Raw genomic sequence first — 57,671 nt, 5'->3', positions numbered from 1 at the left:
CGGGTTTGCGGATTGTAATACTGATCGATTCTACTGAAGGAAATGTCGTAAATAGGCACTCTAAAACCAACTGAGCTGCATGCTCAATCAATTTTGGTTTTGCTGCTTGAATGACTTGAGCTGCCAGCTCGCAGATTTGTGCATAATTAAGCGTATCTGCCAGCTCATCTGAGCCAGCCGCTTGAGAAAGGTCATTATGAATGGTGAGATCTAGCATTAAAGGTTGAATAATTTGGCGTTCCCAGTTGAAACAACCAACCACAGTATCAACCTTTAGCCCTTCAATAATAATGGCATCCATAATGACCTAATGAACCGATAAATAAATTAATGCTTTAAAAACGAAGCAGGTTCAATATTGTGAACCATTTTTAAACGTTGGTCAGCATAAATATCGGTATATGGCGCAAGAACACGCATGAAACGATCAAAATATAACATTTGCTTGAATAATAACGCGAAGTCACGTGGGAATTTGATCCCATGACGCTCACCTACAGCCACCATATCCATCATGATGTCATTCAAATCTGCTGGATTCGAGCTCAGAATTTCTTGCGGATCTGCCAGTAACACACCACTAAACAAACGCTCTAAATCATCAGCCAAAACCTGAGTATCAATTTTCTGATGGGTCATCCCCATTTTCAGCATGTTCTCAGCCATCGCGATATAATTGGTGTGCTGTAATGCATCCATAAATGCCATACACGCAGTCCAAACCTCAGGTTTTAACTGACCAACGATACCAAAATCAATAAAGCCAATACGACCATCTTCCAGCAACATCAGATTGCCCGCATGTAAATCTGCATGGAAACTCTTACACAACATTAAACTACCAAACCAAGTATTCATGGCCGTAATCAATACTTGTGTTGGGTCTTTGGCATATTGTTTAACCACATCAAAGTCAGTCAATGACACCCCATACAAACGCTGCATGGTCAGGACGCGACGGGTCGAAAACTGGTGATACACCTTCGGTGCAGTTGCCGCTTGATTTCCTGAAATATTCAGATATTGAATAAAGTCATCAAGATTCTGTGCTTCTTCAATGAAATCAACTTCACGCACCATACGTGTTTTGATCTCGTCCACAATATCAGACAAAGATGCAAATTTGATTTTCGGTACTGCTTTTTCTAAAAGCTTGGTTGCCCAATGCACCACATTTAAGTCGGTATATAAAATGGTTTCAACGCCTGGTTTTTGTACCTTCAATACGACATCTTCGCCAGTCACCAATCTTGCAGCATGGACTTGGGCGATTGAAGCAGAACCTAATGGCTTTTCATCAATAAAGCTAAAAATGTCATTGAGATTTTTACCTTCAAATTCATCAGCCAAAACTTGTTGAATATAGCTAAATGGTAAGCTAGGAGTTTGATCTAAACAGCCTTGGAATTCTTGAACATATTCACGAGGGAATAAAGACGGCGTACTCGCAATGAATTGCCCCAATTTGATATAAGTCGAACCAAGCGACTCAAATGTCTCACGCATAAGCTTGGCATTGCTTGGTTTTTCAGTTGCATATTTCACACCTGCTTGTGCTGCAACCACCACTGTTTCGCCAATACGTGCAACAGAACGTAATCCATCGAATAAAATATTTCTTTTCATAATCTTTCTTGCCTCACAGATGGCATTAGTTTAGCAAATTTTGCTCAATTTACCGATCAAGTTGCCTGACAAATCGGACAATTTACATCTTTTTCAAATTTAAGAATACGTTGCGATAAATTTAAGCCATTCCAAAGCAGTAGTTTTTGCTTGAGTGGCGTCAAACCAAGCCCTAAAAACAGTAATGTGTGATGTGCTTGTAATGACGCCATCATTACAGGCGTGGTCGCCAATACGCCTGACTCCGCACAACGCAGCCCTTCATTGGCATGATCTTCTTTCGGAAACAAGCATTCATAACAAGCTGAGTCTGCATCCACCATAAACATCTGCCCTTCAAAACCAATCGCTGAAGCACTGATGAGTGGCACTTGATGCTTTCTAGATACAGCATTGACTAAATAACGGGTGCTAAAGTTATCACAACCATCCAACACTACATCTTGATGCTGTATTAAGTCATCAGCATTCGTTTCATCAAATCGTATATTTTGATAGCTGACTTGTATATGCGGATTAATCTCTCGCAAACGTTTCGCCAATATTTCAGCTTTATAGCGCCCAAGATCATTTGCAGTAAAAGCAATCTGTCTTTGCAGGTTGCTTATTTCAATGGTATCGGCATCAACAATGGTAATTTTACCCACGCCAGCACGAGCCAGTAGTTCTGCACTGGTACAGCCTATTCCACCTGCTCCAATAATCAGTACATTGGCGAGTTTTAATTTTTCTTGTGCTTCGATATCCCAACCATCTAATAAAATCTGACGACTATAGAGATGCATTTCCTCATTACTTAGCTCAAATTCGTTTTCAAAATGGTCTGACACGTGAATTGCTTCTTTATCTTCAAGGGTATTGCTGATTTTAAGTCGATGTGGGATTGGAGGAAAGAGAAATTCCACTATAATCGCCTTTGTTTTAACAACCTTCTCCTTTCAATCAATACCTTATCTTATAATTTCTTTAATGACTTACGACCTGTCGTAAAGACTTTACGACAGGCCTGACTGATCACACGATTTCTCTACTTCCGATCATGTATCATTTCATACGACTGTGCTCTTAATAAATCTTCTTTGCTGCCAAAAGACTGATTGCGTAGCTGATTGATTGACTGCTGTTTACTTTCATTACTCGCCTCACTTTTTAAGATCTGATCACGTGCGGCTAAGTAACCATTGACCTGTGTTTGCCATCCAGCTTCTTCTTGATCAACTTTTTCTAAACGATCTGCTGCTTCAGGTCCTAATAAACTTTCACGCATATTCCGTAGCTCTTGAGCAGAACCACCCTTTTCTCGCACCTCTTGCGTTAACTGCTGCAATTCGGCAAATTGCATCGATACTCGGACACCATCTGCCAAGGTCGAAGGCAATTGATCTATTAATTTCGCCAATTCAGCTGCCTTTTGCTGCGCAGTCAAAGTTTTATTGGCATGAATACGCATTTGATCAATATTAAACTGGTTCAGGTTACGTTCATTGCCAAATAAAGCATTGATCTCTGCTGCATTAAAAAACTGCTGTTGTACTTTATACATTTGATCAATCACTTTCTGAAAACCGTCAATATCACCTGTTTTGAAATTACCACTCGGTTTAATATTTTTTAAAGCATGGGTATAAGCCACATATTGATCTAGTAGATAAATCGCATAACGAGATGCGGTGTCAGGTAAAGTCGCGGTGAGGTACTGGCGAATATCAGCAACCAATTCAGTTTCAGTTTTTTCACCCAAACTGGAAAAGAAATAATCAAAACAACTTCGAATACCAACCGTTAAAATTAATTTGCCATTGGAATCGACCTGAATTGGGCAGTCAATCTCTGTACCTTGTAATGAAGCAGCCAATACAGGCATTTTCCCTTTCTGATTATTCTGCTGACTGGCCTCTGATGTGTTGCCCATAATCTGAGATTGCGTCTGTTGATTGAGCGGATGCTCTGTATTTTGAGCATCTGGTTTAAATATCCAATAGATTAAAGCCAACAAGAGCAATAAACACACGATTAAAATTAAACTGATGGTTTTATTATTCAAAAATTTACCGTTCATAATCCCTTGCTCTATTTATCATTCTTTGTTTGAACCGTTAAAAGCCAAAGGAGCAACGTATTGCCCCTTCAGCAAAAGAATTATAGACCTTGATTTTTTAGACGATTTGCTTGAGTACGATACGGTGTCACTGGGTTCTGTAAGAATCCAACCAAACCAAGAATTTGATTCACCTCATCCAGATGGTTAAATGCATAATTGTCACGAATCACTGTTCCCAAGTGGCTCGAACAACGTGGCACTAAGCCATCATTTTCCCCAGAAATCAGCAGTGATGTTGCTGTTAATGCATAATCCATCGGATCTAAAGCATTGGTAAATGGGCTAGTTCCACTCCATGAATAGTAGCGAACTCCATTCACCAGCTCTGCTCCTGAACCACAAGCCGTCGTTGGTACACCAGCTGGAAAACGTTGGTTAAAATTGGCAGACCCTTTGGTGGTGAGTGAGTTTAAACCCGCAATTGCATCTTGATCATAATAGTGTCCAGAACCAATACCCACGAGTGAGAAGAACGCATTTACACCCGCTGCAATAATAGGTGCAAGTGCTGGGCCAACAGGTGATTTCACCACTGAGTCAACCACGTCTGCCACATCTGAACCTTTGGTTGGACCACCGACTGCTGTAACCGATGCAATTTTATTCGGCAACAAACTTGCAACATAACGAACCGATTGAGAGCCATGACTATGGCCAATTAAATTGATTTTTTCTGCACCTGTAATTGCTAAAACTTGTTTCGCTTGCAGCAATAATTGTTCGCCACGTACTTCTGATGAATTAAACGAAGCTTGCTGTGCGACAAAGACATTTGCACCATTACCCACCAAATCTTCCGTAATACCATTCCAGTATTGCAAAGGACCAACAGCAGAGAAACCTGCCATCCCATGCGCTAAAAGAATTGGATACTTGGTTTTTGCATAGCTTGATGTAACGCTGGTGCTACCGCCGACTGAACAAGAGTTCACATTACAGTTTTGCCATGATGCTTTGGGTGCAAAAAAATCAAACAAACCTGCATGTACCACAGATCCGCTACTCACCACCATGCCTGCCATCAGCGCCATGACATTTAAATATTTTTTCTTCACGTTGTTGCTCCTAGCATTTTTCATTTTTATTACAATGATTTAGTCTTTTATATTTGTATATGGAGTCATTCCAAATATACAAACGACTGGCAGAATTATACTCCTTCGAAATATTGCGTGATTTTTAGACTAAAACAAACTGTGCCAAAATCATAACAATACATGCCAAAATTACGATTGATTCAAAAAATTCCGATGAATGCACATTTTCAAATCCTTCTCACTGCTTTAATTTCGGAATGAATTGGTTCAGCTTTAAAATGGAATTTGCTTCACACTATGAGTATTCCCCGTCTTCATAATCAGCATTTTATTAGCAGCTCGTATGCTCACTTACTTAGTGAAGTGGTTTCACAATGGAATGTCTCTGTTGAAACATTATTTTGGGGTACAGGCGTTGATATCGATCAACTACATGATTTGAATTATAAAATTAGTCTCAACTCCTTTAAAAAAGTCATTGCCCGAACCATTGAACTGACACAAGAACAAGGTGTTGGTTTTTATGCAGGGACACAATTAAAAATTAGCTCTCATGGTCTGTTGGGTTTTACCGTTGCCATTTCAAAAAATGCATTGGAAGCGATAGAAACAATTAATCAATTTGTAAGCTTGCAATGCTCGTTCGTCGAATTAAATTTTAAAGTTGAAGCGGATCTCGCCTATTACAGTATTGCCTATGACAGTTCGCTGCTTAATTTTAACGATGATTTAGATACGCAAGCCTATGAGTTTAGCTGTATTTTCTTTTTAACAGGCTTTGTCCATTTGGTCAGATTTTTTATTCCAGATTTCAAGCCAAGTGTGGATCTACAATGTCAACGTCCGGATTACTTTGTCCGCTTTAATGACATTTTGTCTTCAACTTTTACAGAAATACGGTACCAACAGCCTTATACTCGCTTGATTGCCGCTGCAACTTTCTTAGATGCACCACTCAGCATGGCCGATCCCCTCACAGCAGAAAAGTTTAAATTACTGTGCCAAAAAGAAATGGATGAATTGGTTGCTACACAAGACATTTTGCAACGTATTAAATATTTAATTGACGATAAAACAGAAGGTTTACTCAGTATTGATCAAGTCGCACAAAGACTCAATCTGACTAAAAGAACGTTGCAGCGGATGCTACAAGAAAAAAATATCAGCTTTCAAACTCTATATGATGAAGTTCGCAGAGAAAAAGCCAAAAAATTACTACTTAACCCGTTTATGACCAAAGATGAAGTTGCAAAAAAACTGGGGTATTCATCCCTTTCAAGTTTTAATCGTGCCTTTAAGCGCTGGGAAATTGAATAAAACTTTGCACAAGTTTATGCAACAATAATCTGATATATCAATCTTTCGGATGTTGTATGCACACACAAGATATTACTGCTGTTGAGCTTTCCAAAGCTTATCGTCTACTCAATCATGGTCCAACCGTTTTAGTCTCTGCACAGCATGAACAAGAAACCAATGTCATGGCAGCTGCTTGGGCATGTGCTTTAGAATTAACACCCGCTAAAGTCACGGTGGTGTTGGATAAAAGTACCAAGACCCGACAACTGGTTGAGCAAAGTGGCTATTTTGCTTTGCAAGTACCCTGCTATGCTCAGATTGATATGGTGCATCAACTGGGAACGATCAGTCAGTTTGATCAGCCAAACAAATTGCAAGATTGTAAAACTGAACTATTTTATCAAGATGATTTTCCTATTCCACTGGTTGCAGGCAGTCTGGCTTGGCTGATCTGTAAGGTGATTCCTGAGCCACATAATCAACAGACCCATGATTTATTTATTGGTTCAGTGGTTGGCGCTTGGGCCGATTCACGTGTATTCCGCGATGGACACTGGCACTTCCAAGAAACCAACAAAGAGTTGCGCAGTCTTCATTACATTGCAGGTGGTACATTCTATTTGATTGGTGAAGAAGTCAAAGCAAAATAGGCTTGGATATGAGGCAAGGCCAAATAAGCTTTGCCTTTTTATTCATCATTAATCTTCATCAGCTCACTGTACATGCTATCTAAAAACTGCTGCTGCTCTTTATCATTTTTAAAGTAACGTTGATAAAGGACACTACAACTTTGAACATCAGCAATATTGGCTTTATTAAATGACCAATCCTTTCGATCTTTAATGCTAATCCCTAGATCATCATCACAACTTTGCCATAGCTGAGAAAATCTGGTTCGTTTATTTACATCCAATTTTTTAAAGTCGGCATATACAGAATAGCCACGCATAGATGAATTAAAAAACTGAGAAATCATGGTGACAGGCACACCACCCCAATTGATGGTTTGATCTTTAGGCAGCAAAATATCCGTCAATTTATTTTCAGACATGATCTGTGCTTGCTCACCTTGTTTGAAATGATGCTTTTCATAAACCAAGGTCGTTCCAGTTGGAACATGGATCTTTTTGACCAACATCGGTTGTTGCGTGATGTAATACGGATAGTTCGGTCTTGAGTTTCCCCCTGTTGGATTCATACTCCCAACACAGCCCGATAAAAACAAGAGTGAAACAACAGATAAACAAGTGATAAATTTCATTGATCAATTCCTTTTTGTTCAATCATTTTTATTATCAATTTCAAGGTTCTTACTCGACCTTAAAACGAAATTGATCTAGAAACAATATCAAATAGCAAACTACGCCAAAGTCAAAATTTAAAAAACCGTTGAGGAGCTTTCTCAACAACGGTTTAACTAAAATACAGTTCTGAGCATTCTAATGAACTTATTTCGCTGCCATACGAATTGCACCATCCAAACGGATTACTTCACCATTCAAATATGAGTTTTCAGCAATATGAACGACCAAACGACCAAATTCTTCTGGGCGACCTAAACGTGATGGATAAGGTACCATTTGTCCCAATGCATCTTGTACGTTTTGAGGCAAACCTTTTAGCATGGGTGTTTCCATAATCCCTGGGGCAATGGTCATAACACGGATATTATGACGAGCCAGTTCTCGTGCAATTGGCAATGTCATCGCGACAACAGCACCTTTTGATGCAGAGTAAGCAGCCTGCCCAATCTGACCATCAAAAGCTGCAACCGAAGCGGTATTCACAATCACACCACGATCTTCATCACCTTCTACTACGATATTTTTACTCATGGCATCTGCTGCAAAACGCAGCATGTTAAATGTACCTGTCACATTGATATGCAAGGTTTTAGAAAACATTGCCAAATCATGCACAGCATCTTTTCCAACCACTTTTGCCGATGGGCCAATCCCTGCACAATTGACTAAACCGTATAAACCACCATGTTGAGCAACAACATCTTTAAAAAATTGTTCTGCGGCTTGTTCATCAGTCACATCAAGTTTTACAAAATCAGCTTGAGCACCCAATGCTTGGGCCTGCTGTTCTCCTGCTTCAACATTCATATCCACTAAAGTGACGGAAGCACCCTTTGCAACTAAGCACTCAGCTGTTGCAGCTCCCAAACCTGAACCACCGCCTGTAATAACAAAATGTTTTCCCTGAATTTTCATTTACGTTTCCTATCAAATTAAAGATATAAATTTTTATAACTAAGCGTAATGGCAACTTTTTTCCGATACAATTTCAAAAAGTAGCAAATTTGATGCAGCTTTTGAGCATTCGGCCTATTTATTCTCCTGTATTTCATTGGTATATGAACAAAAACTTTAACCTCGATCTTACTTCGGCAAAAGATACTATTTCAAATGCTTTAATCCGCGAAGCATTGAGTGTAGCTGCGAGTCGCGGTTTAAATATTGTCAATATTGCAAATCGTGCAGGTATTTCTGCAGAGTTGCTCACTTCGACCAAGGCGCGCGTTCCTGTTACGCAATGTGCGCAGTTATGGGTTGAACTTGCTGAAAGCATGAATGATGAGTTCTTGGGTATGGATAGTCATCCAATGCGTCGGGGAAGTTATAAATTATTAGCAAAACTTGCATTTGGTACCGAAACTTTAGAGCAAGCAATTCAAGAGATTTTAAAATTTTTAAGTTTGGTTCTCGATGACATCCGCGGTGAACTAGTGCAACAAGGTTCCAAAGCTTATCTGATCTTGCATGATCGTGAACAACCAAAGCGGATGTTTACCTATTCAACCTATTTAATGTTAGTGCATAGTTTAATGTGCTGGTTGAGTGATCAACGCATTAGTTTTCATAAAATGACCTTTAGATGCCATCCTCCTGTAGAAATACAGGATTATCGGGTGCGTTTTTGTGAAAATATTCACTTCAATGCAGAACAAAATCAGATCGAATTTGATGCCCATTACCTTAAACATAAAATCAAGAAAGACAAACATGCCCTCAATGATTTTCTAAGAAATACACCTTATAACCTGATTGTCCGTTTTAAAAATGAAAACTCTTTGAGCTTGCAAATTCGTCGGCAATTACTTTTACAACCTCCCTCACACTGGGATGAACTGAAAGAAATAGCTCAACAGTTAAATATGTCGACTGCAACCATTCAACGGCGTTTAAAACAAGAAGGTGTCAGTTATCAGCAACTGAAAAATGATATTCGCTGTGATATTGCCATCGAACGACTGAGTAAAAGCAATGATTCGATTCAAACGATTAGTGACGATCTGCATTTCCATGATCCGAGCGCGTTCCATCGTGCTTTTAAAAAATGGACAGGCGTGAGCCCAGGTGCTTATCGTGCAAAAACACTTAAGCGAACGATCCACAGCGCGTTATAAAAAAATGTATGGTTAGTTTAAATCCATTTTTGCACGATTTAAACATCGTGATCGACTGTTAAACGCAATGACCAACAGCACAATTCCGATGTTACTCATCAATGGGAAGAATGATCCGAATTCAGGGCGACACTTGGCTACACCTTATAAAGCTTTGATTCCAAATCCAAAGGTGATCGAACTTGATGACTGTGGGTACTAGAGGCTTTGGGTACAACCGAACATGGTAAAAAAAGAAATCCTTCGGTTTTTGGCAATCTCCTCTTAAAACAACAACAGAAAAAATGATATAGATTTGGAGTTATTGGTATTGAATAAGCAAAGACAGATGGTTTCAATCAACGTATGCTGACTTTAGTTTCCATGATCTGTGTATATTTGCATACAGCATTGAAAATAAATGTGGATTTCCCCCTGTGCTTCTCAAGGATTACGACAAATGTATACTCCTGAAATATTTGAAGAAACAGATCTTGAAAAACTATATCAGCTCATTCAAGATTTCCCCTTTGCAAGCTTGATCACTCAGAATAATGCGGGTTTAGATGCAAATCATCTGCCTTTTCAATTATTACGTGATGAGGAAAACCAAACAGCAACACTGGTCGCTCACATTGCAAAAAATAATATGCTACATACGCAAGTAGAAAATGGCACGGAAGTTTTGATTATTTTTCAGGGCGAGCAAGGTTATATTTCACCCAATTGGTATCCAAGCAAGCAGCAACACCATAAGGATGTCCCGACATGGAATTACCAAGTGGTTCATGTAAAAGGAAAAATAAATTTCCTGCATGATGAAAAATCTTTACGTGGTATCTTGGCCAGACTCACACGCACCCATGAAGCAAAACAAGCCAGTCCATGGAAAATGTCGGATGCACCCAGCGCCTATATTGCACAGAAAATTGAAGCTATTGTTGGGATAGAAATTCCAATCACTCAGATCATAGGCAAATTTAAACTTAGTCAAAATCGGGAAAAAGCGGATGCATTAGGCGTTGTCGATGGACTTGAAAAACAAGGAAATCAGAATTTGGCAAAAGCAGTGCAGCAATATATTAAAGATTAGGCTTGTGATATGTGCCATTTTTGATTCACTAGATAAGTGGCATATTTTTCACATATAAAATTAGGACTTATATTTAGTTTGGTGTTTATCTTCTATCCTGATTTATAAATCGAAATAACTCGGTTTGGAACCTAGATCGCTCATGTAAAGATTGCCTATTGTTTTTTTATGCGGCTCTATTTACATCATGTCATTCACATCAAAACTTGCTTTATCTAAAATCATCCTGAGTTCTGCGTTGGGGTTTGTATTTGTCTCATCAACCTTTGCGGCTGTTCCTACAACACTTAAACTTGACTATGCTTACTATGCCCCCACAAGTTTGGTGGTTAAAGATCAAAAACTTTTAGAAAAAGCACTGCCAAACACACAAATCAAATGGGTGTTTAGCCAAGGTAGTAATCGTTCGCTTGAATATCTGAATAGTAACAGTATTGATTTTGCCTCGACCGCTGGACTGGCTGCTGTACTCAGTCGTGCCAATGGCAGCCCGATTAAAACGGTCTATGTGCAAAGCCAACCCGAATGGACTGCCTTGGTGGTTTCTCAAAACTCAAGTATTAAGACATTAAAAGACCTTAAAGGGAAAAAAATTGCTGCGACAAAAGGAACAGATCCTTTTCTTTTCACTTTACAAGCACTGGATACCGTCGGACTCAGTAAACGCGACGTACAATTAGTACACTTACAACACCCAGATGGAAAAACTGCCTTGGAACGTGGTCAAGTTGATGCTTGGGCGGGGCTTGATCCGTTAATGGCAGCGGCCCAAATTCAATCTGGTGCTAAACTGCTTTATCGTAATGTGGGATTTAATAGCTATAGTGTCTTGAGTATCAAAGAAGAATTTGGCAAGCAAAGTCCTGAAGCTGTTGACGCCGTGATTAAAGCATATGAGCAAGCACGAAAATGGGCCAAAGCCAATCCTGATAAAGTCGCAGCACTGTTAGCGCGTGAATCTAAACTTCCTTTACCAGTTGCCCAATTACAGTTGAGCCGTACCAACTTTGAACAAAACATTCCTTCGGCTACGCATGCCCAGGCATTGAAACGCTCAGGAAAAATCTTAACCGAAGAAGACTTGGTCAGAAAAGGCACTGATGTCAATCAAGTGGTGGATCAACTGCTAGACCCACGTTTTGCTCAAAAAGCTGTGAAATAACCCATGAGCAACTCAAGCAACAAAGCTGAGTTAACAGGTTTTCTAACTCAGCAAAACGCACAGCCAAATAAAAAACGTTTTCACCCAAACCTCGGCCTTTGGTTCAAAGCCCTGCTACTGCCAATCCTGTTGTTAATACTTTGTGAGTTTTTAGTCAGAAATGGCTATATCGAAGCCTATTTACTGCCAGCACCGAGTAGCTTGTGGCAATCCTTTTGGGAGTTGGCTCAAGGTGATTTACTGCAGCATATTTATATCAGTACTTGGCGGGTTTTCGTCGGTTTTGCGCTGGGAAGTGGTTTGGGCTTAATTTTTGCAATTTGGGTCGGTTTAAGCAAAGAAGTAGAAGCTTATTTAGAGCCAACATTTTCGGCGCTCAAATCAATTCCAAGCCTTGCTTGGATTCCGTTATTGTTACTTTGGCTAGGAATTGATGAATCGTCTAAAATTACGCTTATTGCAATTGGTGCATTTTTTCCGACCTATACCAATACAGTTGCTGCCATACACAATGTAGATCGGAAGCTCATAGAAGTTGGAAAAGTTTACAATTTAAATGCATTGCAACGGGTGATATCGATTGTGTTACCTGCTGCATCTTCAGGCATCCTGACGGGTTTACGTAATAGCTTAAGTCTCTCTTGGATGTTTATGATTGCGGCTGAACTCATTGCGGCCACACAAGGGATTGGCTATTTACTCAGTGATGGACGAGAAACTTCACGCCCAGATATTGTGATCATTGCGATTATTCTATTGGCTTTGCTTGGCAAAGTATCTGACAGTTTAATGAAATTGCTGGAAAATCGATTATTACGCTGGCGTGATACCATTCACAAACAAACTTAAGCCCAACAAGCCAAAGTCACGCGATCATTACTACCATAATCCTTGATGGTCTGAATTTGCCCAAAACCTTGTTGCTCAAACATATCTCGTACTGCTTGACCTTGGTCATAACCATGCTCAAGCACAATCCAACCCTGTGAATTAAGCCAGTCTTTCCCTTGGGTGATAATGGTTTCAATATCCGCCATGCCCTGCTTGTCGGCAATCAATGCGCGCTCAGGTTCCGACTTGAGCTTTTGCATATGCACATCGTCAGGATCAATATATGGCGGATTAGAAACAATCAAATCAAATTGTTGTCGCTCTAAAGCTTCAAACCAAGCGCCACAGGCAAACTTGACCTGCATAAGACCATGCCGAACAGCATTGTCCTGAGCCACTTCTAAAGTTGGGGCATAAATATCCGTTGCCGTGACTTGCCACTGTGGACGTTCACTTGCAAGCGCCAAGGCAATTGCACCCGTTCCTGTCCCTAAATCCACAATATTGGCTTGAGGATTTAACGGCAGTTTCAGCACCATTTCCACCAGTATTTCAGTATCGGGGCGCGGTACTAAAGTGTCATGTGTGACTTTTAAATCGAGCGTCCAAAAAGGTTGTGAACCCGTGATATAGGCCAAAGGTTCGCCATGTTCAATACGAGCCAGCCCATCTAAATAGGCCTGCTCCTGTATTTCTGTCAATTCTTGCTCAAGCCGAAATTTAAGTTCCAAGGCATTCACACCTAAAAGATGCTCGAGTAGCCATGCCGCCTCTTGACGTTCATAGCTATCAATTTCGCCTTTGATTTCTAAAGCTTGAGCAATATTCATTAGCCGCCATTTTCCTGTGCAAGCATCGCCAACTGATCCGCCTGATATTCACGATGTAAGCTATCCAGTAATTCTGTTAAATCACCTTCCATAACCGCATCTAGCTTATATAAAGTCAGGTTGATACGATGATCAGTCATACGACCTTGCGGATAGTTATAAGTGCGGATGCGCTCGGAACGGTCACCTGAACCAACCAAGTCACGGCGCATTTCAGAGGTTGCCGCATCAGCTGCCGCACGTTTCGCATTTTCTAAACGAGAGACTAGCAAAGCCATCGCTTTGGCTTTGTTCTTATGCTGTGAACGTTCTTCCTGACATTCCACTACGACACCAGATGGAATATGGGTAATACGTACCGCAGAGTCAGTTTTGTTAATGTGCTGACCACCTGCACCTGATGCACGATACGTATCAATACGCAAATCGGCAGGGTTAATTTCAACTGTGGTATCAACATCGACTTCTGGAAGAATTGCAACGGTACACGCTGAAGTGTGTACACGGCCTTGTGATTCTGTCGCAGGAACACGTTGTACACGGTGCGCGCCGCTCTCAAATTTCAGGCGACCATAGACACCTTCACCATCAATACGACAAATGATCTCTTTATAGCCGCCATGCTCACCTTCATTTTCAGAAAGGACTTCAATACGCCAGCCTTGTGTTTCGGCATATTTACTATACATACGGAATAAATCACCCGAGAAGATCGCAGCTTCATCACCACCCGTTCCAGCACGGACTTCAAGATAAGCTGAATTGGCATCATTGGGATCTTTTGGAATCATCAACACATTCAATTGCTCTTCCAGTGCAACCAAAAGCGCTTTGTTTTCTTTGATTTCCTCTTCTGCCATATCTTTGAAATCAGGATCTGACTTCATCATTTCAGCAGTTTCGATATCAGCTTCAGCTTGACGATATTTGCCCCAAACCTCGGTGATCTCAGTTAGGTCATTATGTTCACGAGACAATTTACGGAAACGTTTATTGTCTGAAATCACTTCTACATCAGCGAGTAATGCAGTCAGCTCTTCGTGACGATCACAAAGTTGATCGAGTCTTAAACGGAGTGATGCTTTCATGGGCGGAATATCTCAAAACTAAAGACTCAGTGCGATCAAAAAAATAATGAAGCACGAGTAAAATCAAAAAATTGCGCATAGTTTACAGACTCTACCGATTAAAAGACATAGACAATCCAGCCAACTTACTCATCCATACTCATTTCATCACAAATTGTTCAGTTTTAGTTTTTACGACTTGTTCTCTTAGGTCGGCTTATATATAAATAATGGAGGATAAATAGAAAGATAAAACAATAGGATAATCTATGAATAATTTTATAAATCGCCCAACCTCGGCCTTTATTGCAGCAAGTTGGGTCGCCTTACTCGCTGGCGCTGTAGGCTTTATGATTGGTTTGTGGAATGCCAATATGCCGCTGCATGAAAAAGGCTATTATTTTGTGATCATGCTCTATGGACTTTTCTCAGCAGCCTCTTTACAGAAAACTGTCCGCGATCAACTTGAAGAAATACCAGTCACTGCTATTTATTACGGTTTATGTTGGGCTTCGATGGCCGTGTGTATCGTTCTTTTATTGATTAGCTTATGGAATGCCGATCTGACCATGAGTGAGAAAGGCTTTTATATCATGTCATTTCTATTAAGCCTATTTGGTGTAGTCGCAACGCAAAAGAATATTCGTGACTTAAATTATTTACGTCTGCAAACTGAACTGAATCCTCGACAACTAAAACTCGAAGATCAATCGATAAAAGATGATCAATTAGATTAATTAAAAAATGAATGGAACCTTAAAATAAGGTTTCATTTTTTTGTGCGTCGATTAACTATCTTATTGTTTAATTGAACTTATCTCTCATTGTTCATTCTTACTAGCAACAAAACACTACAATCCAGACACTAAAGAATAATAATTCAGGAAAGCTTCTCCATATTTTCATACTCAAACTTTGTTACATTTGCTGCCATTAGAAAGAGGTCCGCTTTATTTCGGACACGGAGTCAAAAATGAAATTAAATGCTTGGTTATGTGCTGCAATCTTTGCAAGTTCATCACTCGTTACTACTGCTCATGCTGATAATGCAACGCGTGTTGCTGCAACTTCTGCGCTTGGTAGTGTAGTTGGTACTGCACTGGGTAAAGAGATCGGTGGTAATAACGGCGCAATGATTGGCTCTGCCCTAGGTGGTGCTGGTGGTGCAGCTGCTGCAAGTAGCAAACGTACTCGTACTGAAGCTGCTATTGGTGGTGGTTTAGGTGGTGTTGGTGGCTATACTGTGGGTAAAAACCTTGGTGGTACAACAGGTGGTTATATCGGTGCTGCTGCTGGTGCCGCAGGTGGTTCAGCTTTAGGTCGTAAAGTAGGTCAAGACCGTGACTATGACAACTACCAGTCTAAAAAATACAAGAAAAAAAGAAAGCATCGTCATCACTAATTCAAAAAAGCACCTTCGGGTGCTTTTTTATTATCTTCAGGTTATGACAATTTTTCAGTTATTAAATCCCCTATTTAGCTTAAAGATCGTTCCCAACCTTGTTACAGTGCTTAAAGATTTTAAATCCACAAAAATAAAAAAAGCGCCTTACGGCGCTTTTTTTAGATATACAAATTAGTTTGCATATACTGGGAATTTTGCACAAACAGCTTCAACTTTTGCTTTCACGTCAGCGATAACTTTCTCATCACCTTTGCTGTCGATCACATCAGCGATCCAACCTGCAAGTTCACGTACTTCAGCCTCACCGAAACCGCGAGTCGTCACAGCTGGTGTACCAATACGGATACCAGAAGTCACAAACGGAGAACGTGGGTCATTTGGAACCGCATTTTTGTTTACTGTGATATGTGCTGAGCCTAACCAAGCATCAACTTCTTTACCCGTTACGTCTTGTTTGATCAAAGACAATAGGAATAAATGGTTTTCTGTACCACCAGAAACAACATCAAAACCACGTGAAATTAATACTTCAGCCATAGCTTGAGCATTTTTCACCACTTGTTGTTGGTAAGTTTTGAACTCATCAGACATTGCTTCTTTGAAACAGATTGCTTTAGCAGCAATTGCATGCATCAAAGGACCACCTTGGTTGCCTGGGAATACAGCGGATTGAAGTTTCTTCTCGATTTCTTCATTTGCTTTAGCAAGGATTAAACCTGAACGTGGACCACGAAGTGTTTTGTGCGTTGTTGTCGTTGTTACGTCTGCAATTTGAACTGGGTTAGGATAAACACCCGCAGCAACCAAACCAGCAACATGCGCCATATCAACAAAAAGGTACGCACCTACTTTGTCTGCGATGTCACGGAAACGCTGCCAATCAACGATTTGGCTATATGCAGAGAAACCAGCAACGATCATACGTGGCTTGTGTTCCAACGCTAAACGTTCTACTTCTTCATAATCAATTTCGCCAGTTTCAGTATTTAAACCATACTGAATCGCGTTATATGTTTTACCAGAGAAACTTACTTTAGCACCGTGAGTCAAGTGACCACCGTGAGCCAAGCTCATACCTAAAACGGTATCACCTGGGTTAAGAAGCGCTAAGTAAACCGCAGAGTTTGCTTGTGAACCTGCATGTGGTTGAACGTTTGCATAGTCTGCACCGAACAACGCTTTAGCGCGGTCAATCGCAAGTTGTTCAATCACGTCCACATATTCACAACCGCCATAGTAGCGTTTGCCAGGATAGCCTTCTGCGTATTTGTTAGTAAGTTTTGATCCTTGTGCTTCCATAACAGCTGGTGAGCAATAGTTTTCAGATGCGATTAACTCGATGTGCGCTTCTTGGCGTACGCCTTCAGAAGCAATCGCTTGAGCTAATTCTGGATCAAATTCAGCAATAGAAATATTGGCAAACATTAGCGGAGGGTCCTATAAATTAGGGCTTTTAAGCCGTGCTAAAGATTGGCACATATTGTAGCATGAAGTTTGTAATTAAGCAGAATGAAGTTTATTCATTTCTCAATAAAAGTTACTTATATTTATCAAAATTTAGCTTTTAGTTGATTAAGATTTTTTCTTAAGCTTATCATTGGGCTTTATAGTTAATTAGCTAGATAGAATGATACGGATTAACGGGAACATTCAGCATTTACAGATATATGATTTTTACTGTATTAGAAATCGAAATTATGAAACCCAGATAGAACAAGAGCAAGCTCTATTGGCACAGATACTTATAGAAAATTTGTTTGATTTTGATGCTCGTGCCTTAGCATATAAAATAAATAAGCATTATAAAATATACAGCTTTATGATTGACCAACACACGGTTATGGGAGTTGCTCAACATATTTTTTTTCAAGAAGGCGATGAATTATATGCCGTTATCAATGCAGAGAGCTTTACTGACATAAGCCCTGTCTATGCAATCTATCACCCAGAACAAAATTTAATTTATTCGCTTCCTCAACATGGCTTCACTCTAGAAGGTTTAAAAAGACGGCAAAAAACAATTGGACTGGCATTTCTTATAATAAGTCTTTTAGTAAATGCTTTCTTTTTATTTAACAGGGAATCTAATGGAGAAATATTTATAGAAGCGATCTCCTCTATTCTTATAAGTGGTGGTTTAGCCTTACTTGCGTATGTTTCAGTTGGCCTGTTATACAAAAAAGCTGCCCACGAAAGTATGCAAATCTATAAAGCTTTCGGTTTCAATGAACCTGAAAAAATTGATTTTAGGTCAAAGCTTTATGAACACAAGCCAACCAGAACAGTATGCCCAGATATTGCTTATCTAGAAAGAAAAATTCGGGAATAATTTAAGCGTAAATTATTCCCAGTGAATTAATTATTTGCAGGCATGGCCGCTTTTACATCATTCACAATATTAACGATATTATCTGAATATGCTGTTCCATGATCCCAATTTGGATTAGTCATATACTGTAGTTTAGAACCTTTACTTTGCGCCAAAGCAACTAATGCATCAGTTGCATCTTTAGGAACAGTCGTATCTTTTGCACCTTGATAAATCACTACAGGTTGATTCAACTTTACTTGCGCAGGTTGAGAATCAGTTTCTAAGAACGTTTTTACCACCGAAAGCCCCATAAAATTAGTCTGCGTTCTAGGATAACCATCTAGACTATTATTATGGCTTGCAGCATAAATCCCCATTCCTTGGACAAAGGCTTGACCTAAACCCTGGTTACCTCCGGCACATAAACTTTCAGCTTTACTTGCAATATCATCAGTTGGAACTTTAAACACATCTCGATAAGTTAAAACAGATGTACTATTTCTAAGCCCAGCTGTGATCAGTGCTGTATATGTATCCAACTGCGCATACATTGCAATTTTTTGCTCGAGTGGCGCATTCTCCACAGCTTTCTCACCATTCACTAAGATTGCAGCTAAATTAGAAGCAGGTGCAACAGCAACCGTGCCTTTATAATCAAGCTTGGCGCGACTTTCATATTGTGCTGCCCCCAATGCTGCTTGCCCACCTTGAGAATGCCCGACCGTCATCCATTGACGTGATACAAACTTACCTTGTCCCATCAAGTATGATCGTGCAGCAACTACTGCATCGGTAATAGAATAGGCTTCACTTTTTAGGTTCAAGAATGGGTGTAGCTCTCTCCCACTTGGTTCACCCAACCCTTCATAATCAGGCGCAACCACAACATAACCTGCTGTCAAAAGTTGACTGATCATGCTCTGAATATCAAAATTGGTTGCATTACGGCTTGGCGCACATTGATCAGCAACACCCGTTGTTCCATGTGCCCAAACAACAATTTTCCAACCACCTACTGGTACTGGTCCACCTGGCACAAATAGCAGGCTCGTTGCCATGGTTTCTTTGCCATTCTGCCCCAACATTTTATAAGTCATTACTGAGCTTTCAGCAGCAACAGCACTGAAGTCAGTCTTGGTATAGGCAACAGGAATACCAACCACAGGATTCTTAATATTATTTTCTGGAATACCTGGCTTCGGTACAAAAGAAATATCGTCATCACCATCACCACAAGCTGTTAGCAACAAGCTTGAACTTAACAATGTAACCGTTAATAATTTCATATTCATGTCATGTTTCCCTGATTTTTATCATTTTCATTTTAATACTTAGCATTTCTTTTACTAAGGCAATTACTTCCATAAGAATGCGCTTAATATCAAATTGTTCAAGTATTTTTTTATTTTGCTGCTTATTTATTCAAACTTATGACCAAATTTATAAAAAAATAAAACTGATGCGATCTCATTCAACACAGCTTGCTGTTGATTTCTTGTAAGATAGTCAAACTCTCAACTCAAGCTAGGTCAACTTTATGCAAGCAATCATCTTAGATACTGAAACACATACGCTAAATGGTTTGCCAATTGAAATTGCTTATGCCCCAATTGAAATTGAAAACGGAAAATTAAGTCTCGATAAAAAACAAATTTTTGATCAGCTTTATCAAGTGGGGCAACCCATCTCTTTCGCTGCAATGGCGGTACATCATATTTTAGAGTCAGATCTCATTGATCAACCTTTTTATAATGAGTTTCAGCTTCCTTCTAAGACCACTTATATCATTGGACATAATGTTGACTACGATATTGCAGCTATTGCGCGTTGTGGTGTTGACACCTCCAAATTAAAACCAATTTGTACCTTGGCTTTAGCACGTCGTGTTTGGGAAGATGCCGAAGCGCATAACATTTCAGCCTTGATTTACTTGATTTCAAAAGGCAGTGACAAAGCACGTGAAATGCTCAAAGGTGCACATCGTGCAGATGCAGATATTATCCTGACTGCGAATATCTTGATGCACATCATCCATCAACTTAACATTCAAGATATTGAACAACTTTATATTGCTTCAGAAGAAGCGCGTATTCCCAAAACGATTACCTTTGGCAAACACAAAGGTACAGCCATTCAAGACCTCCCTGCTGACTATATTCAATGGCTGATGCGTCAGGATGATCTTGACCCATATTTACGCAAAGCCTTAGAAGCAAAACTAGTAAAATAAAGGATTAAGTTCTCAGTTTGTAAGTTATTTGCCAGTTACTTTAAACAAGGCGATGATATTTAATAATTTGTTAACATAATTGTCATTTTTTAACCTTATCTTAATCTCCGTCTAGATCTTGATTGGGGGAGATTAAGAGATGTCACATTTTTTTAAAACAGAGCTGGGGCAAACTGCCTTACAAGAACGTAGTATTGCACTGACTGCGCGTCAACGTCGTTTATTGCTTTTAATTGATCATGAAGACTTCAAAGAACTGGATCAAGACTATAAGGAAAGGATTGCACCCACGGAGTTGGTTCAGCAACTGATTGATATGGGATTGTTAGCAAAACAAGTAACGCCTATCCTTAGTAAAGAAAGTATAGAGCCAGAACAAAAAAATAATGATTCCAAAACTGCATCAACACCTGCTGCTGTACAAGAAACTGCAGCCTTTGCACCAATATCTATTAATCCTGAAGTGCAAATCGAGCCTGAAATCATTGAGCTAGAGAAACTTCCTTTTGTAGAAATTCAACAAGTGATGATTCAAACACTCACCACGTATTGTGGTCTAATGGCTCGCCCTTTAGTACAAAAGATTCAATCGATTAGCTCGCTACAACAACTTAAAGCCTGTCAAATGCAATGGATTACTTCATTACAAGAATCACGAATTCCGCCAAGCCAATTGAACCAAACGCTGAAATTAATCAATTATTCAGTGCAGCATTTATAAGGAAAACTCACTGCTAAATAAATGTTGAACTATTTTTTTATAAAATTGAGCTGGAATAAAATATAATTTTGCTAAGTACAAACACATCTCGTTAAATTATCGCTTCACGCTTATGAGAATTTAAATACTGTAAGAATAGCAATACAATATCATCATGGTTTATCAAAGTTATGTGATAAGTGACTTATAACAAGCAAAAAGCATGCTATATTTATCTTTTATTGAATGAACATATCAAAGCGAATGTTCTTAACATCTTTAACAGAAAGTAAATTTTATGATCGAAATACGCGAAGTTGATAAAGACAATTGCTTCGATGTCTGTGAATTAACCAGCAATAAAGATGGCGTGGGAACAATCTTTGAAGATTTTATATGCTGTAATGCAATTTCTCTTACTGAATCTAAATTTTATCCAGAATGTAAACCTAAAGCTTTATATGATAATGAAACTTTAATTGGCTTTCTTATGTATAAGCAATTTCCATCTTGTGCAACTGAAATAGAAGTATGTCGTTTTATGATTGACCATAAATTTCTAGGTAAAGGATATGGTCGAAAAGCTTTTGCATCTATCTTAGAGTTTTTCACGCGTGAAGGAATTGAAACGGTAAATATTATGATTGATGATCACAATATCATTGCCAAAAAACTATATGTATCTTTCGGCTTTACCTTCACGGGCAAAGTCCTAAAAGATGAATATTATTATCAACTCAGGTTTTAACTAAAGGCATGAAAAAAGTTGATGATTTCATTCATGCTGAATTGATCCAGCAACAAATACCTGGGATTGCCATTGGTATCTTTCACAATGGACAGCCATTGCATTTACAAGGATATGGTTCAGCCAATATTGAACATCATATCCCTGTCACAATAAAAACCGTTTTTCAATCTGCCTCTATTGGAAAAATGTTTACTGCTATGGCGGTGATGTTGCTCGTTGAAGATAAAAAGATCATGCTTGATCAATCAATCACATCCTATCTGCCTTCAGCTCCTCACAACTGGCAAGCAATTACGATTCGACATTTACTTACCCATACATCTGGTATGGGTGCAGTTGAGATAGATACACAACAAGAATTTACTGATGATGAATATCTAGATCAATACTATGCAGCAACAATGGAGTTTTTGCCCGGTGAACGCTGGTCATATAGTAATTCAGGCTATTCAACCTTGGGCTTTATCCTGAATAAAGTTGCAGAAAAACACTATGGGGATATCTTAAAAGAACGTGTTTTTATTCCAGCAGGTATGAACAGCGCTCGTATAATCAGTGATGCTGATATTGTTTTACACCGATCAGCAGGTTATGAATATCTTCATGGAGAATTAAAAAATCAACCATGGGTTTCTAAATCTGCCAATACCCTAGCAGAAGGTTCACTCTATTTATCTTTGGAAGACTACTTAAAATGGGATCGTATTGTAGCCACTAGAGCTCTTCTATCTAAAGATTCTTGGGAACAAATCTTAAGTCCTGTAGAGTTGATTAATGGTCAATGCTACCCCTATGGTTTTGGTTGGGACTTAAACCACACTCAAGAAAACACGTTATTGATTGGTCATGAAGGTTCATGGCAAGGGTTTCGAACAGCACTGCTTCGTTATGATCATGAGGGAATTACCTTCGTAGTATTAGCAAATGCAAGTCATGCAAATGTAGGAAACATATTAAAGGGTATAGCGGAGCGATTCGCCCCCTCTTTTAAGCAGAATAAGGATGAAATAATTTTCGATGAATATCCCTCACTAACATCAGCATTAGTAAATGAGCTACATCTCATCACAAATCAAAAAAAAATTGAAAAAGTAGAAACCAATATCACACTACATGCCTTAATAGATTTGCTACAAACAATCATCAAAGTAAAAGTAATAAAACAACTCTATTTAATTCATGATCAACCCAATGGTGATCATTTAGACCGTGTTTATAAAATCAAATTTAAAACTAAGGTACTGACGCTATATTCAAGTTTTAACATGACTAGAATGAGTCTTCATTCCATTTTTATTTATATTGAAGAGTAAACTTTATAAGAGAGAATAAAGGCGTTTAAATTCTAATCATCTCTCCATATTTCTACATCTTAGTCTTAGGTAATTTTTTTAAATCTAACTTCCCAAAAAATGCAGACCACCAATCAATGATTTACTTCCTTTAAATTAAGTAAATCAGCTATCTGATTGTTTTAATGTGAATTTAATTACGTTATTGGTTAAGAAAAGTAAGTTGTTAGGGCATTTCTACGGTAACTTTTTTGAGTAATTTAAAGCTTACCGCAAGTTATACCGCATTGAATGCGGTAACCAATGAGAAAGCGAGAGAGGACTTGATAATAAATTAAAAAAAGAATTGTTGTATTGCAATGGTTTTGAGATGTTATGAGAAACAATGATAATAGTTCTGGTGCGCTCAGCGGGACTCGAACCCACGCCACAGGCTTCGGAGACCTGTACTCTATCCAGTTGAGCTATGAGCGCATGCGAGCCACATCATAGGCAAAAAACACATATAGGTAAATACATCTCAGCAAACAAAAATGTTTCTTGTCTATTAAAACAACAATTTTCATCCTATAAAACTATCTAATTACTTTTGAACAGAATAATCGTAGAAAAGTTGAGTTGCTGACTTTAAAAGACAGCTGAAGATTCAACGTTCTGTTTTTAACACGCCATAAACCTATTTTTCTACTTGGTTTATTTTTTCATATCGCTCAAAATACGCGTTCTATTTAACAACGTGAGACGTTTATGACTGATGCTTTGGTGTTGAGCGATTTGTCCAAAACCTATCGTAATGGTTTTCAGGCGTTAAAAGGGATTGACCTTACCGTTCCTGAAGGCGAATTCTATGCATTGTTAGGACCTAATGGTGCAGGCAAATCAACCACGATCAGTATCATTAGCTCTTTAACCAAAAAAACATCTGGTTCAGTTGAAATTTTTGGGCATAACTTAGATACCCATCCTTCACATGCAAAACAATGTCTTGGCGTTGTTCCTCAAGAATTTAACTTTGGTCAATTCGAAAAAACTTTCGATATTCTAGTAACTCAAGCGGGTTATTACGGCATTCCCAAAAAACTGGCTGAGCAACGTGCTGAGCATTATCTAGAAAAATTAGGTTTATGGGAAAAACGTAATATTCAATCACGCATGCTTTCTGGTGGTATGAAACGCCGTTTAATGATTGCCCGTGCCATGATGCATGAACCGAAGTTGCTGATTCTAGATGAACCGACTGCAGGCGTAGATATCGAACTCCGTCGTTCGATGTGGGACTTCCTGACAGAAATGAATGAGAACGGTACGTCCATTATTTTGACTACACACTATCTAGAAGAAGCAGAAATGCTGTGTCGTCGTATTGCAATTATTGACCGTGGCGTGATTAAAGAAGATACCTCCATGAAAGGTTTCCTCAATCAACTGAATGAAGAATCATTTATTTGTGATTTAGCTGAACCAATCGACTCATTTGACCTGAATATCATTGGTTTCAAATTTAATTTGATTGACCCAGTAACATTGGAAGTCACAATGGATAAAGCGCATAGCATGAATGACCTATTCTTGTTATTACAGTCGCAGAATATCCAAGTCAGCAGTATGCGTAATAAATCCAATCGCTTAGAAGAATTATTCGTGAAAATGGTCGAAAAAAACCTTGCAGGAGCGAATGAATGAACTTCAGTCAATTAAAAACTGCCCTTTGGACTTTAGTTATTAAAGAAATTCGTCGTTTTATGCGAATCTGGCCACAAACCTTGCTTCCACCTGCCATTACCATGAGTTTGTATTTTGTGATCTTCGGGAATCTGGTGGGTTCACGCATTGGCGAAATGGGTGGCTTTAGCTATATGCAATTCATTGTGCCAGGCTTGATCATGATGGCAGTCATTACCAACAGTTATGCCAACGTTTCTTCAAGTTTCTTTAGTGCAAAATTCCAGAAAAGTATTGAAGAATTGATTATGAGTCCCGTGCCATTACATTTAATCCTGTGGGGTTACGTAATTGGTGGTGTGAGCCGTGGTGTACTGGTTGGCTTAATTGTGACCATAATGAGCTTATTCTTTACCCATTTAGAAATTTATAATTTATTTGTGACGATATATACCGTCATTATTACGTCATTATTATTTTCTCTGGGTGGCTTTATTAATGCCGTGTATGCGAAGTCATTCGATGATATTTCAATTATCCCGACTTTCGTATTGACCCCACTCACCTATTTAGGTGGTGTGTTCTATGCTATCAGTGCACTCAGCCCTTTTTGGCAAAATGTCTCTTTAGTTAACCCAATTGTATATATGGTCAATGCCTTCCGTTTTGGTATTTTAGGTCATAGCGATGTCAATGTTTCTTTGTCACTTGGCATTGTGACCATGTGCTGTGTTGTCCTCTATGCAATTGCATATCATTTATTAGCTCGTGGTTCAGGAATGCGTGAATGAGTGTTGAACATTCTTTATTGGGTAAAGATACCCAATACCCTACCCAATATCAGCCAGAAGTTTTATTTCCAATTGCCCGTGCTGAATCTCGTCAACAATATGCACATATTGAAGGGATTACTCAGGGCAAAGACTGGTGGCATGTTTTTGAAATTTCATGGTTGAATTCAATTGGTTTACCACAAGTTGCGATTGGCCGTTTAACACTACCAGCCAGCTCGCCAAACTTAATTGAATCGAAGTCACTTAAACTCTATTTCAATGGTATGAATTTCACCCAATTTGAATCTCAGCAGAGCTTTGTTGAAACCGTTGAACGTGATTTATCGAATGCTGCGGGTGCAAAGGTTGAACTGCAACTGTTCCAAGTCGATGATTTAGCGATTTCTAAACCTCAAGGAATTTGTATCGATGATCTAATTCCTGAGCGTTTATCAGAGCACCCTGACTCAACTTTGTTGCAATTAGATGCAACAGTCGAAGATGAGGCTGAAATCGAGCTGTACTCGCATTTATTGAGAAGTAATTGTCCTGTGACTGGGCAACCCGATTGGGGCACGGTTTTTATTCGTTTACAAGGTAAAAAACCTTGTTATCGCAGCGTTTTAGCTTATATTATCTCGTACCGTCAGCATAATGGTTTCCATGAACAATGTGTTGAGCAAATATTTGCAGATATTTGGCAACTGCTGAAACCAGAAAAACTGATGGTCTATGCAACTTATACTCGTCGTGGGGGCTTGGATATTAACCCGTGCCGAGTATCTGATTTGTCATGGATGCCCGAGCCAATTCGCTTGGCACGACAATAAAACGAATAAATTTGATATAGAGGACGTTCTTCAATGACCAGTTATTTCGGGATTCTTCCGTCAGCAAGTTTGAGTCAGGACATTCAACTTGCACAAGCCAATCGTGACAGTAAAGAGCCACAATACCCTTTACGTGACAAAATTTCTCTACAGCTTACTGATGAGTTAATTGACACCATGTTGGTTCACTTGGTTCAACAATTTCCACCAAGTGACAAACGAGATACCACCGAAGGACTTGCGATTAAAATTCGCGGCATTGTTGAAACCTTAATGAAGCAACTATTAGGCAAGGCTTCAAACGAGCAAGTACTTGAATCATTAGCATTCATGGAAAAAAGCCTGTTTATAGATAATGAAGGTAAACAACGTATTGGTACAGCGTTACCCGACAGCCTTGTAAACGATATGAAAAAGAGCTTTGCTGAAGTTGCAGCTGGAAATGGTAAAGAACAACGTGATGCTTTGACAAAACAGTTCAAATCATTTGCTGATGCATTGACTCACCACTTTATGACTGAATACAACAAGACCCTTGGTCTAGGTATGGTCAAACGTGGCGTTGCCAGTGTTGCAACCAGTGGCGTTGAAACAGCAGTTCATATCGTCATTAAGAAATTGATTCCGAGCTTGAGCCAAGTTGAACTCGAAGTATTTACTAAGCACTTCGATCAGTTATTGGTACAAAAATAAGTTTTATCTCATGCGAAAGCGACGATTGCAAAATCGTCGCTTTTTTTATGCCAAATTAATCCCTTATAAATGTCACAATTTCTAAATTTGCATTGTCTAAATCAGCGTTTATGTTAGCATTCGCGAAGCGTTGATTTACCTGATTTAGAATCGCATGTCTCCAAGCCCACAATACAAATTTTTACGTCAAGCACCTCGGGATGGCTTAAGCACAGCCAATCACCCTTCTCGTTGGCAACAACTACACCTTGATCCTTGGCTGTGCCTATTTTTAGTGCTCAATGCCACACTGGGTTTGACTGTTTTATACAGCGCTTCAGCACAAGATGTAGGACTCGTGACCAAACAAGCCATCAGCTTTGGAATTGGTTTTGTGGTGATGTTCAGTTTGGCTCAGATTCCACCCAAAGTTTATCAGGCATTTTCACCCTACTTTTATGTGTTTGGTGTGTTATCACTGCTTGCTGTTGTGGTTTTTGGTGAAGTTCGTATGGGTGCACAGCGTTGGATCGATATTCCAGGCTTTGGTAGTGTGCAGCCCAGTGAGTTTATGAAAATCGGTATGCCAATGATGGTGGCTTGGTTCCTGTCACGCAAGGCATTACCACCAAGCTTCTCTCAAGTCATTCTATCCTTAATGCTGATTGTGGTGCCTTTTCTACTCATTGCAGAACAACCTGACTTAGGTACTTCCTTACTGGTACTTGCGAGCGGTATTTTTGTACTTTTCCTGAGTGGCCTCTCTTGGAAATTGATCGCAGGTGCAGCAGGCGTTGCAGGGATTATTATTCCAATTGCATGGGAGTTCTTACTACACGACTATCAACGTCAACGTGTTTTAACTTTATTTAACCCAGAAGCGGATGCGCTAGGAACAGGCTGGAACATTATTCAATCTAAGACAGCGATTGGCTCTGGCGGTTTTTCAGGTAAAGGCTTTTTAGAGGGAACCCAATCCCATCTACACTTTTTACCCGAAGGTCATACTGACTTTATTATTGCCGCCTATTCGGAAGAATTTGGCTTGATTGGTGTCACCCTACTGATCCTACTTTATTGTGCAATTATTTTCAGAACATTCCAAATTGGCCTACAAAGCTTCCATAACTATGGTCGTTTGGTTGCAGGCGCCTTTGGTTTGTCATTTTTTGTTTATGTATTTGTAAATGCAGGCATGGTCAGTGGTATTTTACCTGTGGTAGGTGTGCCTTTGCCGTTCATGAGTTATGGTGGAACTGCAATTATTACTCTTATGTCAACTTTTGGACTGGTTATGTCTATTCATACACATCGATAATGAGGAATTTTATAAACTTATGTTTCTTCCTACTTTAAATAAAACTTTTAAATTTTTAACTTTAAGCGCTGGTTTATTCTTGAGCAGTAATTGGGCACAAGCAAATGAATTTTATAACCATCCTAATTACTTTGCGTTTAAACAAAAAGCAATGACGACCTATGGCTTAAGCAGCGAGCAAATTGATGCAGCCATGAGCGGTGCACGCAATTTACCCAATATCTTGAACATCATGACACGTCCTGGTGAAAGCAAGCCTTGGTATCAATATCGCTCGATGTTTTTAGTCGAAGGCACCATTCAACGTGGTGCACGTTTTAAAAGTCAGTATGAAGATGTACTGAATCGCGCTGAGCAGCAATATGGTGTCCCTAAATCTGTGATTCTCGGCATTTTAGGCGTAGAGACTGGCTATGGCGCCAATAAAGGTTCATTCATCACTAGAGATGCCTTAGCAACGCTTGCATTCGGTTACCCTCGTCGTGCTGACTATTTTAGTGACGAATTAGCAGCTTTGATTTCGTGGACGTATAAAGAAGGTTATCCAACCAACAGTATTGTCGGTTCATATGCGGGTGCCATTGGTTATCCTCAATTTATGCCAAGTAATATTCAAAAACTTGGTGTGGACTATGATGGCAATGGTCATATCGATTTAAGAAACTCTGCAGCTGATGCCATTGGTTCAATTGCTAACTATTTAGCTCAACATGGTTGGGAACGTGATCGCCCAATTGGCTTCCTTGCTCGCTATTTAGGTAATAACCCAGATAGCATCATTGCGAAAGATTTGACCCAGCCAGTTCCTTATGGTGAATTGAAAAAATTGGGAGTGGCACCAATTGACCCATTGGTAAAAATTGATGACCTAGATTTAGTCAATGTCATTCAATTACAAGATCAATTTGGTCCAATTTACTATATTACTTATCCAAATTTCCAAGTCATTACGACCTACAACAAAAGCCGCATGTATGCGACAGCTGTATGGTTATTGGGTACAGAAGTGGCTAGCCGATAGGCTAGCTTTTTTACAACATTATGAAAAGTCAATAAATTTTTTATTTAAAAAGTACATATATTCAGCAAAACTCATAAATTGTTACAATATTGATTATTTTTTAACCTGAAACTGTAAGTTTTTGCCCTTTTTGTAACTATTTATCGTTAAAGACTAGACACACTTCGTAAGCGATGAATATTATCGCCCCAAGTTAAAAGTAATTGCAAAAGTGAATAATTAGACATGTGCACTATATTTCAAGGTTTTATTGAAATAGAAAAGCATGTTCTCTAGGAGTTTATACAATGCAGTTTTCGCTAAAATATATTCTAGCGCTGACGGCAGGCTTAAGTTTAAGCCCGTTACATGCTGAAATGGTACAGTCTTCATCATTAACCAATGATGTGGAAGGTTCTAATTTGGCTGCCCGCGTACTAAGCAAAGATTCTCAAAATTTTAATTCTCGTTTTTCAAACGTTAATAGTCTTTCAATCACTGAGAGTTCTGGTGACAAAGTACGTCGCCAAACGATCGCTGCGAAGATCGATATCCCAGCAGAAGAGCCTTCAGTGATTGAAAAACTGAATACTGTTGCTTCGAACACCGTTCGTAAATTCAGCCAAAATGGCGTTGCATCGTGGTATGGTCGTCAATTCCATGGTCGCAAAACAGCAAGCGGTGAAACATTCGATATGAATGCTATGACTGCTGCACACCGTAGCCTTCCTTTGAACTGTTATATCCGTGTGACAAACAAAGACAATGGTAAAAGTGTTGTTGTAAAAGTTAATGATCGTGGTCCATTCCATGGTAACCGTGTTCTAGACTTATCTTATGGTGCTGCAAAGCAACTGGGTATGTCTAACTCAGGTACAGGTAACGTGAGCATTGAACGTGTTGATGGTCCTAACTCTTAATCGTTAAGACGTCACACTCAAAAAAGTCGCCTAGTGCGGCTTTTTTTATTTTTGTCGGTTCCAGTTTTTAATCCTTTACGCCCTATTCTTTTCTTCGGTATATTGAAGCAAGAAAAATGAATATCGCAAGGAGAGCAATGTGAAATCGATTGATGAATGGTTTGATGAATATAGTGACAGTCACCAGAACCAAACCAATAAAAAAATCCATTGGGTCTGCGTCCCAGCTATCCTTTTTTCAATTATCGGTATTCTGGCTCACTTTAGTACCTTGCTGACTGCATTGCTTCTAGTATTAACCCTTGTCTTTTATGCCCGTTTAGATATTGTTTTAGCCGTGGCGATGGCAGCGTTATTAGCAGTAATGGCGTGGTTAATTGTGATCTTGCCAGTAGGCGTTGGATTTTATATCGGTGTTTTTGTGATTGCGTGGATTGGGCAATTTTATGGGCATAAAGTTGAAGGCAAGAAACCTTCTTTCTTTAAAGATCTACAATTCCTCCTAATTGGCCCTGTATGGTGCATGGACGCTTATTTGGCTAAAGTCCTACCTAAATGGAAAATTCGTCAAAAATTGGCGATTACAGGCTAATTTAGCGCATATCATGCAAGTAACTGACCAAGGGGAAATGTTATTGATACATTTTCCCTTTATATTTGAGCCACCCATCAATATGTTTTCCACGCGGATCATGATGAGTCCAATGAATGACACCGCCCTTTTGGCTGTATTCATATTCACCATAAAACTCAACGGTCTCGCCTTTTTTAAGCCCCTCAATTCTTGGTGCCAAATCGATATTGTGTGCAATCAGAACGGTTAAACCATTCTCTAGTTTAAGAATCATTTTCTGGTGTCTTGAGCCTTCATTGTCATCCGGCAAAATTGCTTTCACAACACCTTGCGCTTGGACTTGCACATTACTGCGTTGTTGTTGATAAGCTTGCATGATCTTATGTTGATCATCAACAGCTACACTGCGACTCGTATTCGACGTTTGAGAATTACTGCTTGTATTTTGTTTTTGCTTAAAATCAAAACCTAAATAAGCAGCAACCAGCAAGACGATAGCAACAATCATCAGATTATTTTTTTGATTTTTCATACTTACCTATTATTTAGTCCAAGATAGCAAAATGCCAATCGAGTTGATTGGCATTTTGATCATACAATGTCTCTATGGCTTAGAACAAACGATTCATACCATTTAAAGCCGCAACACGATACGCTTCAGCCATCGTTGGATAGTTGAATGTAGTTTCTACGAAATACTTCAAGGTATTGTTTGGACTGTGCATGACCACTTGCCCAATGTGAATAATCTCTGCCGCATTGTTACCAAAACAGTGAATCCCCAACACCTCTAAAGTATCACGATTGAACAGGATCTTTAATTCACCGACGGTATCACCCGTAATCTGTGCACGAGCCAAATGACGGAAAGATGCTTGTCCCACTTCGTAAGGTACTTTTTCTTCAGTCAGTTCTTGCTCAGTCTTACCAATCGAAGAAATCTCTGGAATGGTATAAATCCCTGTTGGTACATCACGGATTGGCTTCACATTTTTCTCACCAACCATATTTGCACCCGCGCAACGACCTTGGTCATACGCAGCCGAAGCAAGTGAAGGCCAACCAATCACATCGCCAGCAGCAAAAATATTTTCTGCTTCGGTTTGATATTGATCATTCACCATCAATTGGCCACGACCATTCGGTACTAAGCCCACATTTTCTAAACCAAGTCCATCAGTATTCCCTGAACGACCATTACACCATAAGATCGCATCTGCTTTGATTTTCTTACCACTGAGCAAATGTAAAACCACATGATCATCAAAGGTCTCTAAACGATCAATTTGCTCATTGTGACGAATCAACACACCTTGCTCGCGTAAGTGATAAGACAAGGCATCTGCAATTTCATCATCAAGATAGCTTAAAAGCTTTTGCTGAGTGTTGATCAAATCAACTTTATGATCCAGACCGATGAAAATAGAAGCATATTCGCAACCAATAACACCTGCACCATAAATAATGATTTTCTGGATTGAATAATCAAGATCAAGAATCTTGTCTGAATCGAACACACGTGGGTGATTAAAATCTAAACCTTTGGGTTGATACGGACGACTACCCGTTGCAATCACAATTTGCTTGCAAATAATGGTGTCTTTAATACCATCCTGACCGAAAATCAATACAGTGTTTTTATCTTGGATATATGCGCGACCGTGAAAAACTTCGATCTTATTGCGATCGTAAAAACGTGTATGCGTATCAACTTGCTGTTGAATGACTTTGTGTGCATTACGTAGTACCTGTTTCATGGTGAATTGTTTCCACTCACCTACTTTTTGAAACATTGGGTCACGTTGATAACGAATGATACTTGAAACTGTTTGACGTAAAGCTTTACTTGGAATTGTTCCTACGTGCGCGCAGTTACCACCGAGTTGATCACGAACATCAACGATTGCAACACGTTTACCTGCTTTTGCAAGCTTCATTGCCGCGCCTTCGCCAGCTGGGCCAGAACCGAGAATTACTGCATCATATTTAACAATATTCCCACCAACGACCTCTTTCTTACGTGGCATTCAAAGCTCCTTTGTCTCTTAACCGTTTTTGCTTTATCTATGATAACCAATATGCAGCCAGATGATGTATTTCACAACTATATATTTTTATATATTTACATTTTCAAAATGAATACCACTTTTCATGCTTTCAAGCGTTAAATTTGACTATAATAACGGGATATCTCAAGTCAAAGGCTGTAGAACTTATATGTCTGAACACCGTAAACCTGAACAGGGTATAAAACTTCGTGGCGCGGAAAAAGTCGCGAGAATTCCTGTAAAAGTTATCCCTACGGTTGAAGTACCTCGCAAACCCGACTGGATTCGAGTCAAGATGACCGCTCCAGAAGAAGTTCAGCGTATCAAAACAACCTTGCGCTCGCAAAAACTACACACCGTATGTGAAGAAGCCGCTTGTCCTAACCTACCTGAATGTTTCGGTGGTGGTACAGCAACCTTCATGATTATGGGCGATATCTGTACACGTCGCTGTCCATTCTGTGACGTCGCACACGGCCGCCCAAATGCATTGGACCCAGACGAACCACGTCACATGGCAGAAACCATTTCAAATCTTGGTTTAAAATACGCCGTCATTACCTCGGTTGACCGTGATGACTTGTTAGATGGTGGTGCGCAACACTTTGTTGATTGTATCAAAGAAGCCCGTGTATTAAGTCCAAAAACATTGTTGGAAATTCTAGTACCCGACTTCCGTGGTCGTATGGATATTGCCTTACGCATCATGACTGAATGTCCACCAGATGTGTTCAACCACAACATTGAAACCGTACCGCGTTTATATAAAGCGATGCGCCCAGGTTCAGATTATCAGCATTCTTTAACTCTGTTAAAAATGTTTAAAGAATACTGCCCAGATGTACCGACTAAATGTGGTTTGATGGTGGGTATCGGTGAAACTGAAGAAGAAGTGATTGCCCTACTCGATGACCTTAGAGCTCATGATGTTGATTACATCACGATTGGTCAGTATTTACAGCCATCTAAACAACATGCACCAATTGACCGCTTTGTTACACCAGAAGAATTCGAGCGTTATGCAGAACATGGTCGTAAACTTGGTTTTAGAAATATCTGGTCTGCCCCAATGGTTCGCTCAAGCTACTTTGCTGATCGCCAATACCATGGTGAACCAGTACCAGCTGTACGTCGTAAAGTCGATCCTGCCAAGAAAATTGCCGTTCAAGCGATTGAAGCTTAACGTTTAACAGGCAATAAAAAACACCACAATTGTGGTGTTTTTTATTTATGAATTCAAAAGCTTAAGCAATATGTTTTTGCACGATAATCGAACCGACAGAATAGCCAGCACCGAATGACGAAATCACAGCATACTCACCATCATTCACTTGTTCGCCTGTACGATGCATTGCGATAATCACACCAGCAGAAGAAGTATTAGCAAACTCATCAAGAATGATTGGTGCACGTTCCAAATCAGCCTCTTTGCCGACAACCAATTTCAAAATTAGTTCATTCATATTGGCATTGGCTTGGTGTAACCAGAAACGTTTGATTTGTTCAGCAGTTAATTCCAATTTTTCCAATTGAGCCGTAATGATTTTAGCGACTAGAGGACATACTTCCTTAAAGACTTTACGGCCGTCTTGACGGAACAATTTATCATCCACAACTGCATCTTCACTACGGTTTAAGAAACCGAAGTTATTACGGATATTATTTGAAAACTGAGTAAACAAATGAATGTCTAAGATTTCATAACCCGATTTAGTTTCTGTCTCTTCAATAATCGATGCCGTTGCAACATCACCAAAGATAAAGTGTGCATCACGGGTGCGATAATCTAAATGACCCGAGGTAATCTCAACATTGAGCAATAACACACGACGCGCCCCGCATTTCACTGCATCATAGGCTTGTTTCAAACCAAATGTCGCAGCAGAACATGCCACATTCATATCATAGGCATAGCCTTGAATACCCAATGCAGACTGGATTTCAATCGCAACAGCAGGATATGCACGTTGCATATTTGAACATGCCAAAATCACAACATCAATGTCTTCAGCTGTTACACCTGCATTTTCCATCGCTTGTTTTGCAGCAATCACACCCCACTCCGCTTGAAGTGAAAGTTCATCATTGCTGCGTTCTTGCAAACGTGGACGCAAACGTGTCGGATCAAGAATACCTGATTTTTCGACCACATAACGGCGTTGAATACCTGATGCTTTTTCAATGAATTCAGGGCTTGAGCCACGAAGAGCTTCAATTTCGCCTGCTTCGATTTGCGCCGCATTATCTTGGTTATACTGTTCTACATAAGCATTTAAACTTTCAACCAACTCTTCATTGGAAATAGATTCAGTTGGATGGAATAAACCTGTACCTGTTATACGGATGCCCATGTAAAACTCCTGTAAAGAATGGTTCTAGCTATCATATTTCTCAGTTTAACCGATTGCTAATCGATCCCATAGTTTTTGTAATCTAGTTGGTGAAATAGGCAGCTTTGTTTTCATTGGCTGAGAAAACAAAGAAATCCTGAACTCTTCCAACTTCAGATACAATTCTTTGATTTTAGGATCATTTTTAAATTTAAATACTTTGTCCATCCATGGATCGACATCATCAATCGCAGCAAGGTCTCGTTGTAGATTATTTGGCAAACGATCTAAACGCAATAGCAGTGCTTTTAAATAACGCGGGTATTCCTGCCAAATTTCAGCAGGACAGCTATACACAAAGTTTGCCAGTGACATTAAATCGAGTTGATCTTCAATATCATCTACACTTCGACCAAAGATCGTCTGATCCAACACCAACAACTCACGGCGGATCTGCTGCCATTGGGTAAATATTTCAGTTAAATCATTTAATGTCTGTTGACCATTTGCTAAAAACTGCTTTTTCGTTTCATTCAATAGCTGTTGAAACTCATCCGCATTCTTAGGTAATTCTTGAATCGACACCTGTAAAGTTGCATAGACCAGCATTTGTTCCAGTTTCGCTCGATCACCTAGTGGAGAATAGGCCAAAGCCAAAGGCTTGGAAATTTGTTTTTTCAATTGACGGATTAAATCACCCAATTGCATATGCACCAGACGAATCACCCCTTCTCGATGTTGCTTAATGGCTTCATCTTGATCATTAAAGGTTTGAATCACCACACCCGATTCATCTTTTGCTTCAAGCTCTGCAAATACTTTCGTTGGTACCAAAGCCTGATATTGCTTGATCACAACACCTGTTACTTTTTGCGATGCTTCAAATACAAAATTTTCAGGGAAGGTCTGGAACTCACCTTGTTGCTGTTTCACTGGACGGTGGGTTTCGACACGACAACGCGCTTTCAACTCATCCAGATCACGCCCTTGTGCGATTAACTTGCCTTTTTCATCAACAACTTTAATAAACGGGATCAGATACTGATCAATTCGCTCAAAAGAAAAATCTCTTTCCGTAATCTGCTCACCACGTAAAGCAAATGCCAAGTAGCTAAATAAATGTTCGCGCAAATGAACAGCATCAATTCCCTGCATCAGCTTTTTTGCAGTATCGGGAATCGGGACCAAATTACGGCGCTTGTCTTTTGGCAAGGCTTTTAATAAAGCTTCGATTAAATCCTGACGCCAGCCCGGAATCCCCCACGACCACTGCTTTTCATCCACTTGTGGTAAAGCCTGCACAGGAATCTTAACTGTCGCACCATCTTCATCGTGACTTGGATCAAAACGATAGCTGGCAGCAAGTCGCAGCTGCCCATTATGTAAATAATCTGGGAATTGCTGTGTGGTTGGGCGATCATTCATCCACAACGCATCATCTTCTACAAATAAATAACGTGGCTGCTCTGACTCAATGGTTGCGCGCCAATCTTCAAAACTACTGCGACTGGCGATTTCTTCAGGCACTTTTGCTGCATAGAACTGGTAAATGGTCTCTTCATCCACCACCAAATCACGACGACGCAGCTTATCTTCAACCCGTTCAACTTCTTCAAGTTTGAGCAAGTTATGTTTTAAAAATGGTGGAGTAATGCCTAAATGACCTGTCGTTAATGCATCACGTAAAAAGATTTCATGTGCCGCAGGTTGGTCTACTTTCTCAAAATTGATTAATCTTTTTGGCTCGATAATCAAACCAAATAAAGAGATTTGAGCATAAGCATTGACGATACCTGCTTTTTTCGACCAATGTGGTTCGAAATAGTGGTACTTCAATAAATCACGCGCAGCCAATAAAATCCATTCCGGATCAATTTTCGCCAAAGTCCGTAAATACACTTGAGAGGTTTCCACCATCTCAAATGCCATGACCCAAGCCGTATTGGTTTTGTGCAAAGTACTTGCAGGAAAAACTTTAGCCTTTTGTTGGCGCACCGCCATAAAAGTATTACGTTCATCGGTCTTATTGGCGATAAATGAAAGTAAACCCGTGAGTAAGGCACGATGCAGGTTTTCATAATTGGCTGATTTTTCATTAAAACTCAGCTTTAAACCTTCTGCCAATTCAACCAATTGCTGATGAGTTTGCTTCCATTCACGCAGACGTAACCAACTTAAAAAGTGCTGACGTGCAAATTGACGACGCTTATTCTCAGTTTGTGTTTCAGGACTGGTTTGCAGCGTATTCCAGAGTTTTAAATAGAATAAAAAGTCTGAGTCTGCTTCTTTGAATAATGCATGCTTTTGATCAGCCTGCATTTGCTTGTCGGCAGGACGTTCTCGAGGATCTTGAATGGCTAAGGCACTAACAATAATCAAGGTTTCTTTGAGCACACCAAAATGTGCCCCGCCAATCAACATACGTGCTAAACGCGGGTCAATTGGCATACGCGCCATCATTTGACCGACTTTGGTTAAATCATTCTTACGTTCATTTAATGCGCCTAACTCTACCAAGAGCTTACGTCCATCATTCACCAAGCGGAAATCAGGCGGCTCAATAAAATCAAAGTCTTCTAAATTACCTAGGCCTAAGCTTTGCATTTGCAAAATAACAGAGGCCAAGTTGGTCCGCTTAATTTCAGGTTCAGTAAATTCAGGACGGCTTAAAAAATCATCTTCGCTATATAGACGAATACAAACACCCGCAGCAATACGGCCACAACGCCCTTTACGCTGATTGGCTGCAGCCTGAGAAATTGCTTCAATCGGTAAACGCTGTACACGCGAACGATAGTTATAACGTGAAATACGAGCAAAGCCACTATCAATCACATAACGAATGTTTGGCACTGTTAAGGCAGTTTCAGCAACGTTGGTGGCAATAATAATTCGTCGCCCTTTGCCGCTCGGACTAAAGATTTTTTGTTGTTCTGCGAGTGCCAAACGCGCATATAAAGGCAATACCTCAGTATGACGAGGACCATATTTTTGCAGCGTTTCCTGTAATTCACGAATCTCTTGTTCAGTACTGGCAAATATTAAAATATCTGCATATTCAGGATGACCTTTTGCTTCGGCATCGGCAAAACATTCTTCTACCGCTTGTACCACAGCACGCGGTAAATTTTCTTCAAAATCATCAAATTCGTCGTCATCACTGCCCACGATACTCAGTTCAGAAATTGGACGATAACGCAGCTCGACAGGAAAACTACGACCTTCTACTTCAAAAATTGGTGCATCATAGAAATATTGGCTAAAACGATTTACATCTAGCGTCGCCGACGTCACGATCACTTTTAAATCAGGGCGTTTTGGCAAAAGCTGCTTGAGATAACCCATGATAAAATCGATATTGAGTGAGCGTTCATGCGCTTCATCAATAATGATCGTATCGTATTTTGATAAAAAACGGTCATTGGTCAGTTCAGCCAGCAAAATACCATCGGTCATTAACCTAACAATTGAGTCTTGCGAACCTTGCTCATTAAAACGGATTTTAAAGCCAATCGATTCACCAAGTTTCTCACCGACTTCTTCTGCAATACGTTGCGAGACACTACGCGCAGCTAGACGGCGTGGTTGAGTATGGCCAATCATCCCTGTAAGTCCACGACCTGCCAGCATGGCAATTTGTGGAAGCTGTGTGGTTTTACCAGAACCTGTTTCACCTGCAACAATGATGACCTGATGCTTTTGAATCGCCTCAATTAAACGGTCTGCATATTGGGTAACGGGTAAATCTTGGTTCAGCTTAATTTTGGGGACACGTGCTAAGCGTTGTTGTACCTTATGATTCGATTGTTCAATGAGTTTTTCGATTTCTGCTGTTTCTGTTTTTTTATCTTTGCGCAGTCGATTTAAACGGTGACGGTCACGTGCCATAACCAATTGATCTACATTTAAATGACTCTGCACTGAACAGCTTTCCTGAAAAAATAAAATAATCGGCTATTTTACGCTTTAAGCCCTTGCTATGCAAAGAAACCTTTTCATTCACTTGGCGACAGAATGCAAAACTTAGCTTATTTACCTCATTGCACTTTTTATTCCCCGATCATTTTATACATTCATGTGATGTAGAAAATTTAATCGTATATCTTGGTTTTTTATATATTTTTATCTTTTTTCAATTTTACCCTTGAATTTTGATGGCGTAGACTTCATGTTGTTATGCACGTTAGTTTTCAGATATTTTGTCATTTTTGCTTCATCTGCATGGAGTCAAATAGAAGAAATATCTTTGGGTGAAAGTCGTTTTTGATTGAGTTATTCAATTTTCCGATTTTAGTAATGTAAAAATACTATTTCCCCAATAACTAAAAATTATTTATTCTTGACCTCGTAAACAAGTAAGGCGTTAGCCTCTCAATAAAACCTCAATCATGGAGACAATGATGAGCTTAATTAATACTGAAGTTAAACCATTTAAAGCAACTGCATACCACAACGGTCAATTTGTTGACGTATCTGAAGCAGATCTTAAAGGCAAATGGTCTGTTGTATTCTTCTACCCAGCTGACTTCACTTTCGTATGTCCAACTGAGTTAGGCGACCTTGCTGACAACTATGCTGAATTCCAAAAATTAGGCGTTGAAATCTATGGCGTGTCTACTGACACTCACTTCACGCACAAAGCTTGGCACGACACTTCAGAAGTTATTGGTAAAATCCAATACCCATTAATCGGTGACCCAACGTGGACTCTTTCTAAAAACTTCGACGTATTAATCGAAGCTGCTGGTCTTGCTGACCGTGGTACTTTCGTAATCGATCCAGAAGGCAAAATCCAAATCGTTGAAATCAACGCTGGTGGTATTGGCCGTGATGCATCTGAACTTCTTCGTAAAGTTAAAGCTGCTCAATATGTTCACGCTCACCCAGGTGAAGTTTGCCCAGCTAAATGGAAAGAAGGCGAAGCAACTCTTGCTCCATCTATCGACTTAGTTGGTAAAATCTAATTTTTTTAGATTAGACCGATAGGTTTGAAACCACCCTTTTTAGGGTGGTTTTTTTATTGATTATTTTTATCAATCCAAGCCCTATCCCACAGCGAAAATTTATAGCTAATTTTTTACAATTCTTATACTTATAAATTTATAGCAACATTCATTTATGAATTGTCAGCCTGCTCAAGTTGGAGTACTGTCAAATTATGAAACAAAAGAGTTTTTAGATATGTACTAAAAGATCAAACAAAAGTAGGAGTCGTTATATGGAAAAATCTGTTGTTGTAACCTCTTGGAAATATGATGTTTCTTCACGCTATTTAAAAATCTTCTATAGCAATGGCTCAGGTGAGCTCTATCATCCCGTTCCAGAGTTTATTTACAATAATTTGTTACGTACCACTGATAAAACTGCCTTTGTTCACAAATATCTTGAGTTTGATCTGCACTTTAAAAGGCTCTGTATTTCTGCTTAATCATAAAAAATCAGCCCGCTTGGGCTGATCTGCTTTATGTCTTTCGATTATTTAAGCTGCTTCATTTTGCTCTATATATTTCTCTCGCATTTTTTCCTTCACATCCTCATGCATATTGATTCTGTTGAGGTCACCTTTATAGTGCGCTACAACGCGATCATCCATAATTTTTGACCACCAAGATGGAATAAATGCAGGCAAAATCATTGCACCATATCCTGCTGGTAGCTGTGGTGCATCTTCAAAGTGACGTAAGGTTTGAAAGCTTCGGGTCGGATTGGCGTGATGATCTGAATGACGCTGTAATTGATACAAGAACAAATTGGTCACCACATTATTATTGTTCCAGCTGTGCTCTGGCAAAGTACGTTCATATTGACCATTTTCTTTCTTTGCACGCTTTAAACCATAATGTTCGATGTAATTTACCGATTCAAACAAGGTAATCGCATAAGCCGCTTGTGTGAGTTGGAACGGTACTGAACGCAGACCAAACTTGCTGAACATCGCAGCATGATACATAGCAGACATTGCCCAGCCATGAATTAACTCATTTTCCTTACAAAAGAAAGGTAGTTTCTTACGTTCTAAACGACTCTTTTCAATCTCGATCGCTGATTTAAAGCTGCCAATGACGGTACGCGGTAAAAACTTCCAAAAGCTTTCACCGAATTGTGACGATGCTGGATCTTCGGGTGTTGCAACACGACGGTGATGTCCATAAGGATGTTCGATTCGGAAATGGTTATAGCCTGATGGTGCTAACGCTAAATGCGATAAATAATGTTCAAGTTGTCCATTTTTGTGGCTAAGTTCATGTGCAGTATTAATCGCGATTCCATTGACCATGCCCACCAAAGTTCCCAGTAAAACCTGATCAGCAACTGGTGTATTTTTACGACTGGCTAAATATGCCCCGTAGATATTGGTCGCGTATTGCAAAGGAATAAAAAGTTTAACGATACGAGCGTAATACGGATCAGCTTCTAAATCCGCGATTGCATCTAAGGGTGGATTTTCTGTGTCTTCACCAATGAGTTTATCCAATGCGGGAATGACACCATGAATAAATAATGGTCCAAATGAAGCAAAAAACTTTTTCGTTTTTTTAGGACCAAATTGATAGCCCGCCAAGCCACCCATAGCAATGGTTGGTACCGCCAAACCTAAAAGCCATAAATGACGTTTTTTATCCTTAAATTTTGTTGTCGCTTGCTCGACATCCAGTTGAGTATGCATATTCATTAGAAACTCCTCAATCAAACACAAAATGTTTTGCTTGAATTGATTGTGTTCCTTCATCACCGCTCTATATTATCATTTTAAGACTTGCTATTATCATTTTAAGACTTTAATGAGTTTTTATTGTGCAGAAGCAACAGATCCCAGTTATTCCATCACGTTATTATTTACGACTGATTGAAATATTGATGGGTACCCATCAATACGATAATGAGTTATTGATGGCAGTGCAGCAAGAGCTGGCAAAAACAGAATTCTTGTCGATTCAACAAATTGAACAATTCATTGAAATTGGTTTAAGTCTACCCAACACCCAAGATCTGGCCTTTGAACTTGGTAAAAATATAAAACTCAGCTCACATAGCTTGGTGGGCTATGCGCTCATGACCAGTCCTAATTTGGAACATGCACTTAGGCTGATTGCGCAATATTTTAGACTGATTATGCCGAGTTTTAAGCTGAGTATTCAGTTTCCGCCCCATCAACAAAAGGTTGAACTGTTATTTGAACCAATTTTGCAGATGAATAAGCAGTGTTTGGCCTTTCATATTGAAGCGATTGCGGTGGCGTTTTACTACAGCCTGTTAGAATTGGCAGGTCAGCAATTACAACGCTACCAAGTGTATTTGAGTGTTCCAGAGCCAAGTTATCAAGAACGTTATTTATCTTTAGTGAAAGCCAATTTCCACTTTAACTATACTTGGCTTTCAGGTATCCGTGTGGTGATTGATCAGCAACAATTGGCGCTACCCTTGCCTTTGGCAGATGCACATAGTTTAAAAATAGTCGAGCAACGCTGTCAGGAACAAATCCAGAAAATCTATCATCAAGGTGAAATTGTGGAATGGGTCAGCATGATGTTGCGACAAGCCAATCAAGTTCCAACGCTCATGGAATGTGCCAAAGTATTAAACATTTCTACTAAAACCTTACAACGCTATTTGCAGCAACAAAGTGTTGAATTTCAAGCTCTAAAACAGCAGATCAGTACAGAGCGTGCCATTGATTTATTAGAAAATTCCACGTTTACCATTACCCATATTGCCTATGAGCTGGGTTATTCCAATCCTGCCAATTTTACCCGTGCATTTAATAAGGTACTGGGCTGTAGCCCTCAAGCGTATCGATTACAACATCAAGGCAAAACCGATTCACTTCAACACCACCATACATAAACCCGCACCGATCGGCAGGATGGTGCTCATATAATCTTCATCATCCTTAATCAGTTCAAGAAATGTCTTCACTTCTGCCGCATGGGAAATGACATTATCAACAATTAAAGTGCTGCCTGAAGATTGCAATAAGCGCTTTAAGTCTTCCCAATACCCCGCATAACTACCACGCTCGGCATCAAGTAAAATTAAGTCGAAAGGCTCAGTCCCATCAGCCAAATAATCAGCCGCATCCCCGACCCAAAAATCGATCCAAGATTCCAAGCCAAACTCTTCCGCATATTTTTTTGCTTGAGCACTACGAAATGCATTGATTTCTAGTGTCTGTACCTTGCCTCCCACCACTTTCGCAGCTTCCGCCAGCCAAAGTGTGGAATAACCGGTAGAAGTACCAATTTCTAAAATTCGTTTTGATCGTTGAGTCCGAACCAACATCGCAAGTAGCTTGGCAGACTCAGCTTCAATATTTCGGTACCGTCTTAAACGATCAGACTGTCGAGCATCATGTTGTTTAAACTCATCATATAAATCAGAGATACGTTGTAAAAATACAGTGCTGGTCATGTCTGATCCCTCAAGTGCTTAAATGAAAAGCGCATTGAATTTAAGTCGTTTGTATCAGTTTAAAGCGCGGTAAAATTTGACCATCGTCAAGCTGAACGGTTTCGGTAAACATCGTCAATGGGCGTACCCACATCGAATAATCACCATATAAGCATTGATAGACGACCAATTCTTCTTCGGTTTCACTATGTCGTGCAACATTAAACACTTGATATAGCTGACCTTTATAGTGCTGATAGATACCACGTTGTAACGCCATGTTACTTACCCTTTATTTATGCCACGAAATGATTGCAGTTATATAACAACTTTGATTGTACTCAAATTTTTATGACACTATCTGCACATATAACGGCCAACACACTTAAAATTCAAAAAACCGATCAAACTAATAAAAACATACTGTTTTACCTATTTATTACTTTTGCGTACTATAGCTTCATTGAATGAATTTAGCCGATTTGCACGTCTTAGAATTTGGAGTCATACATGTTAGATCAAAATATTAAAACTCAATTAAAAGCTTACTTAGAACGTTTAGAAAGTCCAATCGAGTTGGTTGCTGCTTTAGATGACTCGGACAAAGCTGCAAAAATTAAAGAACTCGTAACGGAAATTGCTGAACTTTCTGACCAAGTTACGGCGCGTTTTGACGGTTCAAACGCTCGCCGTCCTAGTTTTGGTGTGGCCAAAGCAGGTGAACAACCGCGTGTGTTCTTTGCTGGCTTACCTATGGGACATGAGTTTACCTCTTTGATCTTGGCATTATTGCAAGTATCGGGTTATGCACCGAAAGTCTCTGATGAAGTCTTGACTCAGATCAAAGGCCTAAACTTAAGCGCAAACTTTGATGTGTTTGTCTCGCTCAGCTGCCATAACTGTCCAGATGTGGTGCAAGCGCTTAACTTAATTGCGATTAACAACCCAAATACCACGGCAACCATGATTGATGGTGCTTTCTTCCAAGACGAAGTTGAAGAACGTAAAATCTTGGCGGTACCGATGGTGTTCCAAGACAATCAACATATTGGCCAAGGTCGTATGACTTTGGAAGAAATCGTTGCCAAGTTAGATAGCAACTCGGCTGAAAAAGATGCAGCGGCAATCAATGCCAAAGATGCATTTGATGTGTTGGTGATTGGTGGTGGTCCTGCTGGTGGTACCGCAGCGATCTATGCGGCACGTAAAGGCATCAAAACCGGTATTGTGGCTGAACGCTTTGGCGGTCAGGTGATGGATACCATGGATATTGAGAACTTTACCACAGTTCAAAAAACGGTAGGTCCTCAGTTCGCCCAAGACATGGAAGCACATGTACGTGAATACGGTGTCGATATCATGAACTTGCAACGTGTCAGCAAGATCACAGGTGCTGATCAAACAGCTAATGGTCTGGTCGAAGTGGTATTAGAAAATGGTGCCAAGCTTGAATCGAAAACCATCATTCTTTCAACTGGCGCACGCTGGAGAGAAATGAATGTACCGGGTGAAGCAGAATATCGTACCCGTGGTGTTGCGTACTGCCCACACTGTGATGGTCCATTGTTTAAAGGTAAACGTGTTGCGGTCATTGGTGGTGGTAACTCAGGTGTAGAAGCAGCGATTGACCTAGCTGGGATTGTTGAGCATGTGACTTTGGTTGAGTTTGATACCAAACTACGTGCTGACCAAGTATTGCAAGACAAATTGAACAGCTTGCCGAATACCACGGTGATCTTGAATGCACTCAGTACTGAAGTGGTCGGTGATGGTGCTCAAGTGACGGCATTGAAATATAAAGATCGTGCCACTGATGCTGAACACAGTGTTGAACTTGCAGGGATCTTTGTGCAAATTGGTTTATTGCCAAACACAGACTTCTTAAAGAACAGTGCAGTTGAACTCAGTAACCGTGGTGAGATCATGATCAATGATCGTAACGAAACCAATGTCAAAGGTGTATTTGCTGCGGGTGATTGTACCACTGTGCCATACAAGCAAATCATCATTGCGACTGGTGAAGGTGCCAAAGCATCACTATCTGCCTTTGATTATATGATCCGTTCTGGTGTATAAGCTGATCTCAAACATGTGCACGCACTTGCATTTTCCGATGTAAGTGCGTGTTTTTACAAGTTATCAACAAATTTTCAACTTTATTATTCATCAAGTTTATGTTTATATTTTCGGTATCCATATCCTATTGGATGCCACAAAGAAAAGGAAATAGACAATGAATAAATTACTTGTTGCATTAGGTCTTGCTGCTACTGTTGCGCTTGTAGGCTGTAATAAAGATAAAGCGCCTGAAACAGGTGCAACCACGGGTGAACATTTAGAACACGCTGCTAGCCAAGCTGGTGCTGATGTTCAAAATGCTGCTGATTCTGCTGCTAATAATGTTGCAACTGCTGTAGATACAGCGGGTGATCAAATTGATGCTGCTGCTGATCACACTGCGACTGCAACTGCTGAAGCTGCTGCAAAAACTGAAGCTGCTGCACGTGATGCAACCGCTAAAGTTGCTGGTGCTGTAGAATCAACTGCTGCTGATGTGAAAGAAAAAGCTCAACAATAATTTAGTTGAAATAAAAAAGCCTCTGTAAACAGAGGCTTTTTTATTTGTCTCATTTAGCTTAATAGACCTTCATCACGCATTGCAATTTGCACTGACTGACGTTCAGCGACTTTATTACGCAATGCGATTACGTTGATATAAGGTGTTAAATCATGTTCGATATGGTTTGACCAATTGGTGAGAACAAATAAATACGCATCCGCAGGACCAAAGTTGTCATCGACTAAATAATCACAATCTGATTCAGCTAAGTAGTTGTCGATATATTTAAGCAAACGATCAACTTCTGCATAGGCTTTGGTTTTTTCATCATCAGTGAGTTTGCCGCCAAAGAATACTGAATAAGCATCATGTAGTTCTGAATTCAAATATCCTAACCATTCCAACACTTTGGCACGTCCCATCCCTGACGGTGGAATCAAATCCTGTTTAGGATCATGCTGTGCCAAAAACGGTAAAATCGCCACATTCTCAGTTAAAATCAAACCTGGATTAATTTCCAATGCAGGCACATAGCCCTTTGGATTAATCTCGTAATAATCTGCACCTTTAGAAGTTTTATGTGTTTTTAGATCAACTCGTTCTAAATCAAAATCGACGTTTATTTCATTTAAAATAATATGGGCAGCCAATGAGCAAGCACCTGGGGAATAATACAACTTCATAATTGATCCTTGTTATCTAACAACTTATGCTCTAGGACGTTCCTACGAAACTCGAGAACAGAAATAACTAAAATTTATAATAGCTTTCATGCTAAGAACATCTACACCACTACTATTAATGAATTTTTTTCTGCCTTGCAAGTTATATTCCGTGACGATTGATTAATTTATGAAAAAACAAACTAAACAAGGTCACGGAAAGCGGATTACGCTCTGCCAAAAAGTTTGCCTAACCATTCAAATAATGAGTTTAAAAATTCAACGATGATATTCTTTGGATTGTTTGGTTCAAGTTGAGAATCCGAGCTTTTCATATCCAAATCTACAATGACTGGGTCATGATCTGAAGAACGATAAGCATCCGCAGCAAAGAACAAAGCCTTTTGCTCATCAGTTTTATATTCTTCATTATAATCCAGCACCGTCGGCTCATCAGCATTGATATGCCATGCAAAGGTTTTGATCACACGCTTATACAAATTGGCATCGGCAATGGCATGATCAAGGTTACCTGCACCGCCATAACCATCTGCATCGCTGGCGACACCAAAGACATAACTATATCCCTGACTACCCTCACCCACTTTGCTGTCATTCAGTAAGACTTTATAGTTGGCTTTTTCAAAGCTGAGGATTGGATCTTCTTTGGCATAACTGTTCATATCGCCTAAGAGCAAGATATTCGGATTTTTCACTTGAGTAGGATTTTTGGCAATCCATTGAGTGAGTTGCTCAACTGCTTTAACGCGAGTTGGATTCCAACAACCTTGTCCATCACGTTGATCTGCATCAAGCGAGTTTTCATCAACACCTTTACAACTCTTCGATTTAAGATGATTTGGGATCACAGTGAAGATCTGTCCGCCCTGTACAGGTTTGAATGATTGAGCAATAGTGGAACGGCTTTTATCGCCTAAGTCCAATACCGCAGGTTTATTGACAGCTTGGACACGTTTACTGTTATAAATAATCGCAACTGCAATCACATCTGTACCGAGCTGATTTAATCCTTCAGGAATCACATATTTCCAGTCTGGCCCTAAAGCTTTGGTGAGGTTGGCAACTGCGCTGTCACTGCCATAACCATTATTGGCAATCTCCATCAGTCCATAAACATCTGCATCAATTGATTTTAATGCATTGACGATTTTGGCATGTTGCTTGTCAAATTCAGCCTGACTATTGGCACCACGTTCAGTTGGGAAACCATTTTTGCCATTATCATAGTTCAGCACGTTAAATGCTGCAGCACGAATATGTTTACTTTGCTTAGCTGCAATGGTTGGACGCGGATTGGCCGTGGTGACCACTTCTGGTAAGTTCGCGCCTACAATCGGCTGTACACGCCACGCATTAAAACGATATTCTAAAATACCTTGTGTATTCTTTAGCTGATAGCCAGAACGCAGTGTATTTAAGGCACTAAAATTTTGTGGCAACCACGGTGCACGGTTTTGATTGTTATAGCCATCATCAAAAATAATTTTTGAAAGTAGATTTTTCTGCGCTAAGGCTTTCGCTTCATTCGACAATGCAGGATAAAGATTGGTTGGAATAAATAAGCGACCAAGACTCAGTGACAGCTCACCATAACGACCAAAATTATAGTTTTCGCTGATCGTCAAAGTTTGCGGTAACTTCACCAACATCCCTTGATATCGTTTCGGTGAATTACCTGCTGTGTCAGTTAAACTGCTAAAGGGTAGATTCAAATCCAATGGTTGAATGAGAGAAGCCATATTTTGATTACAGCTTTGAACGTCTTGCTGTAACTGATCAATTTGAAGTTGGTTTTGGTAGCTGGTGAGACGGCCACGCAGGATCACCTCCTCACCCACTTGCCCACCTTTTACTGTACTGCTTGCAGGAATATAAACGAAGATAGCATTACTGACATTCGGTGTGGCTTTACTATCTGGGGTTTGCACATAGAAACCAGAGAAACCGTTGCTATAACGATAGTCCGCTGTGATTACACCACGAATGGTATAGTTTTGATTCTGAGTCGATTCTGCCAAACTAGCAATCGGTGTATCACTGCTGCTACAACTGACTGCGTCTACAGGCGGCGTCGTGGTTGAGCCAGTCAAATTCGAAAAATCATTGCGATCTGTCCATGCCTGCCAAGATGAGTCGAGATCAAATGGGCTGGTCGAATCAACACTGACCACAGGATTATCTGTTTGAATGCGCTTAAAGCTATTGCCCATACTCTGTACTGTAGTGCCCCAACCATTCGTTGGGCGTTCACCAATACGACCAAAGCGGTCTACAGGTGTCCCACGATAGAGCAACACAATCGCATCATCGCCATTAAAGGAGAGTCCAGCGACTTGATTGACCTTCCCACCTAGTTGTGTCTGTAATTCAGAACGACCAATCAGGAATTTTTGTTTACTGGCTAAACTGCCTTGTAATGGAAAAGCTACGGTTTTGACCGTGCCGCCATTATTAAACTGCTGGATTTCATAATCTGTCAAATTAACAGTCGTAGCGTCTGGGTTATAGATTTCCAACCCTTTTTTATTGCTGCTGCCATCCACATATTGGCTAAACATGAGTTGTGCATGTGCGGCAGAAAAAATTGAAGAAGCACCTAACAGGCCTAAACAAATAGCGATCGAATGGTATTTAAAATTGTTCATGGTTTTTTACTTAGTGTTAAAATTGTAATTAGGCTATGCAATTTCTGTGACAGCTACATGAAGATTTTTTGACAAATTTTAAGCAATTTTAGAAATGATCGGCTAAATAAAATCACTTAAAGTTTGACTTGACCACCTGAACACTTAAAATACGGCATTTCTATATTTATATCTCCAGAATCATGTCAAACGATCAGTTAGAAACGCAAATTACGGAACTCGACAATTTGCCAGAGCACCGTGAAATTGTGACGTTTATGCGTCGTTCAGCTCCGCTCAATACTTCACAACGTACTGCTTTAGAAGATTATCGTGATTTAATTTTGGAATACCCTGTTGGTGATTTACGTCAACACTTTGAACATCCTGAACGCCCATTAACCGTTGAAATCGGTTTTGGTATGGGTCGTTCTTTGGTGTTAATGGCAAAAGCCAATCCTGAACGTAACTTTGTCGGGATTGAAGTGCATGTACCTGGGATCGCACAGTGTGTCTATGAAGCGGGTATGGCGGGCTTAAAGAACCTGTTTGTACTGGATGCCGATGCAATCCAAGTGCTACGTGAAATGCCAGACAACAGCATTAACTGTGTACAGCTTTACTTCCCAGATCCATGGCAGAAGAAACGTCACTTTAAACGCCGCTTTGTTATTCATGAACGTATGCAACTGGTTGAACAAAAGCTTGAGTTAGGTGGTACTTTCCACTCAGCGACAGACTGGGAACCGTATGCAGAATGGATGCTTGATATACTAGACAATCGTCCTGATATGGAAAACTTGGCAGGTAAAGGCAATAGTTACCCTCGTCCAGAATGGCGTCCAGTGACTAAATTTGAGCGTCGCGGTCTAGAATCTGGCCATAAGATTAATGACTTTATCTTTAAGAAAATAAAGTAAGCTGATTTTATTTTTTTAAAGAAAGCCACTAATTGTTTAGTGGCTTTTTTTAGGTCTAAACTTTAAATAAGGCTTCTATTGAACTTCTTGTTTTAGAACACTATAAGGCAAATACATTTTTATCCCCATATTATATAAAGCAAAAATTGAGATAAAGAAAAAAACACCTGGCATAATATAGAATTCATAAGGAGCTGAAATTTCAAATATTTCTTTCAGAACAGCGATCAAGATCATTTGAACTAAAAAGAAACCGACAAATATCTTCCACCCATTGATCTTATACGCATGCCCAGTCAATGAAAACATAAAATCATATAAAAAAAAACCTCTTTTTGATTAAAATTATGAATCAAAACTTGTATATATTTTTTATTCTTCAGAATATCTCTCATTTCAAGTCGAATAAAAATATTAAATAAGATATAAAATACGATATAGCTCCAAAAATATACTTCACCAACATACAAAGAAATTGACAGAGCGATCAATAGGAAAGAAACTGATGTCAAATAGCTCCCCAAAAAACGATGCTGTGCATATAAAAGTGCATCAGGTTTAGCCCTGACCCTTATATAGAGGAAAATACAAAACCAGAAATAAAAGATATAAGAAAGAATAAAGAAAACTCTTATAAGGCATGTACTTAAACTAAAAATCGTAATAAATCCCAGAAAAGCAAGAGTACCTAGAGCGAAATTCAGTACAAAATGTTTTTTCACAAAATACTGATAGTCAAATTCTGAGATTTTTATCGACATTTAAATCACTTTTATAAAATACATTTAAATTTTATATATAAATAACTTTCATCAATAAGCAGTTATATCTATAAACTATATTAATAACTTCTAAATTAAGACTATCTTTACTGATACGCTTACTACCAAAAAAATAGTGCTTTTAACAATCCAGAGTTTTCACCTTTGACTAAAGATAATAAATCAATAAACCCAAGAAAAATAATGATAGAAATAAGTAACAGCGCTATATAAATAACATATTCAAATGGCTTGATCGGTTCACTTTGTAGCTTGGGTTTCGGGTTCTGCTCAAAGTCATAAGGGTCATTGACTTCGATTTGACATTCTTGTTCTACCCAATCTGGAAATTTTGGAATCTTACTAGTTTTGACAGATAGCATACGCCCAACTAGAAAAATAAATGATATTGGGAAAAGTCCCCAAAATATCAGTCGTTGTATTCTATTTACAGGTTGATCACTACCTGTAGCTGCAATCATCACACGTTCTACAGTCTCTCTAAAGTACTCTTTACGATGATGGATAGGAAAAACTCCATGGACTGCAGTATAGCTTGCTTTTGCTGAATCATCTTCCATATAACGACATACAAATTCCCAATGTGCTAATAAAAAAGAATCATATTGACTATGGCCTGTATAAGGTAAAGCAAAAGTTTCTGTCACTTTTTCCTGTTCATCTAGTAAAGAAAATCTTACATCCCAACCTCTACGACTATATTGTTGCAAACTAATATTAAAGTCATCCCAATTAGCAACCAATAACTTTCTATTTGGCTGAATAACATAGACTTTTTTTAATTTTCTATTAAAACGGATAGGATAATAGGTATAACTAAAACATTCACGTTTTAACATATGGGAAAAGATTATAATTCCCCCAAAGAATACTAAAATAAAAAAAATGTCTATCATATTTTCTACTATACTGGTGCTATATGATGGGTTATAAAATCCATAATAAAATAGCCCACCTATACCAACAGTCATAATGGCTATAAAACATAAACTTGCTATAGAGATTAATCCTCTCCAGAAATTCCAGCGATCTATCAACTCTAAATAGGTACTATTAATCTGAATCACTGCTCGATGTGGATTTAGTTTTTCACTTTCAGATTGTCTTCTATTTAAAGTTTCAGTTTTATGCGGTTTAAGCTTTTTACCCACCGTTTCATAGTTAATAAATAAACCTACCCAATCGCTCATATTTAATTTCCTAACTTTATGACGATACTAGTGCTGCTAAAGCAATTCTGATCATCAGAGTAGGTAAAACATTCCTGTGATGAATCATCAAAAAGTCAAAATAAAATATAAAGGCTAAATGTGCCAAACAGGCACACTTACCACCAAAAGAATAGAGCTTTTAACAGTCCTGAGTTTTCACCTTTAGCCAATGACAATAGATCAATAAATCCAAGAAAGATGATGATAGAAATAAGTAGCAGTACTATATAAATCACATATTCAAATGGTTTGATCGGTTCACTTTGTAGCTTAGGTTTCGGATATTGTTCAAAGTCATAAGGATCATTGGCTTCGATTTGGCATTCCTGCTCAACCCAGTCTGGGAACTTTGGAATTTTACTCGTTTTTATAGACAGAGTACGACCAACAATTTCAATGAATCTAAATGGAAAAGTTGCCCAAAATATTAATCGTTGAGTTCTGTTTATAGGTTGATCACTACCTGTTGTTGCAATCATCACGCGCTCAAAACTTTTTTTTAAGGTTTCTTTGCGTTGATGTATTGGAAAAACTTCTGTAACCGCATCATAGCTAGCTTGAGCTGTATCATCTTCCATATAGCGACGAACGAACTCCCAGTGTTCTAATAATTCAGAACTATACTGACTAAAACCCGTATATGGTAAGGCAAAAGTTTCTGTCACTTTTTCCTGTTCGTCTAACAAAGAAAACCTTACATCCCAACCTCTGCGGCTGTATTGTTGTAAACCAATATGAAAATCTTCCCAATTAGCAACCAGTAATTTTTTATTAGGCTGAATTACATAGACTTTTTTTAGTTTTCGATTAAAACGGATAGGATAATGAGTATAGCTAAAACATTCTCTTCTAAAAAAATGCCAACCAACCCCAAGCAGCCCTACACCACATAGCACTAGGAAAATAAACATTACTAACTCACCACCTGTCAAACCAGGTGTGGGTTTAAAAAAAACAAAATAGACTATCATAAAAACAAGACAAGACATAAACCCCATTATAAACAAAGCAAAAATTGAGGTGAATCCTCGCAAAAAGTTCCAACGATCAAATAACTCTAAATAGGTACTATTAATCTGAATCACAGCTAGATGTGAATTTAGTTTTTCACTTTCAGATCGTCTTATATTTAAAGTTTCGGTTTTATGCGGTTTAAGCTTTTTACCCACCGTCTCATAGTTAAAAAATAAACCTACCCAATCACTCATATTTAATTTCCTAACTTTATGACGATGCTAGTGCTGCCAATGCTTCTTGCTGTTTTTTGAGCTCAGTACTTAAAGTCCAATTTGCTTTTCTCTTACCAAAGTAGCCTTGTCTGATCCAGTCCTGTAAAGCATTACTACTGAAGTAATTGATAGCAAACGCAACAGCAATCATGGCAATCACCAAAACTATACCAACACCAGTCATCAATGCACCACCAATCAAAAATGCAACTGTTGAAGCTACGCCAAGAATGCCTGATGCAGCATACAACCCTGTTAATTGATAATTACCTTTCTGAAACTCTTTATATGCGTTAACACCATCCCATGCCGCAAACACAAGAGCAGCAACTACCAGACCTCGTGTTTTCAGGAATCCACAAATTTTCATCCTCAAGCCATTTTTTGCTTTTGTCGCCTGATCCAAAGCTGTCTTCATCACTGCTTCAAACCGTCGCTCTATGACATCTAACACACTTGCAACACCAGCTACGATACCTGCCACAAATTTAGTCGATGTTTCCAATAATTGTGTTGGTGTTGTTTTCATCATGTCCTGATACATACTAAAAATTGCAATCCCTTGTAAAGTTGCAGCAAAAAGTCCTGCACCAAATGACATTTTTTTGTTGGTACTCACCGCCTTACTGTAGTCTTTAAAACGTAATTCACTTACATCTTGAGCACTACGAACGCTGGAGGCCATTGCAGGTGTACGTTGGCTGTTCGGGGTATTGTAATTAACGTTACTTAGTTCATTAATATCCACGACCAAAGCAAATGCACTACGGTTACGGCTCTTTAAATCAACTACACCAGCAGCCTCAAGTTGCAAAAGTTGTAATTTAACAGCACGTTTTAAATCATCTGAATTAATTTTTTTACCCGAAGCCTTTAAAATTTCTTGTGTAATAAACTTGGCATATTCTAATTTCGTTCCATTGACCTCTACACGAACTACAGGTCTTTGATAATGCGCTCCAAGCAACAAAGGTACTTTATAAGCTGCGCTTGCCCCATCTACAGCTTCTTTGATAACTTGCGAAACAGGAGCACTGATTGCCTTGACAAAACCTTCGAGTATTGTTGCTCGACCCACTATAGCCAAGTCAATGGATTGCGTTACACCAAAAATAAGCCCTGACCAAGCATGTTTAGTTGAACCCGACATAAAATCAAAATCAGCTAATTTACTTTGAACCTGATTCAAAGCTGCTTGTTGGTTAAAGAGAAGCCCGCGACAAAGATAATTAGCTGCATGCTTAATATCACCTTTTAACAATTGGCAATAATAAGTGAAATTTTCAGGGAGCATCTGAGTATTACCCACCAAAACCATGACCGTCGTTGAATATTCCATGCCTGATTGGATCAAGCTACTATCAAAGTTCGCTCGCATATAGTAAAACAAGGTATTACTCTTAAACCACGCGAGATGTGCTTTCGCTAAAGGCTCAATAAATCTTTTCTGATAATCAACTGCTTTTGCATCAAAATCTTTTTTCCAATTATCTGGTGCTGTTGGACTACTAAATTCTCGCTGATATCTTGCCCAAGCACTTTGCTGACTGGCACTTATCCTATTGCGTAATTGCTGTAGTTGTTGCGGAGTCAGCGGGGGTAAATCTTGTTTATCACGGTATCCTGTCACTGCAATCGTTGGTGTATCGATATAGCTTCCCAATGCAGGAACAAATATTTGCTCGGTTGTTTCCTCTGTAATTGCAGAACGTGCTTGGTCAAAATTTAAAGCAGCATTATTAGCAGCATCCATTTGTACAGCCGTTTTTAAACTTTCAATCTCTCCATAGACTGTCAAAGGATGTCGATGTGCCTGTTGCCAGATTCGACCAAGCTCATCTAGCAAAGCACTAATATCACTCATTAAAGCAACGGGATCATTGATCGCAATCACTAACCCTTTTCCCGGCGCTAACCGATTTGCTTCATTAATAATTTTTGGTGCATTGCCTTTTAATTCTAAAAAACCGCGAGTCGACCATGCAAAAGACTGCTGCCCCTGAGCATTGGTTAAACTATACTCATTAACACTATTTTGTAGACGTTGTATAGGTATACTGCCCGTAGTATTCCCTCCAATCTTAACTTCAGTCATATGCCTACGCTTCTCAACTGCCACAGCAGAAGCTCCCTTATGCGCATTCAGTACCGCCTGTGTCCACTTATATTCGGAATAGCCAATAAATATTGATCGCGCAACAGTTGGTCTTGGGACAGTAATTAAAGCAGCATTGGCAAATTTCTGTCCTTGTTGCATACATGCAACGTGTTGTGTTTTAAATGCTTCTGTTGTTGCTTGCGGTTCATTTGCATTAATTAACGTTGCTAAGCCTCCAGATGTTAAACTATAGACTTTGATACTATTGTCTAAGCTATCGTAAATATATAAATAACCTGAACGTAAATTCCTAAGTGCGTAATAACAACTACTTGCTGGTAATTCTGGGTAACCTGCTGGCACAGCAATAGGTGAACGAATTGCACTTCCTCTACCTACAGAAAAACGACTGATAAATAAAGGTAGGCCTTCTTTCTGACAACGTTTACAATTAGAAGCTGTCATTTATTTTTCTCCCAAAATATTTTTATATTCACGATGCAACAGCTCTTCAAATGGCAAAGTAGAATCTAATTCTCCCTCTACAACATCCATATTTGGTGTCATTAATACTCTTAATTTTTCAGTAATCTGCATCATGTCATCAAAACTAAATGTCTTAGGATATAACTGATCAGAAAAGAGATTGGGAACATTCAAAGTAAAATATTGTCCAGCAACAGATATGATCCACTCATCTATATAGTCTTGCCATAATTGGAATTTTTCGATTTGACTAGTTGCTGTATGATTATAAAAACTAAATAATAAATGAAAGTGAATCATTGCTCTAGAATCGAACATCCGGAATAAAAAATTCTTTTTTTGAACTGTTACTTTCATCATTTTAGCTAGAAACTCTTTTATTTCATAAATATTTTTCTTTGAAATTATATAGTTCTGAAACATACTCATTTGGTCAAATTGACTAAATGCATCAACATAAAAATATGAACCTATTTCCTCCCACAATTGTCTTCTCAGTTCATCATCAATCAAACTAAGATCAACCAAGGTAGGTGTCATACTTTCATTTTCAAATAAGTTAGACCCAATTAGTTCATATTTCACACCAAGTTGCTTAAGAACATAATGTGCATCCATCCACAATAAAGGATCAAAAAATATATAATTTGCTTTAAAAATAATATCTTCAGAAGTCGATATTTTTTCTATTAAAAAATCTTTATTTTCCACAACTTAATCCACTGCTATTACAGGTGAGCCTTTGGCAGATGCTTCTATTGCCTTAAGATCACATTCCAATTGTTTTAATGCGATAGGTTGCATATCGACCTTCGCTCCCCCCATAAACAAATGTTGCCCCGCCTTCACCTCAAACTTACCACCTGTGGTTGGGAAAATACCCGAACCATCTAGTTTGATCTGAGAACCACCTGCGGTAATCACAATCTCTTTCGGACTAGTAATCTCAATACGATCTTCGGTCGAGATAATCTGAATCCCTTGCTTGGCAAGTAAATCCATCCCATCTGACTGTGCTTGAACCTCAAACTTCCCCTTTGCAGCAACTTGCTTAATACCATTTTGCGCAGCAAACAGGCTGGCTTTACCACTTACATGTGCAATCAGATTTTTTTGGGTGCTCAAGTTGATGCTGTCGCCTGCAAACTGATTAATCTGTCCATCCGCGGATAGGTGAATATCTTCATTGCTACTCAGGCCAATGCCAGCGGGTGAGTTGAGCAACAACATCGCCTTGTTAAACTTTGCAATATCAGACTCAATTTCTTCGGCAAAGGCTTTTAATTGCTCCAGTGATTCAATCTCATCAGTCTGCTGATTCTTGGCCACTTCACTTAAGGCTTTGGCGTTGCTTTGGTTGCCTTCAAGTTGTTGCTTGGCAGGCTGCGCATCAAGATGCTCGCCTTGGGCTTGATCTTGTTTGTGCGTAGAAAG

General features: G+C 39.3%; 54 protein-coding genes and 1 tRNA gene (1 of these 55 running past the window's edge). 29 read left to right on the top strand and 26 right to left on the bottom strand.

The annotated features are described in order from the left end of the window. The 5 genes from folB to MMO42_RS15805 form a co-directional block, all read right to left on the bottom strand. Positions 1-301: the 5' portion of a dihydroneopterin aldolase gene (gene folB, locus MMO42_RS15825; protein ID WP_005294856.1), read on the bottom strand. It extends 80 nt beyond the left edge of the window; the window shows 301 of its 381 coding nt (coding positions 1-301); the start codon lies at positions 299-301; its stop codon lies off the left edge, out of view. Positions 302-327: 26 nt separating this feature from the next. Further along, positions 328-1,626: an AarF/UbiB family protein gene (locus MMO42_RS15820; protein ID WP_241321255.1), complete on the bottom strand. Its 1,299-nt coding sequence runs from the start codon at positions 1,624-1,626 to the stop codon at positions 328-330. 56 nt (positions 1,627-1,682) lie between these two features. After that, positions 1,683-2,456 carry a HesA/MoeB/ThiF family protein gene (locus MMO42_RS15815; RefSeq protein WP_241321285.1) on the bottom strand — a complete coding sequence of 258 codons (774 nt, stop codon included), beginning with the start codon at positions 2,454-2,456 and terminating at the stop codon, positions 1,683-1,685. Positions 2,457-2,653: 197 nt separating this feature from the next. Further along, a complete protein-coding gene (locus MMO42_RS15810; protein WP_241321254.1) occupies positions 2,654-3,685 on the bottom strand; it encodes a lipase secretion chaperone in 1,032 nt (343 codons plus the stop codon). A gap of 80 nt (positions 3,686-3,765) precedes the next feature. Next, on the bottom strand, positions 3,766-4,782 hold the full coding sequence (locus tag MMO42_RS15805) for a triacylglycerol lipase (RefSeq protein WP_005294867.1): 1,017 nt from the start codon (positions 4,780-4,782) through the stop codon (positions 3,766-3,768). A gap of 279 nt (positions 4,783-5,061) precedes the next feature. Here MMO42_RS15805 and MMO42_RS15800 point away from each other — a divergent pair, with 279 nt between their 5' ends. Together MMO42_RS15800 and MMO42_RS15795 are read left to right on the top strand one after the other, a co-directional pair. Next, on the top strand, positions 5,062-6,081 hold the full coding sequence (locus MMO42_RS15800) for an AraC family transcriptional regulator (protein ID WP_241321253.1): 1,020 nt from the start codon (positions 5,062-5,064) through the stop codon (positions 6,079-6,081). 56 nt (positions 6,082-6,137) lie between these two features. Beyond that, complete coding sequence (locus tag MMO42_RS15795; RefSeq protein ID WP_241321252.1) at positions 6,138-6,713, top strand: flavin reductase family protein; 576 nt, start codon at positions 6,138-6,140, stop codon at positions 6,711-6,713. Between the two features lie 38 nt (positions 6,714-6,751). Here MMO42_RS15795 and MMO42_RS15790 read toward each other — a convergent pair whose 3' ends face one another. Both MMO42_RS15790 and MMO42_RS15785 read right to left on the bottom strand, forming a co-directional pair. Next, a complete protein-coding gene (locus tag MMO42_RS15790) occupies positions 6,752-7,324 on the bottom strand; it encodes a hypothetical protein (protein ID WP_241321251.1) in 573 nt (190 codons plus the stop codon). A 187-nt stretch (positions 7,325-7,511) separates the two neighbouring features. Continuing rightward, positions 7,512-8,282 carry an SDR family NAD(P)-dependent oxidoreductase gene (locus tag MMO42_RS15785; RefSeq protein WP_241321250.1) on the bottom strand — a complete coding sequence of 257 codons (771 nt, stop codon included), beginning with the start codon at positions 8,280-8,282 and terminating at the stop codon, positions 7,512-7,514. Between the two features lie 143 nt (positions 8,283-8,425). Between MMO42_RS15785 and MMO42_RS15780 the strand changes: the two genes are divergently transcribed. The 5 genes from MMO42_RS15780 to MMO42_RS15765 all read left to right on the top strand — a co-directional run bounded on the left by MMO42_RS15780 (position 8,426) and on the right by MMO42_RS15765 (position 12,561). After that, complete coding sequence (locus MMO42_RS15780) at positions 8,426-9,478, top strand: AraC family transcriptional regulator (protein WP_241321284.1); 1,053 nt, start codon at positions 8,426-8,428, stop codon at positions 9,476-9,478. Between the two features lie 67 nt (positions 9,479-9,545). Continuing rightward, on the top strand, positions 9,546-9,680 hold the full coding sequence (locus tag MMO42_RS18220) for a hypothetical protein (RefSeq protein WP_277603360.1): 135 nt from the start codon (positions 9,546-9,548) through the stop codon (positions 9,678-9,680). A gap of 237 nt (positions 9,681-9,917) precedes the next feature. Continuing rightward, entirely contained in the window at positions 9,918-10,550 is a 633-nt protein-coding gene (locus MMO42_RS15775) for an FMN-binding negative transcriptional regulator (RefSeq protein ID WP_241321249.1), read from the top strand. Between the two features lie 187 nt (positions 10,551-10,737). Further along, positions 10,738-11,712 (top strand): aliphatic sulfonate ABC transporter substrate-binding protein, encoded by a 975-nt coding sequence (locus MMO42_RS15770; protein ID WP_241321248.1) that lies wholly within the window; start codon positions 10,738-10,740, stop codon positions 11,710-11,712. Between the two features lie 3 nt (positions 11,713-11,715). Beyond that, on the top strand, positions 11,716-12,561 hold the full coding sequence (locus tag MMO42_RS15765) for an ABC transporter permease (RefSeq protein ID WP_241321247.1): 846 nt from the start codon (positions 11,716-11,718) through the stop codon (positions 12,559-12,561). Here MMO42_RS15765 and prmC read toward each other — a convergent pair. Beyond that, positions 12,558-13,373, bottom strand: coding sequence for a peptide chain release factor N(5)-glutamine methyltransferase (gene prmC, locus MMO42_RS15760; protein ID WP_241321246.1), 816 nt, complete (start codon positions 13,371-13,373; stop codon positions 12,558-12,560). The genes MMO42_RS15765 and prmC overlap by 4 nt on opposite strands. Continuing rightward, on the bottom strand, positions 13,373-14,461 hold the full coding sequence (gene prfA, locus MMO42_RS15755) for a peptide chain release factor 1 (RefSeq protein WP_241321245.1): 1,089 nt from the start codon (positions 14,459-14,461) through the stop codon (positions 13,373-13,375). The genes prmC and prfA overlap by 1 nt, the downstream gene beginning before the upstream one ends. Positions 14,462-14,709: 248 nt before the next feature. Here prfA and yiaA point away from each other — a divergent pair, with 248 nt between their 5' ends. Both yiaA and MMO42_RS15745 read left to right on the top strand, forming a co-directional pair. After that, the gene (gene yiaA / locus MMO42_RS15750) at positions 14,710-15,177 is read left to right on the top strand and encodes an inner membrane protein YiaA (RefSeq protein WP_241321244.1); all 468 of its coding nucleotides are present in this window, start codon (positions 14,710-14,712) and stop codon (positions 15,175-15,177) included. A gap of 236 nt (positions 15,178-15,413) precedes the next feature. Next, entirely contained in the window at positions 15,414-15,842 is a 429-nt protein-coding gene (locus MMO42_RS15745; RefSeq protein ID WP_241321243.1) for a hypothetical protein, read from the top strand. A gap of 174 nt (positions 15,843-16,016) precedes the next feature. On the opposite strand, the gene glyA is transcribed toward MMO42_RS15745, so the two are convergent. Continuing rightward, positions 16,017-17,270, bottom strand: coding sequence for a serine hydroxymethyltransferase (gene glyA, locus MMO42_RS15740; RefSeq protein ID WP_005294902.1), 1,254 nt, complete (start codon positions 17,268-17,270; stop codon positions 16,017-16,019). Between the two features lie 304 nt (positions 17,271-17,574). Between glyA and MMO42_RS15735 the strand changes: the two genes are divergently transcribed. Then, positions 17,575-18,174: a hypothetical protein gene (locus MMO42_RS15735; protein ID WP_241321242.1), complete on the top strand. Its 600-nt coding sequence runs from the start codon at positions 17,575-17,577 to the stop codon at positions 18,172-18,174. A 26-nt stretch (positions 18,175-18,200) separates the two neighbouring features. Here MMO42_RS15735 and MMO42_RS15730 read toward each other — a convergent pair whose 3' ends face one another. Further along, positions 18,201-19,448 carry an alpha/beta fold hydrolase gene (locus MMO42_RS15730; RefSeq protein ID WP_241321241.1) on the bottom strand — a complete coding sequence of 416 codons (1,248 nt, stop codon included), beginning with the start codon at positions 19,446-19,448 and terminating at the stop codon, positions 18,201-18,203. 245 nt (positions 19,449-19,693) lie between these two features. On the opposite strand from MMO42_RS15730, the gene MMO42_RS15725 reads away from it, so the two are divergent. From MMO42_RS15725 to MMO42_RS15710, 4 genes are all read left to right on the top strand, one after another. After that, positions 19,694-20,386 carry a DUF3820 family protein gene (locus tag MMO42_RS15725; protein ID WP_241321240.1) on the top strand — a complete coding sequence of 231 codons (693 nt, stop codon included), beginning with the start codon at positions 19,694-19,696 and terminating at the stop codon, positions 20,384-20,386. A gap of 139 nt (positions 20,387-20,525) precedes the next feature. After that, positions 20,526-21,107 (top strand): hypothetical protein, encoded by a 582-nt coding sequence (locus MMO42_RS15720; protein ID WP_241321239.1) that lies wholly within the window; start codon positions 20,526-20,528, stop codon positions 21,105-21,107. A gap of 277 nt (positions 21,108-21,384) precedes the next feature. Further along, on the top strand, positions 21,385-21,834 hold the full coding sequence (locus MMO42_RS15715) for a GNAT family N-acetyltransferase (protein WP_241321238.1): 450 nt from the start codon (positions 21,385-21,387) through the stop codon (positions 21,832-21,834). 8 nt (positions 21,835-21,842) lie between these two features. Further along, positions 21,843-23,150 carry a beta-lactamase family protein gene (locus tag MMO42_RS15710; protein ID WP_241321237.1) on the top strand — a complete coding sequence of 436 codons (1,308 nt, stop codon included), beginning with the start codon at positions 21,843-21,845 and terminating at the stop codon, positions 23,148-23,150. Between the two features lie 377 nt (positions 23,151-23,527). Here MMO42_RS15710 and MMO42_RS15705 read toward each other — a convergent pair. Continuing rightward, positions 23,528-23,603, bottom strand: a tRNA-Arg gene (locus MMO42_RS15705). A gap of 273 nt (positions 23,604-23,876) precedes the next feature. On the opposite strand from MMO42_RS15705, the gene MMO42_RS15700 reads away from it, so the two are divergent. From MMO42_RS15700 to MMO42_RS15665, 8 genes are all read left to right on the top strand, one after another. Beyond that, positions 23,877-24,812, top strand: coding sequence for an ABC transporter ATP-binding protein (locus MMO42_RS15700; RefSeq protein WP_005294913.1), 936 nt, complete (start codon positions 23,877-23,879; stop codon positions 24,810-24,812). Continuing rightward, positions 24,809-25,582 (top strand): ABC transporter permease, encoded by a 774-nt coding sequence (locus tag MMO42_RS15695; RefSeq protein ID WP_241321236.1) that lies wholly within the window; start codon positions 24,809-24,811, stop codon positions 25,580-25,582. The genes MMO42_RS15700 and MMO42_RS15695 overlap by 4 nt, the downstream gene beginning before the upstream one ends. Further along, complete coding sequence (queF, locus tag MMO42_RS15690; protein WP_241321235.1) at positions 25,579-26,394, top strand: NADPH-dependent 7-cyano-7-deazaguanine reductase QueF; 816 nt, start codon at positions 25,579-25,581, stop codon at positions 26,392-26,394. Before MMO42_RS15695 ends, queF begins: the two co-directional genes overlap by 4 nt. 33 nt (positions 26,395-26,427) lie before the next feature. Further along, complete coding sequence (locus MMO42_RS15685) at positions 26,428-27,087, top strand: hypothetical protein (protein ID WP_241321234.1); 660 nt, start codon at positions 26,428-26,430, stop codon at positions 27,085-27,087. Positions 27,088-27,241: 154 nt separating this feature from the next. After that, on the top strand, positions 27,242-28,384 hold the full coding sequence (rodA, locus tag MMO42_RS15680; protein WP_005153833.1) for a rod shape-determining protein RodA: 1,143 nt from the start codon (positions 27,242-27,244) through the stop codon (positions 28,382-28,384). A 19-nt stretch (positions 28,385-28,403) separates the two neighbouring features. After that, a complete protein-coding gene (gene mltB, locus MMO42_RS15675) occupies positions 28,404-29,405 on the top strand; it encodes a lytic murein transglycosylase B (protein WP_241321233.1) in 1,002 nt (333 codons plus the stop codon). Between the two features lie 287 nt (positions 29,406-29,692). Further along, positions 29,693-30,304 (top strand): septal ring lytic transglycosylase RlpA family protein, encoded by a 612-nt coding sequence (locus tag MMO42_RS15670; protein ID WP_005187649.1) that lies wholly within the window; start codon positions 29,693-29,695, stop codon positions 30,302-30,304. A gap of 139 nt (positions 30,305-30,443) precedes the next feature. Further along, positions 30,444-30,896 carry an Mpo1-like protein gene (locus MMO42_RS15665; RefSeq protein ID WP_005294930.1) on the top strand — a complete coding sequence of 151 codons (453 nt, stop codon included), beginning with the start codon at positions 30,444-30,446 and terminating at the stop codon, positions 30,894-30,896. A 40-nt stretch (positions 30,897-30,936) separates the two neighbouring features. Here the strand turns inward: MMO42_RS15665 and MMO42_RS15660 are convergent, their stop codons facing one another. Together MMO42_RS15660 and sthA are read right to left on the bottom strand one after the other, a co-directional pair. Next, positions 30,937-31,410, bottom strand: coding sequence for a DUF3465 domain-containing protein (locus MMO42_RS15660; RefSeq protein WP_241321232.1), 474 nt, complete (start codon positions 31,408-31,410; stop codon positions 30,937-30,939). Between the two features lie 79 nt (positions 31,411-31,489). Further along, positions 31,490-32,905: a Si-specific NAD(P)(+) transhydrogenase gene (gene sthA / locus MMO42_RS15655; protein ID WP_241321231.1), complete on the bottom strand. Its 1,416-nt coding sequence runs from the start codon at positions 32,903-32,905 to the stop codon at positions 31,490-31,492. Positions 32,906-33,095: 190 nt separating this feature from the next. Here sthA and lipA point away from each other — a divergent pair, with 190 nt between their 5' ends. Continuing rightward, the gene (gene lipA / locus MMO42_RS15650; RefSeq protein WP_241321230.1) at positions 33,096-34,109 is read left to right on the top strand and encodes a lipoyl synthase; all 1,014 of its coding nucleotides are present in this window, start codon (positions 33,096-33,098) and stop codon (positions 34,107-34,109) included. Positions 34,110-34,170: 61 nt separating this feature from the next. On the opposite strand, the gene MMO42_RS15645 is transcribed toward lipA, so the two are convergent. Together MMO42_RS15645 and hrpA are read right to left on the bottom strand one after the other, a co-directional pair. Beyond that, positions 34,171-35,277, bottom strand: a complete 1,107-nt coding sequence (locus tag MMO42_RS15645) for a beta-ketoacyl-ACP synthase III (RefSeq protein ID WP_241321229.1) — start codon at positions 35,275-35,277, stop codon at positions 34,171-34,173. Between the two features lie 45 nt (positions 35,278-35,322). Next, a complete protein-coding gene (hrpA, locus tag MMO42_RS15640) occupies positions 35,323-39,177 on the bottom strand; it encodes an ATP-dependent RNA helicase HrpA (RefSeq protein WP_241321228.1) in 3,855 nt (1,284 codons plus the stop codon). A 479-nt stretch (positions 39,178-39,656) separates the two neighbouring features. On the opposite strand from hrpA, the gene ahpC reads away from it, so the two are divergent. Both ahpC and MMO42_RS15630 read left to right on the top strand, forming a co-directional pair. Further along, complete coding sequence (gene ahpC, locus MMO42_RS15635; RefSeq protein WP_004654049.1) at positions 39,657-40,220, top strand: alkyl hydroperoxide reductase subunit C; 564 nt, start codon at positions 39,657-39,659, stop codon at positions 40,218-40,220. A gap of 254 nt (positions 40,221-40,474) precedes the next feature. Beyond that, positions 40,475-40,684 (top strand): KTSC domain-containing protein, encoded by a 210-nt coding sequence (locus tag MMO42_RS15630; protein ID WP_005294945.1) that lies wholly within the window; start codon positions 40,475-40,477, stop codon positions 40,682-40,684. 51 nt (positions 40,685-40,735) lie between these two features. Here MMO42_RS15630 and MMO42_RS15625 read toward each other — a convergent pair whose 3' ends face one another. Further along, positions 40,736-41,929, bottom strand: coding sequence for an alkane 1-monooxygenase (locus tag MMO42_RS15625; protein WP_241321227.1), 1,194 nt, complete (start codon positions 41,927-41,929; stop codon positions 40,736-40,738). A 122-nt stretch (positions 41,930-42,051) separates the two neighbouring features. On the opposite strand from MMO42_RS15625, the gene MMO42_RS15620 reads away from it, so the two are divergent. After that, complete coding sequence (locus MMO42_RS15620) at positions 42,052-43,101, top strand: AraC family transcriptional regulator (RefSeq protein WP_241321226.1); 1,050 nt, start codon at positions 42,052-42,054, stop codon at positions 43,099-43,101. Here MMO42_RS15620 and MMO42_RS15615 read toward each other — a convergent pair. After that, positions 43,078-43,665, bottom strand: coding sequence for a class I SAM-dependent methyltransferase (locus tag MMO42_RS15615; protein ID WP_241321225.1), 588 nt, complete (start codon positions 43,663-43,665; stop codon positions 43,078-43,080). The two genes, MMO42_RS15620 and MMO42_RS15615, sit on opposite strands and share 24 nt — an antisense overlap. A 40-nt stretch (positions 43,666-43,705) precedes the next feature. Further along, positions 43,706-43,924, bottom strand: a complete 219-nt coding sequence (locus tag MMO42_RS15610; RefSeq protein ID WP_241321224.1) for a DUF1653 domain-containing protein — start codon at positions 43,922-43,924, stop codon at positions 43,706-43,708. A 230-nt stretch (positions 43,925-44,154) separates the two neighbouring features. Between MMO42_RS15610 and ahpF the strand changes: the two genes are divergently transcribed. Both ahpF and MMO42_RS15600 read left to right on the top strand, forming a co-directional pair. Beyond that, complete coding sequence (gene ahpF / locus MMO42_RS15605; protein WP_241321223.1) at positions 44,155-45,720, top strand: alkyl hydroperoxide reductase subunit F; 1,566 nt, start codon at positions 44,155-44,157, stop codon at positions 45,718-45,720. Positions 45,721-45,877: 157 nt separating this feature from the next. Continuing rightward, positions 45,878-46,222, top strand: coding sequence for a hypothetical protein (locus MMO42_RS15600; protein WP_005294959.1), 345 nt, complete (start codon positions 45,878-45,880; stop codon positions 46,220-46,222). A 53-nt stretch (positions 46,223-46,275) separates the two neighbouring features. On the opposite strand, the gene MMO42_RS15595 is transcribed toward MMO42_RS15600, so the two are convergent. Together MMO42_RS15595 and MMO42_RS15590 are read right to left on the bottom strand one after the other, a co-directional pair. After that, on the bottom strand, positions 46,276-46,887 hold the full coding sequence (locus MMO42_RS15595) for a glutathione binding-like protein (protein ID WP_005153867.1): 612 nt from the start codon (positions 46,885-46,887) through the stop codon (positions 46,276-46,278). A gap of 206 nt (positions 46,888-47,093) precedes the next feature. Continuing rightward, positions 47,094-49,532, bottom strand: a complete 2,439-nt coding sequence (locus tag MMO42_RS15590) for an ExeM/NucH family extracellular endonuclease (RefSeq protein WP_241321222.1) — start codon at positions 49,530-49,532, stop codon at positions 47,094-47,096. A 182-nt stretch (positions 49,533-49,714) separates the two neighbouring features. Between MMO42_RS15590 and trmB the strand changes: the two genes are divergently transcribed. Further along, positions 49,715-50,431 (top strand): tRNA (guanosine(46)-N7)-methyltransferase TrmB, encoded by a 717-nt coding sequence (gene trmB, locus MMO42_RS15585; RefSeq protein ID WP_004654068.1) that lies wholly within the window; start codon positions 49,715-49,717, stop codon positions 50,429-50,431. An 883-nt stretch (positions 50,432-51,314) separates the two neighbouring features. Here trmB and MMO42_RS15580 read toward each other — a convergent pair. From MMO42_RS15580 to MMO42_RS15560, 5 genes are all read right to left on the bottom strand, one after another. Beyond that, positions 51,315-52,403, bottom strand: coding sequence for a DUF6708 domain-containing protein (locus MMO42_RS15580; protein ID WP_241321221.1), 1,089 nt, complete (start codon positions 52,401-52,403; stop codon positions 51,315-51,317). Between the two features lie 137 nt (positions 52,404-52,540). Further along, positions 52,541-53,632, bottom strand: a complete 1,092-nt coding sequence (locus tag MMO42_RS15575; RefSeq protein WP_241321220.1) for a DUF6708 domain-containing protein — start codon at positions 53,630-53,632, stop codon at positions 52,541-52,543. Positions 53,633-53,648: 16 nt separating this feature from the next. Further along, a complete protein-coding gene (locus MMO42_RS15570; protein WP_241321219.1) occupies positions 53,649-56,216 on the bottom strand; it encodes a T6SS effector BTH_I2691 family protein in 2,568 nt (855 codons plus the stop codon). Next, a complete protein-coding gene (locus MMO42_RS15565) occupies positions 56,217-56,948 on the bottom strand; it encodes a hypothetical protein (RefSeq protein WP_241321218.1) in 732 nt (243 codons plus the stop codon). It lies immediately after the preceding gene. Between the two features lie 3 nt (positions 56,949-56,951). After that, positions 56,952-57,671: DUF2345 domain-containing protein (locus tag MMO42_RS15560; RefSeq protein WP_241321217.1), on the bottom strand; the 720-nt coding region annotated here is incomplete at its 5' end.

Origin of the sequence: Acinetobacter sp. ANC 3882, assembly GCF_022549545.1 — a bacterium.
GTDB lineage: Bacteria > Pseudomonadota > Gammaproteobacteria > Pseudomonadales > Moraxellaceae > Acinetobacter.
This window is presented reverse-complemented; position numbering and strand designations above follow the sequence as displayed.

Coding starts and splice junctions, on each gene's coding strand:
- mltB (WP_241321233.1), top strand. CDS start 28,404: ATGTTTCTTCCTACTTTAAATAAAACTTTTAAATTTTTAACTTTAAGC.
- trmB (WP_004654068.1), top strand. CDS start 49,715: ATGTCAAACGATCAGTTAGAAACGCAAATTACGGAACTCGACAATTTG.
- MMO42_RS15685 (WP_241321234.1), top strand. CDS start 26,428: ATGACCAGTTATTTCGGGATTCTTCCGTCAGCAAGTTTGAGTCAGGAC.
- MMO42_RS15700 (WP_005294913.1), top strand. CDS start 23,877: ATGACTGATGCTTTGGTGTTGAGCGATTTGTCCAAAACCTATCGTAAT.
- MMO42_RS15770 (WP_241321248.1), top strand. CDS start 10,738: ATGTCATTCACATCAAAACTTGCTTTATCTAAAATCATCCTGAGTTCT.
- MMO42_RS15570 (WP_241321219.1), bottom strand. CDS start 56,216: ATGACAGCTTCTAATTGTAAACGTTGTCAGAAAGAAGGCCTACCTTTA.
- MMO42_RS15600 (WP_005294959.1), top strand. CDS start 45,878: ATGAATAAATTACTTGTTGCATTAGGTCTTGCTGCTACTGTTGCGCTT.
- MMO42_RS15725 (WP_241321240.1), top strand. CDS start 19,694: ATGCAAGCAATCATCTTAGATACTGAAACACATACGCTAAATGGTTTG.
- MMO42_RS15625 (WP_241321227.1), bottom strand. CDS start 41,929: ATGAATATGCATACTCAACTGGATGTCGAGCAAGCGACAACAAAATTT.
- prfA (WP_241321245.1), bottom strand. CDS start 14,461: ATGAAAGCATCACTCCGTTTAAGACTCGATCAACTTTGTGATCGTCAC.
- ahpC (WP_004654049.1), top strand. CDS start 39,657: ATGAGCTTAATTAATACTGAAGTTAAACCATTTAAAGCAACTGCATAC.
- MMO42_RS15715 (WP_241321238.1), top strand. CDS start 21,385: ATGATCGAAATACGCGAAGTTGATAAAGACAATTGCTTCGATGTCTGT.
- MMO42_RS15670 (WP_005187649.1), top strand. CDS start 29,693: ATGCAGTTTTCGCTAAAATATATTCTAGCGCTGACGGCAGGCTTAAGT.
- MMO42_RS15795 (WP_241321252.1), top strand. CDS start 6,138: ATGCACACACAAGATATTACTGCTGTTGAGCTTTCCAAAGCTTATCGT.
- MMO42_RS15615 (WP_241321225.1), bottom strand. CDS start 43,665: ATGACCAGCACTGTATTTTTACAACGTATCTCTGATTTATATGATGAG.
- rodA (WP_005153833.1), top strand. CDS start 27,242: ATGTCTCCAAGCCCACAATACAAATTTTTACGTCAAGCACCTCGGGAT.
- MMO42_RS15820 (WP_241321255.1), bottom strand. CDS start 1,626: ATGAAAAGAAATATTTTATTCGATGGATTACGTTCTGTTGCACGTATT.
- MMO42_RS15780 (WP_241321284.1), top strand. CDS start 8,426: ATGAACAAAAACTTTAACCTCGATCTTACTTCGGCAAAAGATACTATT.
- MMO42_RS15630 (WP_005294945.1), top strand. CDS start 40,475: ATGGAAAAATCTGTTGTTGTAACCTCTTGGAAATATGATGTTTCTTCA.
- MMO42_RS15785 (WP_241321250.1), bottom strand. CDS start 8,282: ATGAAAATTCAGGGAAAACATTTTGTTATTACAGGCGGTGGTTCAGGT.
- MMO42_RS15720 (WP_241321239.1), top strand. CDS start 20,526: ATGTCACATTTTTTTAAAACAGAGCTGGGGCAAACTGCCTTACAAGAA.
- queF (WP_241321235.1), top strand. CDS start 25,579: ATGAGTGTTGAACATTCTTTATTGGGTAAAGATACCCAATACCCTACC.
- MMO42_RS15730 (WP_241321241.1), bottom strand. CDS start 19,448: ATGAATATGAAATTATTAACGGTTACATTGTTAAGTTCAAGCTTGTTG.
- lipA (WP_241321230.1), top strand. CDS start 33,096: ATGTCTGAACACCGTAAACCTGAACAGGGTATAAAACTTCGTGGCGCG.
- MMO42_RS15775 (WP_241321249.1), top strand. CDS start 9,918: ATGTATACTCCTGAAATATTTGAAGAAACAGATCTTGAAAAACTATAT.
- prmC (WP_241321246.1), bottom strand. CDS start 13,373: ATGAATATTGCTCAAGCTTTAGAAATCAAAGGCGAAATTGATAGCTAT.
- MMO42_RS15810 (WP_241321254.1), bottom strand. CDS start 3,685: ATGAACGGTAAATTTTTGAATAATAAAACCATCAGTTTAATTTTAATC.
- yiaA (WP_241321244.1), top strand. CDS start 14,710: ATGAATAATTTTATAAATCGCCCAACCTCGGCCTTTATTGCAGCAAGT.
- MMO42_RS15790 (WP_241321251.1), bottom strand. CDS start 7,324: ATGAAATTTATCACTTGTTTATCTGTTGTTTCACTCTTGTTTTTATCG.
- MMO42_RS15580 (WP_241321221.1), bottom strand. CDS start 52,403: ATGAGCGATTGGGTAGGTTTATTTATTAACTATGAAACGGTGGGTAAA.
- MMO42_RS15645 (WP_241321229.1), bottom strand. CDS start 35,277: ATGGGCATCCGTATAACAGGTACAGGTTTATTCCATCCAACTGAATCT.
- MMO42_RS15660 (WP_241321232.1), bottom strand. CDS start 31,410: ATGAAAAATCAAAAAAATAATCTGATGATTGTTGCTATCGTCTTGCTG.
- sthA (WP_241321231.1), bottom strand. CDS start 32,905: ATGCCACGTAAGAAAGAGGTCGTTGGTGGGAATATTGTTAAATATGAT.
- MMO42_RS18220 (WP_277603360.1), top strand. CDS start 9,546: ATGACCAACAGCACAATTCCGATGTTACTCATCAATGGGAAGAATGAT.
- MMO42_RS15710 (WP_241321237.1), top strand. CDS start 21,843: ATGAAAAAAGTTGATGATTTCATTCATGCTGAATTGATCCAGCAACAA.
- MMO42_RS15590 (WP_241321222.1), bottom strand. CDS start 49,532: ATGAACAATTTTAAATACCATTCGATCGCTATTTGTTTAGGCCTGTTA.
- MMO42_RS15575 (WP_241321220.1), bottom strand. CDS start 53,632: ATGAGTGATTGGGTAGGTTTATTTTTTAACTATGAGACGGTGGGTAAA.
- MMO42_RS15765 (WP_241321247.1), top strand. CDS start 11,716: ATGAGCAACTCAAGCAACAAAGCTGAGTTAACAGGTTTTCTAACTCAG.
- MMO42_RS15800 (WP_241321253.1), top strand. CDS start 5,062: ATGAGTATTCCCCGTCTTCATAATCAGCATTTTATTAGCAGCTCGTAT.
- MMO42_RS15745 (WP_241321243.1), top strand. CDS start 15,414: ATGAAATTAAATGCTTGGTTATGTGCTGCAATCTTTGCAAGTTCATCA.
- MMO42_RS15610 (WP_241321224.1), bottom strand. CDS start 43,924: ATGGCGTTACAACGTGGTATCTATCAGCACTATAAAGGTCAGCTATAT.
- ahpF (WP_241321223.1), top strand. CDS start 44,155: ATGTTAGATCAAAATATTAAAACTCAATTAAAAGCTTACTTAGAACGT.
- glyA (WP_005294902.1), bottom strand. CDS start 17,270: ATGTTTGCCAATATTTCTATTGCTGAATTTGATCCAGAATTAGCTCAA.
- MMO42_RS15595 (WP_005153867.1), bottom strand. CDS start 46,887: ATGAAGTTGTATTATTCCCCAGGTGCTTGCTCATTGGCTGCCCATATT.
- MMO42_RS15695 (WP_241321236.1), top strand. CDS start 24,809: ATGAACTTCAGTCAATTAAAAACTGCCCTTTGGACTTTAGTTATTAAA.